The sequence below is a fragment of the Aquimarina addita genome, assembly GCF_039539305.1.
Taxonomy (GTDB): Bacteria; Bacteroidota; Bacteroidia; order Flavobacteriales; family Flavobacteriaceae; genus Aquimarina; species Aquimarina addita.
On the sequence record NZ_BAABCW010000001.1, the window covers coordinates 529,208 to 586,878 of the forward strand.

Below are 57,671 nucleotides of genomic sequence, written 5' to 3' on the forward strand. Positions count from 1 at the left end.
CGTGTAGTTAACAACACAGTAGAATCAAACAGAGGAGGCGGAACAGGATGCACTAATTGTATACCTGTACAAACATATAGAAGTACTTATACATCTAGCACCTTATCATCTGTTACTAATGAAGTTGGAGGAGCAAATCCAGCTGGGCAAGATGTTGGTTCTGGCATATTAACCGGAGCCCAGACCATATCCGAAGTAACCATATTAAATGAAGGAGCAGTAGGTCTTGATTTTGGATTTAATTTTAATACTATTGTTAATACAAATGAAAATGGACAGGGGTCTCTCGAACAGTTTATAGTGAACACTAATAATCTAGACGAAGTTTTATTAGATATTGACGCTCACCCTAATAACGGAACACTTGATCCAGCCGCAGGAGAAGATGTATCTATTTTTAATATTCCAACTTCTGACGGAGGTTTTACAGCTGGATCTTATTTTGATATTTTTATCAGCAATACCATAGATCTTACTATTATTTCTGATGATAACACCAGTATAGATGGCAGATCACAAACCGCACTTACCGGCAATACTAATGCTGGAACCACTGGAGCTGGAGGATCATTAGTAGGAGTTTCCCAAACTGCCTTACCTAATTATGATTTACCAGAAATTCAAATTCACCAAAATAATGGAAATGTTTTACGTACTAATGCTAATAACATTACTATAAGAAATACGGCATTATATGCTAATAATAATTCGGTAATAACGGTGTTGTCAGGTTCGTCTACAATTTTTCAAAATCTTATCGGGGTAAATGCTCTAGGTGTATTTACACAAAATAAAGATTATGGTGTGGAAATTAACGGAGGGACCGTAAATGTAGATAGTAACTATATCGCCGATAATACAGACGCAGGAATTTACATTGATGGAAGTACATCTGTAGCAATTCAGAATAACCATATCACCACAAATGGAGATGACATCTGTAATGACAATATTACTATTGTTGGAGGCTCTGGAATTTCTATCCAAAATAACCTAATCGAAAATGCAAGTGCTTTTGGTATAGATGATACCAGTGGAAATGTTGTTATTACAGACAATACAATCACTAATTCTGGGCAAGATATAACTGACTGCTCAAATAATTCAGGTATACACTTAACAGGAAATAATACTACAATTACCAATAATCGTATCCATACTAACGGTGGTTCTGGCATAGCCTTAGAAGGAGGAAATACAAATGGTAATCTAATATCGCAAAATTCAATATATGCTAATGGAACAGTATCTGATGCATTAGGAATTGATATAGGAAATGATGGTGTTACTATAAATGACAATGGAGATACGGATAATGGTCCTAATGGAAGTCTTAATTTTCCTGTTTTTGAATCTATTACAATTCAAGGAACAATATTAAAGATAATAGGATGGAGCAGACCAGGAGCTACGATAGAGCTTTTTTTAACAGATATTAGTCAAGGAACTGCTTCTATTGGAAACAACCAACTAGGACTTTCTCAAGATTATGGAGAAGGACAAATTTTTATAGGATCTGTTGTTGAAGGTAGTGTGAATGATAGTGATGGCAGTAGCTCTGCTTATAATGATCCAGATGGTAACCAGGATAACACTAATAAGTTTAACTTCAGTATTACACTTAGTAATACGATTCCTTTAGGCACTTTATTAACTGCTACTGCTACTATTGCAAACACTACTTCAGAATTTGCAAATACATTTCCAGTACGCACTGGTACCTTAATTACTAATAGAAGAATTACATATCGCGTCACCCCTACCCCGGTTACTACTGGTGGACCAACGGGAACACCTACAACGGATATGAATGTTAATTTCTTTGATGATGGTCAATTTGGTCCCGGGAATTCATATCAACTTCAGGTTCAAAATACTACGGGCACTCCTTTTAACTATGAAATCTGGATTCAAAATGTACCCTATGCGTCAATTCCAGGACTAAATCTTGGTAATCATACTTTAAATACTGTAAATAATGGTGATGGAACGTATAGTTATCTCTTTACAAGCACAGTTCCTTTAGGAGCATTTCAAAGTGCATTTATTACAGGTTCTGGTGGAGCACCTTCACCTCCAGGAACCGGAGTAGCATGTGGTTGTGTTTCTTTTTATAAATTATAACAGAACCCAATAACACACAAAAAAACTACCTTTCAACGATATAAATACGCATTTTAACGATATAAACATGGTTTTTTAACACTTGTAAGACTCTTTACACGTATTTTTTATGTACTTTTACACAAAGAAAATTACTGTTAAACCGTACATAATTAAAATAATGATATTCGCCCCCAAAAAAATATTGTTTTTCCTAATTGGATTCTTACAATTTAGTCACGCTTATAGTCAGGCATCTTTTCATAATTTTGGAAACATTCAAATTCATGATCAAGGTCAGGTCGGATTTCATGCAGATGTAATGAATGATGGAGACTTTGATAAAAACTTTGGCTTTGCTGGATTCTATAGTCAAGATGACCTTACTGTTTCAGGATCAAAAAGACCCATATTTTTTGATATGGAAATCGATGTTCAGAATTTCCTATACCTTGATGTTGCATTAGGTACCAGTAATTTTATGGAATTTGTAAATGGTAAAGTGATTACACCGAGAGATGAAGTTAATGTTTCTCTTGATTATCTTAATGATGCTCCTTATATAGGAGAAAACGATGATAGACATGTAGATGGGTATTCTTCTATTAGTGGAGATCTTAATTTTACTTTCCCAATAGGAGATGATTTTAGGTTAAGAGCAATGCGCATTGAAAATGAAGCTGCTATAGATACTGCGGTGGGAGCATACTTTTTTGAAAACCCTAATTTCCCTAATTTCTTTTCAGAAAGTTTTGATACTGAAAATTTTGAAGAATTATTGTATGGTGTTAGCATATTTGAATTTTGGGATCTAAATGGAGCTATTCCTACAGCCGTAACATTAACCTGGGACGATAATAGCAATATACCTACATTAGCAAACGAAATATCTGATCTTAGAGTAGTAGGATGGCATAGAGAATTAGAAAAGTGGGTGAATCTGGGTAATGCAAATGTTAGTGGTGACCTTAATAGTGGAGAAATTACTTCTGATGTTATTTTACCAGATGATTATGTGATATTAACTTTTGGTTCATCTAATAGAATTCTGGATGGAGATCTTGAGGTTTTTACTGCTGTTTCTCCTAATGGGGATAATGTAAATGATACATTTGTTATACAAGGACTTACAAATTATCCTGATAATGAAGTTTTCATTTATAATAGATGGGGAGTATTAGTTTATCAAAAAGAAAAGTATCACGAAGTACAGGATACTGAAAAAGGTTTTAAAGGTATTTCTGAAGGTAGAGTTACTATTGCTCAAAAAGAAGAACTTCCTGAAGGAACTTATTATTATGTATTAAACGTGCAGGGTACTAAAAATCGTGCAGGATATTTGTACATTAATAGATAAGCTAACACCTAATACAAGGCTACAGTTTTTTCACAAAATGATGTGCCCAGATTTCATATCCTTCGTTAAGATAAAATTTATGAGAAGGATAGTTTGCAACATAGCTATTTAACTCTGAGGCTTCACACCCTCTTCTTTTTGCATATTCATAGATCCAACTAAACACCTTCTTCCCTATTCCTTTACTACGATAGACGTCATCTATATACACATGGTCAGGTTCGCAAGAACGACCTACATAATGACGAGTCATAAACCATAATCCAAAAACACCAATTAACTCATCCTCTAAATAAACTCCCCAACATTCGTAATTCTGATCAAACATTTCTGAAAAACGGTCTAATAGTAATTCATCTGTAAACTGATTATTCATTAATTTTTGAATGAGCGGTAAAGCACTGCTAAAATCAGGTTTTAAAATCTTGTTAAATATTAGATTCATATGTAGATGTATAGAATTTGTTATGAAGTATTTCGTTATTTCTGCAAAAATAATTATACTTTTAACTTCTATTTAAAAAGAAATCATAAAAACATAGTAGATCTAAAAGATTATAAATAATTCAATAGAGTTGCTAAGTTTATTTAGAAAAAAATTCAAAAGATGAAGGATAAATCAGGAAAAATTCAGGATATAATAGATAAAAAGTTTTTAGAAGAACGCAGTGTCTTTCTTTGGGGACAGGTAGATGATAAATCTGCTAAGCATGTTATAGACCGGTTATTATATCTGGACACAATCAGTAATGAAGAAATCAAATTATATATTAATAGTCCTGGTGGCTATGTTACTTCTGGATTTGCAATGTACGACACCATAAAAGCGCTAAAAAGTCCAGTGTCCACAATCTGTAGTGGATTAGCGGCATCTATGGGATCTATACTATTAAGTGTAGGAGAAAAAGGACGTAGGTTTATCCAACCTCATGCAAAAGTAATGATTCACCAGCCCAGTGGTGGCGCCAGAGGTCAGGCTTCTAATATCGAAATACAAGCTTCAGAAATTGTAAAAACAAAGGAATTAAGCGCTAAGATTTTGGCAGACAATTGTGGCCAGGATTATGACAAAGTAATGAAAGACTTTAATCGCGATTACTGGATGGATGCTAAAGAATCTTTAAAATACGGTATTGTTGATGGGATACTTTCTTAAACTTATCTTACTGCATATTTAATATTTTTTTGAAACGATACACCATAACAATAAATTAGTTGATCGTTGTGGGGTATCGTTTTATTTTCTTAAATTACAAAAGCATTTTTTGTTTAATTAGTTTATTACTACCACAACATTTAATTGTTTTTGATTATGCAAAGAAAAAAATTTATTCAACTAAGTACCGCAGGATTAGTTGGGTTATCTTCAGTGTCATTTTCGCACTTCCAATCTAAATTGAGTAAAGATGATCTTATGGGAAAAGGAAACCCCATACTGGTTGGTGAAGGATATAAACTACGTAAAAAAGCACATCAGGCTTTTTTAAAAATGAAAAGCGCAGCTTTAAAACAGGATATTAAACTTAAAGTTGTTTCTAGTTATAGGGATTATGCACACCAGAACCGTATCTGGGAGCGTAAGTATGAACGATATACTGCTAATGGACTATCGCCTATTAAAGCGATCCATAAAATAATAGAATACTCTACTATTCCCGGTACCTCTCGTCATCATTGGGGTACAGATTTAGACATTGTTGATGGTAGTGTCAAACAACCCAGAGATGTACTTTTAACAAAGCATTTTCACGATGATGGCCCTTTTACCAGATTTAAAACATGGATGGATCATAATGCTAGTGATTATGGTTTTCATCTTGTCTATACAAATAAAAAAGGCAGAAAAGGATTTAAATATGAACCATGGCATTTTTCTTATGCTCCTTCCTCTATACCGATGCTCAACGAGTTTAAAAAACTTGATATTAAAACCGAATTACAAAAGACGATCCTTATGGGGAGTTCTAATTTTACTTCAGATTTTATTCAACAATATATGAATGAAAATGTATTGGATATAAATCCTGAATTATTGTAGCCAATACACCTTGGTTTCCCTTGTTTGTATAAATTAAAATGAGACATACTAAAAACAATTTCTATAAGTTATATGTTAACTAAGCCCCTATACATATGAAAAATATAAAATTTTATTTACCCATCCTGATGTTATTATCTTTGATGGTATCCTGTTCAGATGAAGATGTTACAGAAACCTCAGAACTTGAAATGGTTAGTTCCACTGAAGAAATGACGATTTCTGAAGAAATTCTTACACTTGTTAATGAACACAGAGAAAGTATTGGTTTATCAGAATTAGAAAACAATGAAACCGCTGCTGAGTTGGCTAAAGCACACACAGCCTACATGATATCAATTAATGAAATTAATCATGATGGATTCAATAATCGCATTGTTGTGTTACAAGAAGAAGAAAATGCTCGCTTTTTCGCAGAAAATGTAGCTAAATTTCAAAGCGGTGCAGCAACTGTATTAGACAGTTGGCTAAATAGTGAAGATCATAAAAAAAATATTGAAGGTGATTATACTCATTCTGGAGTAGCTGCATTAAAAGATGAAGACGGAAGGCTTTATTTTACCCAAATTTTTCTAAAAAAATAATATAGCTTTCCCAATCATTAAAACAAAAAACAGTTCAATCTTTATTATTGCGCTTGCTCTGATAAAATTTCTTTATTCTGAATCATACACAATAAAGATACCTGATATCCTTTTATTGAATTTACAAGAATTTGTATGAGACAAGGTGGTTTAAAAATAAGTATATTTTTAGGATTAGCGATTGTAGTGTTTGCTTCTGTTACTAAGTGCAGTAATAAAACACACAATCCTTATACGGATAGAGCACAGGATATAAATATATCTACCGATCAGGAAATTGCGATTGGATTACAAAGCGCACCCGAAATAATACAACAGTATGGAGGCTTATATCCTGATAAAAATCTTCAAGATTATATAGATCGGATTGGCAATACACTTGTGAACGCAAGTATAGCAAAAAACAGTCCATATAAATATGAATTTCATTTATTAGCGGATCCTACCTGTATCAATACTTTTACATTACCTGGAGGGCAAATATTTATAACCTATGCTTTACTCTCTAAATTAGATAATGAAGATCAGGTAGCGGGTATACTTGGACACGAAATCGGGCACGTTTTAGGACGGCACTCTGCAGAGCGTATTGCCAAACATGCATATTGGAAAACGATTTCTGCTAATGCATCTGTAGATACAGATTTTGGAAGTTTAACAAAGGAAATTGATCAAAATGTTCTTTTAGACAATAGTAGACTTGATGAATTAGAAAGTGACAAATTAGCAATACAATTTATGATCAATGCTGGCTATAATCCACAAGAATTGATAGAAATTATGAAAACTCTTAAAAATACCACAAATCCTAATCGTATTATTATTCTTAAAAACACTCATCCTAATCCTGAAAATAAAATGGCGAAAATCAGAGATGCTATCAAACACTATAAAAAAGAACAATAAAAAAACTCCGCTTGTGATGAGTAAGCGAAGTTTTTAAGTTAAAAAAATGTTCTACGATTTAAGACAGTTCTTTTAATAAAGCAACAGCCTCGCTAGCATTCGATAATTTAGCATATTTCATTGCTGTAAACCCTTGACCACTTTTTACATTAATTTTAGCCCCTTCGTTTATCAATACTCTCATAATATCTAAGCGATTATAACGAGCTGCATACATTAATGGTGTCATACCTTCTGATGATTCATTGACATCACTACCAAGTTCAATAAATTTTTTAACAGTTTCCAGATCTCCTTTTACTATTGCCATACAGAAAGGACTTAGTTTCTTTGTGGCAAGTTCTTGAGTAAAGGTATTCATAGTGGTTTGCTTGTTCATAGCAAAGCTAACAGGTGCGATGAATAAAATCATCAATGCGATTACAATTGTTTTTTTCATGATGTTGTGAATTTAAAAGTTAAATTATTACAACTATATGACCTTTACACACTGTAATTTGTTACACTTGATAATGACAATAACTTAATTTTAACCTTTGTAAATGAATTAAAAACAATAAGTTAAACAAAAAAAGATATTTTTTGAAATTTCAAATTCCTATCTCTTTTTCCATTCTTAATCAGCAAAATACACTTTGTCATAATAATTATATAATTAAGGAAGAAAATGGGTAAAAAGTACGAATAACTCATTATTAGCTTCACTTCGACCAAAGGTTTGATGATTTTACAGAAAATTGATTGTAATTTTTAGACAAGAAGCAGAAATAACCCAATGATAATTTTGGTTTTTTGGGTACTTGTTTCTGATATTGTATTTTTGATTTTTAATTTATAGAAAACCAATTACTTCTATAAATTAAAAAGCATTACATAAACATTTTTAATTGTCAAAGTACATGAACAAAAAAGTAATCTTAATGATTCTGGACGGATGGGGAACGTCTCCAGATCCTAAAGTATCCGCAATCGATAACGCAGAAACTCCCTATATAGATAGTTTATATAATACATATCCTAATGCTTCTTTACGCACGGATGGATTACACGTGGGATTGCCAGAGGGACAAATGGGGAATAGTGAAGTAGGACATATGAATCTGGGAGCCGGACGAATCGTTTATCAAGATCTTGCTAAGATTAATCTAGCAATACAAAATGACACATTAAAAGATGAGCAAGTACTGGTAGACGCTTTTACCTATGCAAAAAACAATAACAAAAATATACATTTACTTGGACTGGTAAGTGATGGTGGAGTTCATTCACATGTAGAACACATAAAAGGATTATTAGACGCAGCCAATTCTTTTGGATTGGAAAATGTATTCCTTCATGCATTTACAGATGGCCGTGATGTAGACCCAAAATCAGGAAAAAGTCATATACAATCAATACAGAAACACATGGCAACAACCACAGGTAAAGTTGCCTCTGTTGTTGGCAGGTATTATGCAATGGATCGAGATAAAAGATGGGATCGTGTTAAACTAGCCTACGATCTTGTAGTCCACGGTATTGGAGAAAAAAGTTCTGATATATTATCCAGCATACAATCTAATTATGATAAGGATGTAACAGATGAATTTATTAAGCCTATTATAGCACAGGAAAATAATGCTCCTATTGCTACAATCAAAGAAGATGATGTAGTTCTATTCTTTAATTTCAGAACCGATAGAGGTCGTGAACTTACTGAAATGCTATCACAAAATGATATGCATGAATATAATACCCATAAGCTGAAGCTTTATTATGTAACCTTAACAAACTATGATGAAAACTTTAATGATATTAAAGTTATCTACAATAAAGATAATATTACTGAAACTTTAGGAGAAGTAATATCAAAAGCTGGTAAAAAACAAATTCGAATTGCGGAAACTGAAAAGTATCCACATGTGACCTTTTTCTTTTCTGGTGGACAGGAAACACCTTTTACAGGTGAGTCCAGAATTCTGAGAAATTCACCAAAAGTAGCCACTTATGATCTTCAACCAGAAATGAGTGCTTATGAATTAAGAGATGCGCTCATACCAGAATTAGAGAAAGAAGAAGTAGATTTTATCTGTCTCAACTTTGCAAATGGTGATATGGTAGGTCATACTGGTGATATGGATGCTGCTATAAAAGCTTGTGAAACTGTTGATATTTGCACAAAAGATGTAGTTACAGCAGGACTAAAACATGGATATACAACCATTCTTATAGCGGATCATGGTAATTGCGAAACTATGATTAATCCTGATGGATCACCGCATACCGCACATACTACCAACCCTGTACCGGTAATTCTGATAGATGATGAACGAATCGAGATAAAAGATGGGGTATTAGGAGATATTGCTCCTACAATACTCGATCTTATGGGAATAAACCAACCAAAAGCTATGACACAGCATTCTTTATTGAAATAAACAAACATATAGATATACGCTTGTATTAAACATCCCTGAAAATTATTTTCAGGGATGTTTTGCTTGTTGATACATTATACTATTTAAAAAAATATGCGAAATTAAGTGTAAAAGATCTATTACGTATATAATTGTTATCATCTCCATCTGGTAAAATATTAGCTGCTCCAATTTCATAGGCAATATCAACCTGAAAAGACCTATCCAATTTAACTCCAGTTGTAAAAATTAATCCCCAATCAAAAGGCCTATACCAATCCTCATTAATATCGTTACCCCAACTTATAGTATCATCTGTTGTAAAGTCAACATCAATAACATCACCGGTTGAATCTACCTTCCCTCCTATACCATAACTTAGATACGGACCTACTCCAGCAAACAATGGAATTCTTCCTATATTAAAATTATAAATAACAGGAATAGGCGCATGAATATACAAAGGGTTTGATTTTATTTCAAAATCAAAGATTGAATTATTTCTTTTATATTGATATCCTTTCTTTATCAGTAATAAAGAAGGTTGTAAAGAAAATTGGCTATTTTCTATCGGGGTCTCTAATAGTAACCCTAATTGCCATCCAATACTCGTTTCTGTATCATCTATAAAACCTAAGGAGTTAAAAGATTCAATGTCACCTTTTTGGTTACTAAAATTAATTCCTCCTTTGATCGCAAAACGAGCACCCTGAGCATAAATGCTTCCGTTAATAAGAAATATTAATAATAAGGTGGCAGTTACATACTTTTTTTGTTTATGTGTTTGGGTTCTCATCTCTAATCTATTTAAAAAGTGTTTCATCAAAAATGCGCTAATATGTAAAAAAACTATTTTTAGTTTATTAAAGCTAAGTTAAATTAATCACGAGATCAGGATCATTTATTTTCAACATATCCCTTTCCAAAACACTTTTTACATTACATATACAATTGATAAGTATACCAAAACATATTCATTAGAAAATATTTTTTATAGTTCTATCGAACCAAGAATATCTATCATTATTCTTTGTAAATTTGCCAACATTAATTGTGATATTATGAGTATTATTCCAAAAACACGTGAAGAGATTGAATTAATGCGTGAAAGTGCACTTATAGTCTCTAAGACACTTGGTATGCTGGCTTCTGAAGTAAAACCAGGAGTTACTACTATGCATTTAGATAAACTTGCTGAAGAATTCATAAGAGACCATGGAGCTGTCCCAGGGTTTTTAGGGCTCTATGATTTTCCTAATACCTTATGTATGAGTCCAAATGAACAGGTTGTACATGGAATTCCTAATCACACCCCATTAGAAGAAGGAGACATCATCTCAATTGACTGTGGTGCATTAAAGAATGAATTTTACGGGGATCATGCGTATACCTTTGCGGTAGGAGAAATTGCTCCAGAAGTATCCGAATTATTAAGAATCACTAAAGAATCTCTTTATGTGGGTATTGCAGAATTAAAAATAGGAAAGCGAGTAGGTGACGTTGGCTATGCGATCCAGAAATTCACGGAAGATGCAGGTTATGGAGTTGTACGAGAACTGGTTGGACATGGATTAGGTCGCAAGATGCACGAAGATCCAGAAATGCCTAATTATGGACGTCGTGGTAAAGGAAAAAAATTTATAGAAGGTATGGTAGTTGCCATTGAACCAATGACCAATCTAGGAACACATCGTATCAAGCAATTAAGCGATGGATGGACAATCTTAACCGCAGATAAAAAACCAAGTGCGCATTTTGAACATGACGTAGCTATTATAGATGGAAAACCGGAAATTCTTTCTACTTTCAAATATATTTATCAGGCACTGGGTATTGAATCAGATGAGGAAGATGCGTTTAGACAAGAACTACTAGCCGTATAATATTCTAATTAATTATTTCGCAGAATTCTATACAAAGACACAGCAAGGCACAGAGATTCAATGAAAAAAATTTTTAAACTCATATTAAATACAATCCCCAGGCCATTGCTTATCCGATTGAGTTATCTGGCAACTCCAATACTTGCTTTCATACTAAAAGGAAAAAAATACACCGACCCTATTGATGGAAGAAGTTTTTCTAAATTTTTACCCTATGGCTATGGAAACCAAAGGGATAATGTACTCTCTCCTTCTACGTTATCCTTAGAAAGGCATCGTTTACTCTGGCTATTCTTACAGAAGAAGACAGACTTCTTCACAACTCCCGCTAAGGTATTACATTTTGCTCCAGAGCAAGCTTTTTATAAAAGATTCAGAGCATTAAAGCACTTGGACTACACCACCACTGATCTTAATTCGCCATTAGCAGATGTAAAAGCTGATATTTGTGATTTACCCTTTTCTTCTAACACCTATGATGTGATCTTCTGCAATCACGTATTAGAACATATTCCGGATGATACTAAGGCTATGAAAGAAATCTTACGCATTTTAAAACCTGAAGGTATGGCTATTTTGCAAATTCCACAAGATCTGGATAGGGCATCTACTTTTGAAGACAACAGTATTACGGATGCAAAGGAACGGGCTAAAATATTTGGACAATATGATCACGTACGTGTATATGGAAGAGATTATTTTGATAAGTTAAGGTCAATAGGATTTAAAGTGGAGGAAGTAGACTTTACAAAAATGTTATCCTCAGAAGAAGTTATTAAATATTGCTTAGCTCCAGGAGAAATTATCCCGGTTTGTTATAAATAGGACATCTTAGTTGTACTCTGCAATTAACTCCATACGGTAGAAAATTCCAGATAAAAATTCTTTACAACACTATCTACTTCAACACTATATCCTTCTACACAAAAAAATAAGTCACAATAATTTTCTTGCTATAGAGCATGTTTAAATAACTATTTTTTTTACATCATCACTTTTGGAGATGAGTGCCAATTCTTTATATACAGGATCATTCTCTATCATTTGAATCAGATTCTTCTTGCATTCGAATTTATTCTTTCTAGCATATCCTTCAGAACATTGCATTGCCAAAGCTGTTTCCTTCATACTTTTTCCATCAAAAAAGGAAGTAAGTACCTCTTTACATTTACAAGTAAGCTTTAAGAAATGTTTTCTGTACAAGAGCTCTTTTTCATCTATTTCTGCAAGATCAACACTTTGTTGTTCAATCTTTATGATTAGCTTATCAATAGCACCACAACAGATCACCTTAAATTTTCTTCTTAATCTATTCATCCATACGTTTTTGCATATCCCATAAAAATATGTATGGATTGAACAATCAATATGAAATGAATCGGATTTTAGTTGTTTGTATAAAATAATGAATCCATCTTGAAAGATATCTTCTGAGTCACTTTCATTCCCCGAATTCTGAATGATAAAACTATGAACTGTAGTAAAATTTTTCTCATAAAATAAATTTAAAATTTTTTGATCCCCCGCTATAATACCATTGAAAATCTTGATTTCATTAACATACCCCATAGTAATGATTTTAAGAATTAATTAGTTGATTTTACCCCTGTTTAAGTATTAACAATTTTCATTCCATTATTAAATAAAACAAGATTTAGTAAAAAAGCATCATAAGGATTTAATACTAGCATGATAGATAGAAACAAAACGGCATTCAATTCAAAAGACGAATAAAATTTAAAATGTAACGTCTTGACTTTCCTATAGTATCCTTTTTTTTAAAGCTCTCCTAAAAATAAATAGGTTTTAAAATCATTAAAAGTAAAAATGAGGGTAAGATCAATATGAATGAGTGAATAAGAATAAATACAGTCTATAACTAATTTATGAGGAATTTCTTGATATTATTCTTGCATATAGAACTACCTTGTAGATAATGATTCAGACTATGTTAAAAAAGCATCTACAAATGGAGGTTTTCGACCCAAGAATATAAAGCTTAAAAAACAAAACGACTTTACTACAAGAATCAGGAAACAAGACTTCTTTCTCTTGATTATATGCACTAGACCCGAGGTAGAGTCTCGAGAAATTCTAATGATTAAATGTCAAATTTATTAGATACTAAAATATTTGATTGCAAAAGCAACTAATTTTCAGGGAAATCATTTACAGAAAGCGTCCGTAATTCCTTTTCCTTACTTTCATAAATAAAATACACCTTTAACTCAGGGTGAGTAGTCAAAAACCGTTTAGACTGTTCTAACCCCATAGACATAAAAGCTGTAGCATAGGCATCTGCTTCCATACACGATGTTGCAATCACCGATACGCTTAATAAATGAGATTGATGAGGATATCCTGTTTTAGAATTAATGATATGAGCGTACCGATTTCCATCTACATCTACTTTAAACTTTCGATAACTACCTGAAGTCGCCATAGCCTCATTTTGTAAAGAAATCACTTTGCTATACGATTGGGTTTGATCAAAATTGGGATCTTCTACTCCAATTTGCCATGGCTTTTGCTTCGCTTTATTAATTCCTTTCCCTCTGATTTCACCACCAATTTCTACCAAATAATGTTCAGCTCCTCTGGATTCTAAAAATTCAGCAAATACATCTACGGCATATCCTTTTGCTAAAGCATTAAAATCTATAAATGTATTCCTCTTTTCCTTTACTATTTTATTATTCTTAATATGCACTTTATCTAATCCAACGGATAACAATAAACTATCAATTTTTAGACTATCTAATGCTTTTACATTTCCTTGAGGTCCAAAATCCCAAGCATTAACTAAAACGCCAATAGTAGGATCAAATACCCCATTAGTCTCTTTATGAATTCTTTTTGAAACATTAAAAACTTTCTGAAAATGATCATCCACTACCACTAATGAATCTCCTTTATTAATTCTGGAAATATCAGAATCCTCTTGATATGTAGACATAGAGGTATTAATCACAGTAATTAAACTATCATATGATTTGGTAAAATCTATCTGTTTTTTATCCATATATTGAACAGAAAAGGTAGTTCCAAATGCATTTCCACTTACATAATTAGTATGAATAACAGGGTCTCTATTACAAGAAAACAAACCTATTATTAACAAAAAAAAAATTGAAAATTGATACATATTATTAGTTCAATTAAGATGTGTTTCTATCAATTGTAATCCAGCATACTCCAATGTATAGTCCTCATTCAAAAAAACAGGTTGGTTAGGATTCACTGCATTTTGCAGACCTACTCCAGCATAATATACTTTGGCTTCTTGTTCTCTAGCGTGTTTTTTAAAAGCTTCCATCCAGACCATATCATAATTATGTGGATTATCGGGATAGGCTATCGCTTTTACTAATACAAAATAACGTTGATTAGAAGAATCAATACAAACAAATTGTGGATGCTTACCCAATGTACTATTGATTGCGATAAACTCAAAACCTTCTTTTTCTAGTTCTGTACCAACAATATTCATTGCTAGATTATGAAGCTCTTGTTTTGTAAGTTTTCTTGCCATAGAAATACAAAGATAGTCGTTGAATTTTTAATTCTAAATATTGATTGAAATTTATTTAAACCGAATAAACTGCCCTTCCTTAAAATAATAGCTGGGGGTATAGATCGTTTCGTTTTGTTTAAATTGATACCATGGTGAAAGATCCGCATCTTCAAAATTCTTTAGCAAACAAATATTCTGTGCAGGTGTATTACCCTGTGCTAACAGAAACAATTTACCCCCTTGATCATCGACAACTTCATCAACAATTATTTCTATATGACCCGGAGTACCAGGGTTTACTAACATATCCCCTATGGTCAGATCATCTATATTCACTTTTGACAGTTCCTGATAAAGTGACAATGTACCTGCATATGTATAAATTAAATTCAAATATTTATAAAAATTCTCCTTAGAATGATTGGAAGTTGCTGTTTTATGGAATGTAACTTTATTTCCATTGATTTTAGGCCTGTATCCTGCTGCATAACCTTTCCAAGAACAATGATGACCAGAAGTAAAGTTAAAACCTATCTCATCTTTTCTATGTTGATCCCATAGATATTCTGCTCTTATCCTCATTAATACGTCTGCACATTGTTGCAATCCATTTTCTGGAACCGGAATATCTAAAATAGCATCATGCCAGTGCTGAGCAAAATATTTAGTATGATCATAATTAATAATAGGTGATCCGTACTCTTTTACCTTATAGGTTCTAAGATACTCCTGAAATGAATTTTTAGCATAAGTAATTCGTCTATAACCCTCAGGGATTAAAACTCTCGATACGATCGTCTCTCCTTTTATATTAATATATACAGGAACTGAGTTTCCCATACCTGTAACCCCCTTAACCACATTAAGCGTCATAGTACCCACTATTGTATTCTTTACCAATAATACAACTATCAATATAACAACGGTAACTATAAGAATCCAAAACTTCTTCATAGATTTTTTTTCAATCTAGTTTTACCTATATAGTAAAAAAACCGATACAATTAATTGCATCGGTTTTTTACTATATATTAATGATTACCTTTCAGTTAATTTTTAACCTCCAAAGTCATCAAATCTAATATTTTCATCAGGAATTCCGAAGTCTTCACCCATTTTCTGAACAGCTTTATTCATTAATGGAGGACCACAGAAATATAATTCTATATCTTCTGGAGATTCATGTTTACTAAGATAATTATCAATCACACAATTATGAACGAATCCTACAAAACCATCTCCATCATCATCTAAGTCATTTTTAACTTTCCAGTTATCCTCTTCTAAAGGTTCAGAAAGTGCCAAATAGAAATTAAAATTAGGAAACTTTTTATCTAAATCATAAAAGTGATCTAAGTAAAATAATTCTCTTTTAGAACGACCACCGTACCAATATGTAACTTTACGACCCGTTTCTAATGTTTTAAATAGGTGATATAAATGTGATCTCATTGGGGCCATACCAGCACCACCACCAACGTATAACATTTCTGCTTCAGATTCATTGATAAAAAACTCTCCGTATGGACCAGAAATAGTTACTTTATCACCAGGTTTCTGTGCAAAAATATAAGAAGAAGCAACACCTGGATTTACATCCATCCATCCATTTTTAGCTCTATCCCAAGGTGGAGTAGCGATACGAACATTCAGCATAATCTCCATACCTTCTGCAGGATAAGACGCCATAGAATATGCTCGCTCTACAGTTTCAGTATTTTTCATCGTCAATGGCCATAATCCAAATTTATCCCATTCTTTCTGAAATTTATCCGGAGTCTCATGCTCTTCAGGATGTGCAGTAATATCCATATCAGCATATTTAATTTCACAAGGAGGAATTTCGATTTGAATATACCCACCTGCTTTATATCCCATATCCTCAGGTATACGCACCACAAACTCTTTAATAAAAGAAGCTACATTATAGTTACGAACTACTTCTGCTTCCCATTTCTTGATCCCAAATACTTCTTCCGGAATCTGTATATTCATATCTTGCTTTACCTTTACCTGACAAGCTAAACGTGCTCCATGCTTTAACTCTTTACGAGAGAAATGAGGTGTCTCTGTAGGTAATGCTTCTCCTCCACCTTCTAATACGTGGCATTCACATTGAATACAAGTTCCACCGCCACCACAAGCCGATGGCAAAAATATCTTTTGATTTCCTAATGTAGATAACAATGTTCCTCCTGAAGCTACTTCAATTTCTTTTTCTCCATTAATTGTAATCTTGACAGGTCCTGAGGGTAATAGTTTATCTTTTGCAAATAATAAAATTCCAACCAATATTAATGTTAAGACCAAAAATGAAATAATGGTAATAACAATTGTTCCAATTGTAGATGCTGCTAAAAATATCATATAAATTAATGTATTGAAACGTTAGTATTTTCTGCTACTTCTTTAGCAGTTTTTTCTTCTACCTGAACAGTATTCTGTTCTTTTTTCTCTTCTTCATCTCCACCTGTCAACATACCACCGAAACTCATAAATCCGATAGCCATTAGACCTGTAAGTATAAATGTAATTCCAAGTCCCCTTAATGGTGCAGGTACGTTAGAATAACGTATTTTCTCTCTAATAGCTGCAATCGCAAGAATAGCAAGAAACCATCCTATACCAGATCCCACTCCATAAACAGCTGCATGAGAAATCGTTGCAAACTCTTTTTGTTGCATAAATAATGATCCTCCTAAAATAGCACAATTAACTGCTATCAATGGTAAAAATATACCCAAAGAATTATATAAAGATGGTGAAAATTTCTCTACAATTATTTCTACTAATTGCACCATCGTTGCTATCGTTGCAATGAATAAAATAAATGTTAAAAAGCTCAGGTCATACTCAATATACTCTGGCCCTAGCCATGATGCCAGTGCTCCTTCTCTAAGAATGTACTTGTCCAGTAAAAAATTCAAAGGCACTGTAATAGCTAAGACAAATATAACAGCTGCTCCTAGCCCAACTGCTGTTGACACCTTTTTAGATACAGCTAAATATGAACACATTCCTAAGAAGAATGCAAATACCATATTATCAATAAAGATTGATTTTAAAAATAATTCTAAATATTCCATTGTATAATTAGTTTTTAGTTGACTATTGATTGTTGATAGCACATTCTTACTTATAACTATCAACTAACAACTGTGAACTGTATCTAGTGATCTTCTATTAATGCTTTATTTCTGCTTCTCTGAATCCAAATAATAATTCCTACAGTAATTAAAGCCATAGGGGCTAATACCATAAATCCATTATTTTCATATCCATAAGCGTATAATCCAGTTTTATCAATTGCATTCCCAAATACTTCAAATCCGAATAGTGTACCAGAACCTAATAATTCTCTAAAAAATGCAACAATAATTAGTAATAAACCGTATCCTGCAGCATTTCCTATTCCATCCAGAAATGATTTCCAGGGTCCATTAGCTAAAGCGTACGCTTCAAAACGTCCCATAATTATACAATTGGTTATAATCAATCCAATAAATACAGAAAGTTCTTTACTTAAAGTGTATGCAAATGCTTTCAAAACCAGATCCACAATAATTACCAGAGTAGCTACAACAATCAACTGAACAATAATCCTAATTTTAGAAGGAATAATATTTCTCATTAATGAAATTACTACGTTTCCTATTCCTAAAACAAAAATTACAGAAATTGCCATTACAATAGAGGGCTTTAACTGAGCTGTAATTGCTAATGCGGAGCAAATCCCTAATACTTGTATTGTAATTGGATTATTATCCGTTAACGGATCTGTTAATAATTTCCTGTTTTTCTTTGAAAATAAAGGCTCTTTTGGCTCTTTAACTTTCACTTCTTCTGTGCTTACTTCGGCCATTTGCTATTTATTTAAAGTTTTGAAATAAGGTTGATACATTCTGATTCCGTTCTTCACCATTGCTGTTACACCATCACCAGTGATCGTTGCTCCAGCCATAGCATCTACAGCATTATCATCCTTTCTTGTATTTTTTGGATCTGCATTTCCTTTCTTTACGGTAATTCCTTTATAATTTCCGGAAGCATCAAGAATACGTTCTCCTATAAAATCATCCCTAAAATAGGCTTCCTTAATATTAGCACCTAACCCGGGAGTTTCACCTTTATGGTCAAAAAATGCTCCTTTTACAGTTTCAAATTCTTTATCCAAAGAAACGTATCCCCAAATTGCATCCCAAAGCCCATTTCCTCTCATCGGTACTACATAATATTCTTGTCCGTCTTTCTTACCTATGAACAAAGGCAACTTTCTTTCATAAGAAGGATCTTGCTTTACTTTATCGTTTTCTTTTTTCACTTCTACATCAAAAGCATCGGTAGTTTTAGTAGCAGTATTTCCTGTAATAATATACTGCTCTTCACCAAAATACTTAGTAAAAAGTTCTTCTGCTTCTTCTGCAGAAACAAATTCATTAGGATCTTCCGGATCTGTAACACCCATTGCAAATAAAATATTCTGTTGTTTCTCTGTACGTTTATTTGCTTTAATATCTTTATCTAACATCGAAGCCGTTCCAGCTAACAATGATCCAACCACTAATACCATAACGATAGCAAAGATGATTGTATATGAGTTTTTATCTGTATTAATCGCCATGACTAAGCCGTTTTAAGTTTTAAACGTTTCATTCTCTTTTTGATGTTACCCTGTACCACATAATGATCAATTGTAGGTGCAAAAACATTCATAAGAAGTATTGCTAAGAATACCCCTTCCGGATAAGCAGGATTAAACACCCTAATCAGTATTGAAATGAATCCTATTAAAAAACCATAAATCCACTTTCCTTTATTGGTTTGTGATCCAGAAACAGGATCTGTAGCCATAAACACAACACCAAAAGCGATACTACCAATAATCAAGTGTTGCCAAAACGGTGTACTCATTAATCCGTAAAACTTGCTCGTTTCTGTAATCCATCCAGCATCTACAACGCCATTAAAAATTAATCCCATAATAGCTGCTCCTGCAAAACCGCTTATTATAATTCTCCAGCTTGCAACTTTTGTATATATTAAAAATGCCGCGCCCAATAAAATAAGTAATGTAGAAGTTTCTCCTACAGAACCAGGAATAAATCCATTAAACATATCTGCATAACTAAACTGTACAGGGTTGCTTTGGGCGAGACTACCTAAGATTGTTTCTCCAGACATTGCATCTAATTGTGATCCTGCTGCTATTTCATTAGTTCTTTCTACTGCTCCGTGAACCCAAACTTTATCTCCTGACATCCAAGTAGGATACGCAAAAAACAAAAATGCTCTTATTGTCAAGGCTGGATTTAAGATATTCATTCCAGTTCCTCCAAATACTTCTTTACCAATGACAACTCCAAAAATTACAGCAATGGCAAGCATCCAAAGTGGAATATCAACAGGTACGATAAGAGGAACTAACATCCCTGTTACTAAATAACCTTCTTCTACTTCATGCCCTTTAATCACAGCAAATAAAAATTCTACTCCCAGACCTACACCATAAGAGACTATAACTAAAGGTAGTATGGTCCAAGCTCCGATTACCAGATTATCCCAAGTCAAAAAGTGTTCAAGAACAGAAAAATTTTGAGGAAATCCGTTTAAAGCAGCATAGTGCTGATAACCGGCATTAAACATACCAAAAATCAAACACGGTATTAATGAGATAATTACCGTATTCATAGTACGTTTAAGATCATCCGCAGCACGCACATGCGCTCCAGAATGTGTAGTCTCATTTGGTAAGTATAAAAAAGTATGGAATGCATTAAATGCAGGCGCCATTTTTTTATCCTTATACTTAAGCTTTAATTCATGTAATTTATTTTTCAAGCTCATAGCCTATCCTATTTCTTTTAACATTAAATCTAATCCTTCTCGTATCATTTCCTGATGTGGTTGCTTAGAAACACAAACAAATTCTGTTAAAGCAAAATCCTCTGGTGCTACCTCATACATACCTAATTGCTCCATAGCGTCAAGATCATTAACCGCACAAGCTTTAAGCAATTGAAGCGGATATATATCTAACGGAAAGACTTCTTCATAATTTCCAGTTACCACAAAAGCACGGTGTTCACCATTTGTATTGGTATCTAATTTATATTTTTTATTAGGGAATAACCAAGAAAATGTCAATGCTCTGGAAGGTGATATTTTATTAAATACAGGCTTATTCCAACCAAAAAACTCATAATCATTTCCTTCTGGAATTACTGTGATACTGGTATGATAGTATCCTAAATTACCATCAGGTTTTACGTTATTACCGGTGAGCACATTTCCACTAATAACTCTAATATTATCTTCATTGACTCCTCCATCATATATGATCGTAGAAACTTCTGTTCCTATTTTAGTTTTATAATATTTTGGTTTCTTTATGGATGAACCAGCTAATGCAATAGTGCGTTCTGCATTGAACCTACCAGTTAAAAGTAACTCTCCTATAATCACTAAGTCATTTGGACTTACCACCCAAACGACTTCTCCTTTATTAATCGGACTTACTTTTGATATTTGCACGCCTACATTTCCTACTGGATGTGGTCCACTAAGCGTATGTAAAACAATATTTTTTAGATCAGAAAAGGGTGAATTTCCTTTTTTATTGATCGAAACATGTACTTGTCCAGCTGTTAACTTGCTAAGTGCGTGCACAGCTGCCTGAAGCTCTTTTTCTTTGCCTGACAAAACATAATCACAATCTGCTGCCAGAGGTGCTGTGTCATATGCTGAAACAAAAATAGCCTTTGGAGCAACATCTGGATTAGCAATTACATCATACGGACGCTGCTTTATGAAGGGCCAGCATCCAGCAGTTAAAAGATGCGACTTTATCTCTTCACTATTCATTGCCTGCACATCTTTCACTCCAAAATCAGTATACTTCTGTTCTTTGTCAGCCAATATCTTGAAAGATAAAATTTTTCTCTTGGCACCGCGAAGAATTTCTACAATTTCTCCACTTACTGGAGAAGGAAAAAGCATCTGTTCCTTAGATTTTGAATGGAAAAGCGGATCTCCAGCTTTAACCTCCGCACCAATTTTAGCAAGCACTTTTGGAACGATACCATGGAAATCATCAGGTCTAATTGCATATACATTACTTTTGATAGCATCCACAGTAACTTTTTCTGCTTCACCAACAAGCTTAATGTCTAAGCCTTTTCTGATACGAATGTCTTTTGACATATGTGTAGTCTATTTTATTAACTAAAAAAATCGAGCAAATTTAATAATTAAAACACGTAAGAAAAAGTCACTACCGTTATAAGATTTTATTTATACTGGTTCTAAATAGCTATTTTTTTTACTTATTAAATATAGTAAATTATTTCGGCATATACTTTGTTTATCTTTACAGCATTAACTATTGTCTTTATGTTGCAAAAAACAAAAAAAATATTAGGGTTTTTTGGATTATTTATTATCCTGTCATCCTATTGCTTAGCACAAGAAATTGTAAAAGAAAAAAGCCCTCCTGATTACATCAGAACAATTCAGTTATTTGGCGAATCTGAATTCTCAGGAACACCTATCCTTCAACTTGGTCAAAAACTTAGTATTAGGTTTGATGATGTTAATGGAGATGAAGCAGACTATTATTATAAAATAGCTCACTATAACTTTGATTGGACCCCTTCTCCCCTGTATAGAAATGAATATTTAAATGGCTTTGACGATATAAGGATTCCTAATTATGAAAATTCATTTAACACCTTACAACTTTATAGCAATTATATTTTAGAAATACCCAATGAGGACACAAAAGGTTTTAAAGTAAGTGGAAATTATATCATCGAAATTTACAATGATGATGATGAAATGGTATTTTCAAGAAAATTTATTGTCTATGAAAATATCGCAACTGTAAAAGTTCTTACTAAGCGATCGAGAGATTTAAAATATATCAATACAAAACAATCAGTACAATTCGAAATAGAATCTTCCAGTGAAATTTTAAAAAACCCTAATCGAACTGTAAAAACCTTAGTCATACCAAATAATGATCTAAATCAAGCAATCACCGATTTAGTACCTCAATTTACGATTGCCAATAAATTAATGTATAAATATGATGTAGAATCCAGTTTTTATGGAGGAAATGAATTTCTTTTTTTTGACAACAAAGAAATAAGATCAGCAACAGCAAATATAAAACGAGCTGAATTACTGGACATCTATCATAATTATCTATATCCGGATGTAGTAAGAGCTAATAGAAACTATACATATAACCCAGATATCAATGGTAGTTTTGTGGTAAGAAATTTACGCGCAGATGATAGTAATACGCAAGCAGATTATGTCTGGATACATTTTTCTTTAGAGTGCTACGAACCATTAGGTGGAGGAGAAATTCATTTATATGGTAATTTTAACAATTACACTTTCGATGAATCCACAAAATTAACATTCGACGAAATAAAAAAAGTATATACTACGAAACGTTTATTTAAGCAAGGATTCTACAATTATAAATATGTATTAGTAAAACCTGATGGAACTATAGACCCGGGATTTATTAGTGGTAATTTTGATGAAACAGAAAATGAATATGTGGTACTTGTATACTACAGAGCCCCTGCAGCTCGCTATGACCGAGTTATCGGAAAGGGCACCGGAAGCTCTATCAATATATCTAATTAATCATAAATCATTTATTAAACAACCACTTATTAGTCACGTATAAATGAACAAGATTTAGTTTATTTTCAACACGACTGTGTCAAATTCTAAAACATCATTATTTTTACCGCAAATTACATTAATCATCATTAATGAATCAAAAGGGGAGGTTTCTTAAAAAATACAGAGGTGCCGAATGCCTTAATTGTCAAGTTCCACTAGAAGAAATTGATAGATATTGTCATCAATGCGGTCAAATTAACACCACAAAAAAATTATCCTTACAGGATTTTTTTATTGAATATTTTTCCAATTTATTTTCCTACGATTCCAGATTGAGGCATACCATGGCTTCTTTATTATTTAAACCAGGTAAAATCTCGAGAGAATATATAGATGGCAAACGAGTCAAATACACCAATCCCTTTCGGTTTTATTTAAGCATTTCTATTATATTTTTTATCATATTTTATAGTACTCATTTAATAATTTCAGAAAACGAACGTAATGAACCTATCCTTTATAACTCATTTGAAAATCAGGATACAGTCATTAATTATACAGAAAAACAATTAGATACCATGTCAGTTTTCGGATCTATTTCGAAACGAATAAAAATGTATAGTGATCACTATGTAAAGACAGAAACAACTTCACCGGATATTGCACTAGACAGCCTTAAGCACAAAAAAAACAACTATACACGCTATTTATACAAAAGAGCAATCAAATTAACAGATCTGAAAGACAAAGATGGCAGCGACCAGCTTTTAAAATTTATTTTTAACAAACTACCTTTATCTATCTTCTTCTTTTTACCAATTTTTGCACTTACTATTTGGATTTTATACGTTCGAAGACCCTTCAATTATATGGATCATTTGATCTTCATATTCCATACACAAACCTTGTTTTTTATATTATTTGGTATTGCTACGATTATAAGTAGGTTATTTGATGCTAAAATTTTTAATAAAATCGCATTCATTTTATTTTTAATCTATTTATTTCTGGCAATGAAAAGATTTTATCAACAAAGTGTAGGCAAAACTATTGTTAAATTTCTGTTAGTGAACATATTATTTTCTATCTTAGCAGCTATCGGAATAGTCCTAATGTTTTCCATTTCAATCTTTTTATATTAGTTTAATATGGTTCAACAAATAACCAGAGGCATCAAAATTTCAGTGGACACCACTTTTGAAGGTACGTTCTTTAAGAACTATAAGATTCATTTTGCCTTTGGGTATCGCATAACTATAGAAAACCAGAGTAAAGATTCTGTACAACTCACTTCTCGGTATTGGGAAATAAAAGACGCACTCAGCAATCATGAAATTGTGAAAGGCGAAGGCGTCATAGGAAAAAAACCTGTGTTAAAACCCGGAGAATCACACACATATAATAGTGGTTGCTTATTAAGCTCCCCTTTTGGAGCCATGAAGGGTCACTACAATATGATTAATTTTACATCTACAAAGAAATTCATGGTGGCGATACCCAGTTTCAAACTAAGTGCTCCTTTTGCACTAAACTAAGCTGGTTTAATAACTCTTACAACTTCTAATTTTATAATTTTATCCTCTTGCTTAATATGACAATATTGACAATGAGAATCATATGTAAATTGATGTTTTTTTGAAATATCAAACTTAGATGTAGCTTTGAAAAGCCCTCTAAAATCCTCTTCCCCACTTTCAGTATATCGAGAAATCTCCATCAAAGATTGTACTTCAGACATCTTTACTGTAAAATAAGCACTACTACCTATTCCAGAGAGAAAATGAGCAGTTTTTGCTAACTCAGGCGGATCAACATTTTTATTCAATACGGGAATTCTCTTATCAAAATAATTTGTAAGATTCTCCTTAAAGACAGAAGCTGGATACGCTTGCAAAACTCCATTCTCCACCTGATAAATTTTAGTTCCCATAGAAGCCTTTTGAACATTACCCAATGGACTTGGTGTAAACAATTTATTGCGTAATAAAGGTATTCGTATTTTAGCCACATCAGTACTTACAAGCAAGGTATCTGTAACAATTCTAGAGCAGTTACTTCCTTCTTTTCTGAAAGTAGAATAAGGTATACTTCCCCTACTTTGTAAATCCAGCACATAAGATAACGCCTTATCATAGTTAATATAATCACATACAGAAGCTACTAAACGACCACTACCATGTGTTTTTTCAGGATGAGACTCTAACCATAGTAAAAACTCTTTAACATTAGACAGCGTTCCATCTTCAGCAAATCGAGCTTTGAAAGGAATTTTTAATTCTACATCTGTACTTGCACTCCGCACCCTTCCTTTTCCAGGAGGTGTTATATACCTCCCAAAATCAAAATAATCAGCATTACCAGTACTATTTTCTATCAAAACCAAGGCAGCATGACCCGCTTTAATAATTCCATTTTTTCCTAAACCCACAAGTTGTAAAAGGTCGTTTACATACTTCTCATCAGAAAAGCGAACAAAAGTATCCGGAAAGGCTAGAGATATTATTTTTCCCGTGTAATTCACACGTCAAATTTTTAAATTAATATTTTTTTGAAAAGTATTGAATTGTCTTTTTAAGCATCACGATATTTTAATGCAGACTTTTTAGAATAAAAGAACTTATTAAGTCTGGAGAGAGCCCTCTCTAAAAGATGGTTTGCTACACAGTTAATGCTTCAAAAACTACTGTATGCACCTCTTGATCCTGCAAATTTTCATAACGCATGGAAACCTCTTCTTCATTTTTAACAATCTGAGTAATACTCCTGGTCTTTAGTAATCCGCGATCAATCCGTAGGTCAATATTTTTATCTCCGATACCCGCATTTTTATGAAAATCAAGTAATACATCTGATGTTAATACATTATTTTGCTCAAAGGTACGGAACCATCCTTCTCGTTTAGTCTTCATCTCACTAGTATACAAGGTTGATGAAGACCAGATATACGTTGTATTCTCTAATTTTTTAAAATGCTTTTTTTCTCCATCCCATACCAGTTCATAAAAAGCTAATTCAGACTGCCAATCAGCAGCAATAATAGTAAAAGGTTCTATGCCGGATAATAGATATGCCTCCATCGCTTTTTTTATATCTTTAGCTTCTAACAAATCTTTAACAACAATCCCTCTACTTTTACTATATGAAGTATTTCTTTTATGAAGTTCAAAACCTCCATTAAGTAAACAAACCATGGTATTATTATCACTTAACCCGATCCACGTACCCCCTGCAACTGCATCTTTAGGAAATAACATTCTAGTCTGATTTACTTTATAAAATTCAGGCAATAATGTTTTACGATTTATAGCTTCATCCCGATTAGAGGTTAAAACAAAACTATTTTTTTGCAGGGGACTTAACGTTACTGTACACATATATTTTTGGGTCGATGTAATATTGCACAACTTACAAAAAAAAAATACAAAACCTATATGTTTAGAAAAGGTTAAAAAAAATGGTACCCTTTATAATTTCCTATCTTTGCTTTTTAAAATACTAACTCACTAAAATAACGCGTCTTACTATGGGAAAAGGTTTTTTTCAAGTTCCAATGGCAATTAATGAACCCGTAAAATCCTATGCTCCTGGCACACCTGAGCGGAAGGAAGTTCTAGCAACCTACAAAGATTTACACAACACTACCATAGATATTCCTCTATATATTAATGGAGAAGAAATCAAAACAGGCGATACCGCTACGATGTCACCTCCGCATGACCATAAGCATATTTTAGGCACTTATCATAAGGCTGAAAAGAAACATGTACAGAAAGCCATTGAGACTGCACTAGAAGCCCGAAAAAAATGGGGAAATCTGGAATGGGAACAACGTGCGGCTGTATTCTTGAAAGCGGCAGAACTGATTGCCGGACCCTACAGGGCTAAAATTAATGCTGCTACTATGTTAGCGCAATCAAAGAATATTTTTCAGGCAGAAATTGACGCTGCCTGCGAGTTTATAGACTTCTTGCGTTTCAACGTAGAATTTATGACTCAAATTTATAAAGATCAACCATCCTCTACTTCTGGCGCATGGAATAGACTAGAATACAGACCGCTAGAAGGTTTTATATATGCAATCACTCCATTTAATTTTACAGCTATTGCGGGTAATTTACCTGCAAGTGCCGCTCTAATGGGGAATACCGTTATTTGGAAACCAAGTGATAGTCAGATTTTTTCTGCGAAAATTATTGTAGATATTTTTAAAGAAGCCGGCGTACCAGACGGTGTCATCAATGTTGTTTATGGAGATCCTGTAATGATTACAGATACTATATTAGCAAGTCCTGATTTTGCCGGAATTCATTTTACAGGAAGTACTCATGTGTTTAAAGATATCTGGGCAAAAATTGGAAGTAATATTCATACGTATAAAACATACCCTAGAATAGTAGGAGAAACTGGTGGTAAAGATTTTATTCTAGCACATGCTAGCGCCAATACAAAACAAGTATCTACTGCCATTATACGTGGAGCTTTCGAGTTCCAAGGGCAAAAATGTAGTGCTGCTTCCAGAGTATATGTTCCAAAAAGTAGTTGGGCTGATGTAGAAAAACATCTAATAGCTGACCTCGCATCATTAAAGATGGGATCACCAGAAGACATGAGTAATTTTATTACTGCAGTAATTCATGAAGGGTCTTTTGATAAATTAACAAAATACATCGATCAGGCAAAGAAGGATACAAATGCAGAAATCGTTGCTGGTGGTGGATATGATAAATCCAAAGGTTATTTTATTGAACCTACAGTAATTGTAACAAAAGACCCAAAATACACCACCATGTGTACAGAATTATTTGGTCCTGTAGTTACCATATTTGTTTATGAAGATACTGCCTGGGAGGAAACTTTAAAACTAATAGATGAAACCAGTGAATATGCTTTAACAGGAGCAATTTTATCAACAGATCGCTATGCAGCTACAGAAGCAACAAAAGCATTACAAAACGCAGCAGGTAACTTCTACATTAATGATAAACCCACAGGTGCTGTTGTAGGGCAACAACCTTTTGGTGGTGCAAGAGCCTCTGGAACCAATGATAAGGCTGGTTCCTACCTTAACTTATTAAGATGGGTATCTCCGCGTACTATCAAGGAAACTTTTGTAACTCCAATAGATTATAGATATCCTTTTCTTGGTGAATAGTCAATAAACAAAACTTATTTTAATTAATCTTAGCAAGTAGGCTTTAAGAAGCAGGATAAAAATATGTCCTGTTTCTTAAAGCTTTTATTTTAAGCTAATCTGATGCTTAGAGAAAATCAATTATTTTAATTTATATTTCAGTGGTTGATATACCACTTTTTTGGTTTCAAAAAAATCTTCCTCAAAATAATCAGACAAATTATATTGTATAGCCTTAGGAAACAAAGCCAGTTCTTCTGTCAGATCTCCACCTTTTAGATATAAAATCCCATTAGTACGCTCGTGTTGACTCTTTTTTGCACTATTCTTACGTACCCATTTCACAAAATCAGGCATGTTAGTAACTGCACGACTAACAATAAAATCAAAACGCTCATCAAAAGTTCCTGCTCTCCTTTGCTCTGCTCTCAAATTAGAAAGTCCCAGTGCTGCTGACACTTCATTAACCACTTTTATTTTTTTTGCAATCACATCAACAAGATAAAATTCAGTTTCAGGAAACATTATAGCCAATGGAATTCCAGGAAATCCACCACCTGTACCTACATCCAGCACTCGGGATCCAGATTTAAATTCCTGGATTTTAGCAATCCCCAAGGAATGCAGTACATGACGTTCATATAAGAACTCAATATCTTTACGAGAAATTACATTGATTTTAGCATTCCATTCAGTATAAAGTTCTTTTAACTTTAAAAACCTTGTTTGCTGTTCATCAGTCAGCTCTGGAAAATATTTAAGTAGAATATTCATTAAGAAACAATTAATGCGCAAAAATACGCGTTACTTTAATATATTTTACCCTTTTTGGGAAGTTAAAAAAATATAAATACTTAACTTTACCACCAATATAAAATAGGATATTACTTCTATTTTTATAGCATGAAAATCATGACAACACCTCAAGTACGATTTAGTAAGACAGATTCAGCAAAGTTCTTTAGAACATTAAATAAGCGAGTAAATAATTATTTCAAAGAGAATAATATAAAAAGGACCGGTAATTGGAAATTACACCTGAAAACCATTACGATGTTTTCGCTTTTTCTTACTCCATATTTTCTTATTCTAACATTAGACATTTCGCAATGGTGGATGTTACTCCTTACCATTATTATGGGTGTAGGGATGGCCGGTGTAGGCATGAATGTAATGCACGATGGCAACCACGGCTCCTATTCTTCTAAAAAATGGATTAACAAATTAATGGGAAGTAGTCTTTATATCATGGCAGGCAATGTATATAATTGGCAAGTACAACACAATGTGCTACACCATACATATACTAATATCCATGGACATGATGAAGACATGGATGCTGGAAGAGTAATTCGTTTTACGAAACATGCAAAATGGATGAAGATGCATAAGTTTCAACAATATTATTCTGTTTTCTTATATGGATTACTGACTTTTAACTGGGCAATCACAACTGATTTTAAGCAAACCAAAAAATACTTGGCTCGTAAACTTGCGTACGGAAAATTACCCAGTCCATTAAAGCAGTGGAGTACTGTAGTAATTACAAAAATCATTTACGTCTTGATCTGGATTGTAATTCCTATGGTGTTTATGGACATTGCCTGGTGGAAAATTTTATTAGGATTTTTTATTATGCATTACGTTGCTGGACTGATCTTAAGCATCGTATTTCAATTGGCACATATTATTGAAGGTACAGAAATGCCACTGCCTGATAATACTGGAAATATGAAAAACACATGGGCTATCCACCAACTATTTACAACTGTTAATTTTTCTACTAAAAATAAACTTGTAAATTGGTTTACGGGAGGATTAAATCACCAGGTAGAACATCATATTTTTCCAAACATAAGCCATATTCACTATACTAAAATTTCTAAAATCGTAAAGCAAACGGCGTTAGAATTTAATTTACCTTATAATGAATACAAAACCACACGTGCAGCTATTGTTTCACATTTCAAGCATTTAAAGGAAATGGGAATGAAACCTGCATTATAACCGTAACTTTTATTTACCAATTAGTAACATGAGTACACAAGTATCAGAAATGAGCATTCAACTATCAGACAGAATTAATCAATTAAAAGCTTCTGCAACTTTAGCAATGGCTGCAAAGGCTAGAGAACTTAGAGGAGAAGGAAAAGACATTATCGGACTCAGTTTAGGTGAGCCTGATTTTAATACTCCGGATTTTATTAAGGATGCTGCCATACAAGCAGTCAATGATAATTATAACTCATACACTCCCGTTGATGGATATGTAGAATTAAAAGATGCAATTATCACCAAGTTTAATAGAGACAATGATTTAACCTATGATCGTTCTCAGATTGTGGTTTCGACAGGAGCAAAACAGGCATTATACAATATAGCTCAGGTTTGTCTTAATCCTGGTGATGAAGTCATATTGCCTTGCCCTTATTGGGTAAGTTATAGTGATATCGTCCAATTAGCAGGAGGAGTACCCGTAGAAGTAGCAACCTCTATCGATACAGATTTTAAAATGACTGCCGAACAATTAGAAAAATCAATCACCCCAAAAACTAAGATGATTTGGTATAGTTCTCCTTGTAACCCAAGCGGATCTATTTATAGTAAGCAAGAATTGAGAGCATTAGCTGATGTTTTACAAAAGTATCCGGATATTGTTGTAGTCAGTGATGAGATTTATGAACATATTAATTATGTAGGTGGACATGCATCCATGGCACAATTTGATGATATGTACAACAGAACGGTTACTGTAAATGGTGTTGCTAAAGCTTTTGCTATGACCGGATGGAGAATCGGATATATTGGCGCTCCTGTCAGTATCGCCAGAGCATGTAACAAGATACAAGGTCAGGTCACTAGTGGAGCTAACTGTATCGCACAAAGAGCTGTAATTACAGCGTTAGAAGCGCCGGTTAGCAAAATCCAATATATGGTGGATGAATTCAAAAACCGCAGAAAACTTATATTAGGACTTTTAGCCGATATTGAAGGGTTTGAATGTAATGAACCAGAAGGTGCCTTTTATGTGTTTCCAGATATATCTTATTTCTTTGGAAAAACCTTACAGGGACAGAAAATTAATAATGCTTCTGATTTTTCTATGTACCTATTAGAGCATGCAAATGTAGCAACAGTAACAGGTGATGCTTTCGGAAATGGAAACTGTATCAGAATATCGTACGCTGCCAGTACGGAACAAATTACAGAAGCAATTCAGAGAATCAAAACTGCAATTAATTAAAATATAATTATATTTTTTTCAGAAGATTTAACACTAAAAAAATCTCTGTAAATTTCTATAAAAAGGAGAGGAGTTGATTTGATCAACTCCTCTCCTTTTTATATATCACGATATCGTAAAAAATAACGATGTAAATGTTTCAAAAACAAACGTACTAAATGAGTTATTTAATTTGAATATCCTCCAATAAAAGAATTTGGCACATCTCCTTTTAACGGTAAATCACACAATTACAACGATTACAGCTAGTTTAAATGAACTGAATTTGACTACTTTACATTTTTTTTTAATAACTTCATCACTACTAACACAAAAAAATCATCACCAATGACAAAAAAATCAACCTACCTTTTTGGTATTGTGTTGACGATTATTATCGGGGCTATTCTAAATTGGTATCTGTGTTGTAATCCAGGGATTATAATAGATGATACAAAAAAAATAGTAGAAGATAAGGTCGTTCCACCAGTACAAGAAGCCGAAGTTATTAATCCTCTATCTATCAAAGATGATACAGGAACTTTTGACTACACCACTAATGATAATATCAATTTTGATGTTTCCAGTAACGCAATACGAACCCCTATTGCTACTACTGTAGATACCGGCATCTTAAAACTCACTAAATATCTATCTACCAATCCCAATAAAACAATTGATATTACGGGATATTATATGAATAGTGAAAATTACAATGGCGCATTACCCAATCTCGGAATTGCACGAGCTACTGCGGTAAAAAACTATTTAATGGAAAAAGGGATTTCATCTAAACAAATCAACGTTTTAGGATCAATCGATACTGAGTTAACATCAAAAGATAATATATTGCTTGGCCCGATATCTTTTAACATCAACACTAAGAAAGAAGAAGATACTGCCAAAGCAGATGATGAATTAAAAGAGCTACGTAAAAAAATCATTGCGGATCCTCTAGTACTTTATTTTGACACTGGTGATAGCAACATTCAATTAACAGCTGCTCAAAAACAGAAAGTATCCGATATTTCCACGTATTTAGACAAAGTGGATGGGGCAAAATGCATGGTCGTTGGTCATACCGACAGCAGAGGGCAACTAGCAAAAAACATCTCCTTAGGTCAAGAAAGAGCAGATGCTACAAAAGCATATCTAGTTCGGAATGATATTTTGGAAAGTAAGATTGAAGCAATCTCTAAAGGTCCTAAAGAACCAATAGCCAGTAATAAAACTAAAGACGGTCAGGCTAAAAACAGAAGAACCGTAATCACATTAAACTAACTATAAACTTAAAAAAATAGAGACATATGAATTGGTGTTTTATAATCCCAGTAATTGTTGGTGTACTATGTGCACTATTAGGATATCTTTTAGGAAGGTTACTTTCTGGAAGCACTACTAACGATACCACAGAACTAGACGCATTAAAGAAAAAATATGCGACACTTGAAACTGATTTTAATGCATGTAAATCAAAACGTGCATCTCTGGAAACAGATTTATCAAAATGCAACAGTGATTTGGCTCAATGTAGATTGGATGTATCAGCTAAACCAGATGTGAGCAATATATCATCCATCAATACTCCTGTAGAACCCCCTGTAACGCCTGAAGTAGCCATTGTGGCATTACCTTTTGATGCTGATGCAGCTAAAACTGTTTTTGGAAAAAAGATAAAACAGGATGATCTTAAAATTATAGAAGGAATAGGTCCTAAAATTGAAGAACTTTTTCATAATCATGATGTCAAAACATGGAAAGCATTATCAGAATGTACTATTGAGAAATGCCAGGAGGTTCTAAATTCTGGAGGGAAACGTTATGAGATTCACAAACCCGGCACTTGGCCTAGACAGGCTAAGATGGCTTATGAAGGTAAATGGGCAGCATTACTAAAATGGCAAGACGAACTTGACGGCGGCAAAGAATAATTTTTTTCAATAAAAAAGGTGATTATAATTAATTCTTATTGATAATCACCTTTTTTATAATTAAACGTTAAATTTTACAACAATTTTTGTGATTTTCTTATTACAAAAATTATCGTTCCAGAAAAGAAATAGAGTAAATTTGCATTTCCAAAACACTATCATATGGTATAATAATACGCTATTGTAAACAAAATCGTAACCCCCATATTATGATCGATATTTTGGAAAAAGAACGTACGGTTCAGAAAAACATACTTGAAATTTTTAAGGAAAATTTTCATGTATCAAAAACGGATGATGAAATACTTAACATCAACCCCGAAAAAGAGTTTGGAGCAAATTCTAACCTTTATTATGAATCTATTTCGGATATATTCTTATTAGAACAAGAACATCAAAAAAAAATTACCGGAAAAGTGAAACATACCATTAAAAAAGTTGCTAAACTTTGGGAGACCACGCCATACTCTCTCTCTCCTATGTAAGGCACTTAAAAAAGATTTGAATATAATCGTTATCGGTTTCTCCAGAAAAATGGTGTTAATAAAATTAGTACTGTAAAAAGTTCCAATCTACCTATTAGCATTAGGAACGAACACCACCATTTACCAAAATCAGGTAATACATCAAAATTATTGACCGGACTTAATTTTCCAAAAGCAGGACCTACATTTCCTAAGGAAGAAGCTGCACCCCCAATAGCTGTTTCAAAATCCAGTCCCAATATACCTAGAACTAATGATCCTATGATAAAGGACAACATATATAGTATAAAAAATGCCAAAACATTATAAACAATCTCTTTAGAAACAGCTCTCTTGTTATACCGCACAGGCAAAACTGCATGAGGATGTAATGTTCTTTTAAACTCTAAAATACCATTACGAATCGTAATCAAATGGCGCACTACTTTCATACCTCCGGCTGTAGAACCAGCAGAACCTCCCAGAAACATTAAACCAAAAAATAGTATTTTCAAAAAAGGTGTCCATACCGTAAAATCTGCTGAAACAAATCCGGTAGTTGTAATAACCGCCAATACCTGAAATAATGCATGACGAAATGCACTCTCCACTTCTCCAAAAACCATCGGGTGATCTATAACCGACATTGAAGGATCAGCTTTTAAATAAATAATTAACGTAGCGACAGCAGTAAAACTAACAACAAAAATCGCATACCATCTAAACTCCTGATCCCCTATAATCTTTTTGAAATTACCTTTAAAGCCAAAATAGCTTAAGACGAAATTCATTCCTGCAAGAAACATAAAAAGAATAATGATATATTGTATCAAAGGTTGATCGTTCCAATAGGCTACACTTGCATTTTTAGTAGAAAAACCTCCAGTAGAAAGCGTACTCATAGCATGATTAATCGCATCAAAAAAATCCATACCTGCAAGCTTAAGAAATAATGTTTGTGCCGCAGTATATCCAAAATAAATCAACCATAATCGCTTAGCAGTATCTGTAATTCTGGGATGTAATTTATCAGCGCTGGGACCTGGAGCTTCTGCAGCAAATAACTGCATTCCTCCTATCCCTAATAAAGGTAGAATAGCCACTGCTAATACAATAATACCCATACCTCCTATCCAATGCGTTAAACTACGCCAGAATAAAATACCTTTTGGGATAACCTCTATTTCGTTTAGAATGGATGCTCCTGTAGTAGTATATCCAGACATGGTTTCAAAAAAGGCATTGGTAAAACCAGGAATTGCTTCAGAAAACAAATAAGGTAAAGAACCACTAAGAGACATAAAAATCCACCCAAAAGTAACGACAATATACCCTTCTCTTTTATTAATAGATTTTTGATGCTCTCTGGTAATAAACATTAAAATCACACCAACAAACATGGTTAGCAGTGATGCTAACATAATCTGGATAGTTACTCCATCTTTATATATAAAACTAATAATAGTCGCTAAGAGCATAAATCCTCCATTACAGAGTAATAAAAGCCCCATAATATGAGTAATGATCTTAAAATTAAGTTTAGACATATTACAAGAACAGTTTTTCTATTTTCTTGATCGACTTTGGCAGACAACAAACAACTACCCTATCCCCAGCTTTGATATAAAAATCACCTAATGGTATCATCCCTACATCATCCCTTATGACACCCGCTATAATAGCAGACCTGGGGAAATCAAGATCTTTGATGAGATTATTACTTACCTCAGAAGTAGGTTTTACTATAAATTCTAATAACTCAGCATTCATATTATTAAGCTTTGTCATCGCTACTACTTCTCCTTTTCTGATAAATCTGAATATATTATTGGCTGCTAAAAGTTTTTTATTAATCAATGTATCAATCCCTATAGAATGTGACAATTGAAAATAATCCATATTCTCTACTAAAGCAATGGTCTTGCGAACTCCTTTAGACTTAGCTACCAAACAAGACATTATATTGGTTTCAGAATTACCAGTTACCGCGATAAAAGCATCCATCTCATCAATATTCTCTTCTTCTAGTAATTCAACATTACGACCATCTCCATTTATAATTAAGGCATTAGGAAGATCATCTGCCAGATCAAATGCTTTATCTTTATTATTTTCTATTAGCTTTACCCTGAATTTATGATCACAAAGATCACAAGTGGTTTGATGCCCGATTTTACTTCCTCCAAGGATCATTACCTTTTTAATCTGCTCTTTGACCTTTCCGGTTAACTTATATAATTCATCCACTCCCCCTTTAGAAGTCACAAAATAAACCTGATCTCCTTCTTTAAATTTAGTGTCTCCACGGGGAATGATTGTATATTGAGTTCCTGTCCGTTGAATAGCTATCGGCATAAAATGGAGTTCAGGAAAAACCTCAGCCGCTTGTCTAACAGTTTTACCCACAAAAAGTGCTTGTTCTGACAGGGTAGTACCTACCATAGTCAATGCACCTTTTTCGAATTCATAACTATCACTAAATGCGGATTGATTGAGTAATAATTCTATTTCACTCGCTGCAAGTGCCTCAGGTGAGATCAATTCATCAATACCAAACTTAATAAATCCTACTTCTTCTTTATTTTCTATAAATTCAGAATTAGAGATTCTCGCAATGGTTTGTTTTGCTCCTAATTGTTTTGCTAATACACATACTGTAATATTTGTAGTCTCGCTGGCTGTAACACCAATCACCATATCTACTGTTTGTACTTTTGCTTCTTTTAGGATCGCAATAGAAGTAGCATCTCCTTTAATCACGCGTATATCTAGATGGCTATCCGCATAACTAAGACACTCTTTATCCGGATCAATGAGAGTAATATCCTGAGATTCAAATGAAAGTAATTTTGCCAAATGAAATCCTACTTCACCAGCTCCGGCAATAATAATTTTCATCTATATTTTTTATTATGTATCATCAAACGACACTATTAAATAATAGCAATATAGCTATATGGTAAACGCAATTCACTATTTCTATATAATAAAAAGCCCACAAAGATAGTGCAAATTGATAAAATGGTGAAATTATTGACGAATCATAATAAAGTTATTAGAATACTGGTAACAGAATTATTTTTCGATTTTTAAAATCATATTTTTTGATTTATCATTGTCAGGATCCATTTCTAATGATTTTTTATAGTTTTCTAAGGCAATCTCTTGTTGTTTATTTTTATAATAAGCGTCTCCTAAACTACTATATGATTTTCCAGAAGGAAATTTTGTGACCATAAGTTCATAAATCAGAATTGATTTATCCACGTGATTCTCACTTAAAATCCTCGATCCCAAATATGCTAATGTTTCCTCTGATTTTGTTGGTAATTCTGAAGTTAATAATTTAAGAATTTTAATAGCATCTATATTCTGATCTCTTTCAAATAATTTATAGGATAAACGAGCCAACTCCCATTGATTTGAAAAATTATAAACATCTGGACTATTTTTCTTTAATATTTTATATTGTTTAATACCCTCATCAACATTAGTATATGTTTTCTCTCTAATAGTTAGATAAATAGATTTTTGAGGCACTTCATAAGGTTCATCTTTTAATATATGTGAAATAGCATCAACTATTTCTACAATTTTCAAGCTTTTATTATTAGTCATTAAGATTATAATCAAATCCTGTTTAAGATCGTAACGAACCAAAGATTCATAACTAAGTGAAGAACCGTGGTGTTCATATAATGCCAACGCTTCATTTTGAAACATTCCTTGACCTAATGCAGACTCGCCTTCTTCCATATATTTATCAAAAAGAATATATAACGATTCTTTAGAAATTAGTTGGTATGATAATAAATACTTTGTCCATTTTGATAAATCATCAATTGAAGGACATATCCAGCCCGACATTTTCAATTCTTGTTCATCATCATTGATATTACTATTATTAAATCCTCTTACAAAATTTGGGTTTTGATATTGATGATCGATAACAGTATTGTTCATCCCTATGGGTTGTAAAATTTTTTGTTCTATAAACTGATTAAAAGTTAAACCTGATATTTTCTCAATAATTCTTCTTTGAAGAAAAATATTATTATTACTATATAAATATCCGCTTCCTACCTCAAAATCCAACGCGCTAAGGTTTTTTAAGTTTTCATAAATATCATCATCATTCTTGACTTTATCCCAATCGATCAGTGGCAAACCACTACTATATTGTAATAAGTGTCTGATAGAAACCTTATCAGACCAATCTGGCAAACCCAATAGATACTTTGAGACTTTATCATCTAAACTGAGTAACCCTTTTTCTTTTAACATCATAATCCCTACAGAATTAAATTCTTTAGCAATTGAGCCTATATCAAAAAGAGCATTTCTATTAAGCTTTTTATTTTTTTTTCCGTCTGTATAACCTTTTTCGATCCTGTATAGCGTTTTATTATTTTTAATAATCAACACATTACCATTAAAAATCCCCCTATGGTGACACACATTTATTAATGAATCAATTTTTGCTTTATGATTATTTTGAGCATTTAGTTTGATTGTAATTACTAATAAAAAAATAAAAATGGTACTGAAAATTGTCTTACACATAATACATAATGATTTAGTATTAAGACAATTCATTTTTTTGATTTGTTACACTTTGAAAATAAAAAACACGAAACTTCTGGAATCCATAAGATCAATTAGCTCGTGTTTCGCAATCATATTAAGAGACTAAACTTTCTTCAATACCTTTAGCACCTCCAGATAAAAAAATAACTAACTACAAAAGTAAATACAATGTATTGCAAACACCATCCATCAATAATATGACTTAACTTTGATATACCTATTAATTAAAATATTCACATTTAACTTTCATTGTTGGTTATACCTCAATTGAAATTATTAAATAAAAAATATGAATAAAATAATAATGAGTTTACTATTAGTACTACTCTTTTGTGTATCAATAAACGCACAAACTAATGATGTTACGATAAAAGTACTTTCTGAAAGTGAAAGTATACCTCTACCAGGGGCTACTGTTTATTTTGAAATGCTGGCAAAGGGAGCAGCAACTGATATCGATGGTGTTGCCCGTTTCACAGGAATTCCTAATGGTCAGCACGCAGTAAACATATCATACATAGGCTTTGAAACTATACAAACAATTATAAATATCCCTGCTGCATCACCAATCACTTTTTCGTTGATTACTGATGGGAATACACTGGACGAAATTCTCATACAATCCTCAAGAAGTACAAGAACTATTAGAAAAATACCAACTCGGATCGAATATATTGGAGGTGAAGAGCTAAGTGAAAAAAATATGATGAACCCTACAAACATCTCTATGGTACTGCGTGAAAGTACAGGAATACAAATGCAACAAACCTCCTTAAGTAGTGGTAATACTAATATTAGAATACAGGGGCTGGATGGGCGGTATACACAATTATTAAGAGATGAGTTTCCTTTATATGGTGGTTTCTCCAGCGGCTTGAGCATATTGCAAATCCCACCACTAGACTTACAACAATTCGAAATAGTAAAAGGAAGTTCTTCAACATTATATGGAGGTGGTGCCATTGCAGGTCTGGTCAATATGGTATCAAAAACACCCGATTACGATCCATCTTTGGAAATAATGCTGACACAAACGCATGCCTTGGGAAGTACTGCCAATGCATTCTATAGTAAACGAAATAAAAAATACGGAGTGACATTATATGGATCTGCAAATTATCAAAAGGCATATGATCCCGAAGATGACGATTTTAGTAATCTCCCTGAAACTAAAGCTATTTCTATAAACCCTAAACTCTTTTATTATCCATCAGACAAAACTACCTTTTGGTTTGGAATCAATGGTACTTATGATGATAGAACTGGTGGAGATATAACTGCTATCAGAGATGGAGAGAATGGGATCCATCAATATACAGAAAAGAATATCTCTAAACGATTAAGCACACAAGCCGTATATACCACTCAGATAGATTCTATAAGTTCTCTACATATAAAAAATAGTGTCGCTTTTTTTGACAGAGACCTTACCATTCCTGATCTTACTTTTGCCGGATCACAATTCAACTCTTTTTCTGAAGTAAATTACCAAAAACAAAAAGAGACTACCGATTGGATTTTTGGAGCTAATTTGTACACTGTCAATTTTAATGAAAGTGATCAAAACTTACTAAATAGAGATCAAAAAGACGTGACGATTGGAGTTTTTGGTAAGAATATTTTAGATATTTCTGATCACTGGAGTTTAGAAACAGGCTTACGTACAGATTTTGCCAATGATTGGGGTACATTTGTTTTACCAAGAATATCTATACTGTATAAAAACAAAAATGGATTTTCGAGTAGACTTGGTGGTGGTTTAGGCTATAAAATTCCAGATATTTTTACTGAAGAAGCGGAGCTCATTAACTTTAACAATGTACTTGCTATCGACAAAGATATGTTAGAAGCGGAGCGTTCTTATGGAGTCAATATTGATTTTAACTACAACACCTTATTATTTGATACCATTGAACTTTCTATCAACCAATTACTTTATCTAACTGCTATTGAAAATGGACTACTCCTTACTCTAAATACGGCTGACTTTTTTGAGTTTGAAAATGCAACTAATAAGATTACAAGTACAGGTGCAGAAACTAATATTAAATTTAGTTATCAGGATTTTAGATGGTTTTTAAACTATGCCCTTATCGATACGCGTCTGACCTATCTGGAAGGCAATCCACAAAAACCATTAACAGCAAAACATAATGCTGGCAGTGTGATTATGTATGAATCGCCCGTCTGGCGATTTGGTTTTGAAACCTATTATACCGGCAAGCAATTCTTATCTGATAATACACAAACTATGGATTTTATAACACTGGGGTTCCTGGCGGTACGTAATTTTAAGTGGGGTAGTATTTTTACAAATTTTGAAAATTTTACAGACAGAAGACAAAGTAGGTTTTCCCCATTAGTACTTCCGCCCAATGATAACCCAACATTTCCAGAAATCTATGCCCCTACAGATGGATTTATTTTTAGCCTAGGAGTCATCATCAAACCATTTGGAAATGAAGAGGAACATCATTAGAGATAATTATCATTATTACTCAAAATTTGGCATCAATAGTCTGCAAGGCAATTTAATTCATTTTTTATAGTAATTTTAGATTTAAAAAACATGGTATAGCTAGGCTATACATCCATTAAAAAAGAAGCAAATTTTATGAACGATGATAACACAAAACCTGCAGCTACCGTTTTTGATACGATTATTATTGGTTCAGGTGCTGCAGGACTATCTGCTGCCATTTGTTTAGCCCGTTCCGGTCAAAAAGTATTAGTCCTCGAGCAGCACGATGTTCCCGGAGGATGGTGCCATAGTTTTTATTTACAAGGGTATCGTTTTACGCCAGGCGTACATTATATAGGCTTATTAGACAAAGGAGAATCTACAGCCACGTTATATGAAGGATTAGGAATTGCCAATGATATATCTTTCTTTAGGATGAACTCCAAAGCTTATGAGCATTGTTGGATTGGTAATAAACGTATTGATATTCCTGCTGGATTTGATCATACAGCCCAAGCTTTATCTAAGCTATTTCCTGAAGAGAAAAAAGGGATTTCTGCATATTTGGATTTAATTAAAACCGTTACGTACGAGTTACAATTAGTTCCTAAGACAAAAGGATTTTGGGAATTTCTAACAATTCCATATCGCACACGACATATGGGTAAGTATAGCATCTTTAGTCTAAATAAAGTTATAAAAAAGTTTATAAAAAACCCCGTACTACGTGCGGTGCTCAATATCCAAACTGGTGATCATGGATTATCTCCATCCCGAGCAAGTTTTCCTTTACATGCTGCGGTGATGGGGCATTATGCCAGTGGCGGGTATTATCCTGCAGGCGGTGGAGGTGCATTGGTAAAAGCAATGACAAAAGCCATCAAAAGACATGGAGGAAAAATTAAAACCTCTCAGAGAGTAAAAAAAATTCTTTTATCAGGTGAGAAAAAAAAGAAAGCTATTGGTATAGAACTCCAAAATGGAGACAAAATAATGGCAAAAAATATTGTGTCTAATGCAGATCCAGGTAAAACTTTTCTGGATATGGTGGGTATTGAAAATATAAGTAAAAGGCTAGCAAGAAAACTCCAAACCACCAAGTATTCCTGTACTTCACTTATGCTTTTTGTCACTGTAGACATGGATGTTCGTAAAGCCGGACTTGATTCTGGAAATATATGGATGATGGAACATGAGGATCTTGATCTGGTCTTTAGTCAATCCCTACAAAAAGATATTCTATCAGGCGACACATTTCCCGGTATGTTTATAAGTTGTACTACGCTAAAAGATCCTATTAGCTTTGATGGCAGACACCATACTTTAGAAGCAATAACTTTTATCAATCATGAAGCATTTGATTCTTTCAAAAAGGAAAAAGATCGCCGTTCTGAAGCGTATTTGATTTTCAAAGAACAACTCACTAAAAAAATGATCAAAACACTAGAAAAAGCAATTCCTGATATTAGTAACCATATCGTTCAGAAAGAATTAGGCACCCCTATCACTAATGAACATTATATCAATACGACTCATGGTTGCGTGTATGGTACTGAAAAAAGTATGTGGCAGATCGGTCCCTTCTCCTATAAATCAAAAAGTGAAATAGAGAACTTATATTTATGTGGCGCAAGTGTTTTGTCACACGGAGTTGCAGGGGCTGGATATTCTGGCGTTGAGACAGCTGCTAAAATTTTGGATTGTAGTCAGGATGATTTACTACATAAGGATACCACTCAACATATTCATATCTATGAAGCGGAGGATCATAGTGAGTATCCAGATTGGATAAAAGATAAAATAAAAAGTAAGAGAGATCGCGTAGCGAATCGGGTAAAATAGTTTTATATTGAATAGAAATTCGTGAATAGTCATATATATATTATTAAAACATTTTTGAGCACTAAATCAATACAAACAAAATAATAACAGTGGGGTATGATTCGTAAAAAAGATAGCAACACTACTTGTATCAAGTAAACCCCTTTTTTATTTTGACTGATACGCACTCAAAAAACACTGTACAAAAAAATCAAAAATTAAGGCATAAAACAACAAAGTAAAGATCAGTTCGATATCAAAAATGTATATTTGCCTAAATTTTTTTTGAATGTCTAAAAAAGTAACTCCATATAACGATACGAATAAGACCAAAAAAGAACAGGTTACTGAGATGTTTGATACCATTTCAGGTAATTATGACGGTCTTAATCGTGTTATTTCTTTTGGTATTGATATCAAATGGAGAAAAAAGGTAGTACAATTAGTAGCAAACACAAAACCTGAAAAAATATTAGATGTAGCTACGGGCACAGGTGACCTGGCAATTAACTTAGTAGAAACAGGAGCTTCAGAGATAATTGGATTAGATATTTCTGCAGGAATGCTGGAAGTAGGAAGGGATAAAATTCAGAAAAAGAAACTGAATTCTGTTATCACGATGGTATTAGGAGACGGAGAAAGTCTTCCATATGAAGACAATTATTTTGATGCAATTACTGTTTCATTTGGAGTACGTAATTTTGAGCATTTAGAAAAAGGATTAACTGAAATCTATAGAGTATTAAAACCTGGAGGTATTTTTATTGTTTTAGAAACGTCTATCCCCACTAAAGCACCTTATAAACAATTCTATAGATTTCATAGCACTAAAATATTACCATTAATTGGTAGATTGTTTTCAAAAGACAGATCAGCCTACTCATATCTTAGTAAAAGTGCTGCGGCTTTTCCTTATGGAAAGGCTTTCAACAATATTTTGCAAAAAATCGGGTTTATAGAAGTCAAGGATAATCCGCAAACTTTTGGTGTTGCAACTATCTATACGGCCTCAAAATAGTATTAAATAAACCAAAAAATACTAAAATAGCATTTATTGCACGTATTATTTGGTCATTAAATAGAGAATAAAAAACGGATGAAAAGACTTTTTATCGCATTGACAATTATCATATGTACTCAACAGGTGAGTGCGCAATGGCTTACGAGAGAACGAGTTCAGAATCTTCAGAATTTTGATAAACCCAGATTAAGTTGGGGTTACATTCTTGGTTTTAATAGCTATGATTTTAATTTTGATTATGCCGCTGATGCTTCACAAACAGATATTCAGGTAGAGCAAAGTTTTGTAACTGGTTTTAATGTAGGTCTTTTGGGGAATCTTAGATTAAATGATTATCTTGATCTTAGATTAGAGCCAATGGTCACTTTTTCTCAAAGAAATTTAACCTTTACGAATCCAGATTTTAATAATGCTGCAGAAGGTTTTAGAGAAGTAAAGTCAACCTATATCCATGTACCATTGCTATTAAAAGTATCTACTAAAAGATTAAATAACTTTAAACCCTTTATTGTAGGAGGTATATCTACCTCTCTTAATTTATCCAGTAATCAGGATAATCCAGAAGATAATAGCGTAGGTACATTTAGAATGAAAGATCAAACCAGTTATTATGAGCTAGGTTTTGGAATCGATTTTTATTTATACTATTTTAAATTTACTCCTTCTATACGAGGTGTATTTGCTATGTCTGATGAGTTAGTGAGAGATAACGATCCAGAGAGCCCTTATACATCTACTATTGACAAGATGTCAACACGAGGGATTTTTATTAATTTCACATTTCAATAGTTTATTTCGTTAAATAAATTACCTCTACCCGGAAGGGGTACAAAATATCAAACGCAAGACTACTTTGCTACGAGAGTCAGGAAACAAGACTCTTCTATGCTGATGCTATATGCTACACCAAAGGCAGAGACTCTAGCGGTTCTATTAATTAAAAATAGAGCTACCCTCTTCTAAATTCATTTAAGACAATGGCTGCAGCAGTTGCTACATTGAGACTTTCTGTCTTCTGCATATTCCCAAACTGTGGAATGGTAATTCTGTGAGTAACCAAATTTTCTATTTCTGCACAAATACCATTAGCCTCATTTCCCATAATAATTACCCCATCAGTGGGTAAATGTTCCGCATATATACTATTTCCATCCATAAACGTTCCAAAAACCGGAACGTCTTTTTTCATATCTGAAATAACTGTTTGCAAATCCATATATCTAATGTGCACTCGCGTAATAGAGCCCATAGTAGCCTGAACAACTTTTGGATTATAACAATCTACTGTTTGCTCTGAACATATTAAATTAGTAATCCCAAACCAATCACATAAGCGAATGATTGTCCCCAGATTACCTGGATCTCTAATATCATCTAACATAAGTGTCAAGCCCTTAGTTTCAAAATCGTTAACTTTAGGAATATAAAATATAGCTAGCGCCACTTGCGGGGTGCTTAAAAAGCTAATACTCTTTAATTCATCTTCTGTACTTATAAAAGTAAGATTTTCTGGAGTTTTAAAGTGAGTAGCTTCTGTTGTAAATATAGAATGAAGCTTTAGATCAGCATCTATCAATTCTTTAATCACCTTTTTACCTTCAGCAACAAACAATTCATGTTGTTTTCGGTACTTTTTTTGATGTAAACTCTTTATTAATTTCTTTTGGTTTTTGCTAACCATACAAATAATGTATTTTTGACACAATAATAAATCCGTATTGAAACACTTTTTTGCAAAAATAGTATTTGTTATAATAACTACAAGCTTTTTAATTTCGTGTAGCACGGTTAAAAGAGTTCCGGAAGATGAATTCTTACTGGAAGCAAATGAAATTTTTGTTGACAGTGTTAAAAACAGTGATATCAAGTTGAAAAATCAACTATATCAAACAGAAAATGCGAGATTACCACTGCTAAGAACCCCCCTACGACTACATATTTATAATCTTGCCAAAGAAAATCCTGATAGCTCTTATCAAAACTGGTTACAAAATAAGCCCAACAGAGAACAGAAAATGATTAATTTTTTGTCCAAAAAACAAGTAGACAGACTAGGGGTAGGTTATACTGGATTCAATAATTGGCTTAAAAGTACTGGTGAACCTCCGGTAATTGTAGACAGTACAAAAGCAAAAAGATCAGAAAAAAGACTAGAGTCATACTACTGGAATAATGGTTGGTTCAATGTAGAGGCTGATTATAAAATTATCCAAGAAAAAAATCAAAAAGCAACCGTAGCATATTACATAGAACCACACAAACCTTATTTTATAGATTCTCTTAACACTAAAATAGAATCAACCGTTGCTGACTCCATTTATAGAGTCCATCTCAAGGAATCAAAAATAATATCAGGAAATCAATACAGAACATTAGATCTGGAAGCAGAAAGAGAAAGAATTTCTTCACTTTACAGAAACTCAGGCCTATATCATTTTGAAAAAGAATTTATCAAATTTGATGCTGACACCGTAAATACAGATAAAAAAGTTAATTTAAATTTATTAATTAGCAATAGACGGATTACTGAACAAGATATTACTAAAAAAATCCCTTTTCAGATTCATAACATTAGTAAAGTAAATGTTTTTACTGATTACTCTTATGCGAATAGAAATAAAACGCCAAATGATAGTGTTTTTTATAAAGGATATAATATCTATAGTTATGACAAACGAAAATATACGCGTAAAGCAATTACGAATTCTGTATTAATTGCGCCTGGTGAAGTTTTTAGAGATCGTGACAAAACGCGCACCTATAATCAGATTAGCAACCTGAGAACTTTTAAGTATCCTAACATTAGATATGAAGTTGACCCTAACGATCCTGAAGGAACAGATTTAATTGCCAGCGTATTACTTACTCCTCGAAAAAAATATAGTGCCAATGCGGATTTTGATGTATCTACCTCTAATATTCAGGCTTTTGGACTAGGGTTTGGAGGATCTTTTCTAATCCGAAACGTTTTTAAAGGTGCAGAAATTTTTGAAGTTTCTGCAAGTGGAAACATTGGTTCCTCTAGAGATCGGGATGATTCTGAAGATGCCTTTTTTGATATTACTGAAATTGGATTAGATCTTAAGCTATCATTTCCAAAAATTATTTTCCCTTTGGACATAAGTAGTATTATACCTAAATACATGTCACCAACTACAAACCTTATTGTGGGTCTTAGCAGTCAACAAAATGTGGGTCTTGATAAACAAAACGTATCCGGGATATTTAACTATTCCTGGAAACCTTCAACAAAATTACTTAATGATTTAGATTTAATTAATGTACAATATGTGCGAAATCTAAATACCGCAAATTATTTTAATATCTATTCTAATTCTTATTCGTTACTAAATGATATAGCGACAGATGTTTTAGATAGTGACTCTGCGCTTCTTAATCCAGATTCTGGTAACTTAATTATTCCAGAAGGTGCAAACGCATTTATTCAACGATCTTTAGGTGAGAATCCAGATGCAGATTTAACATCAGATGATATAGACGAAATCGATGATATTAATGAAAGAAAAGAAAGACTTACGCAAGACAACTTAATTTTCACCTCTAATTATACATATACAAAAAACAATAGAGAAAATATCTATGATGAAGATTTTTCAATATTCAAATTTAGAGTAGAGCTTGCAGGAAATGTATTAAGTACAATTTCTAATTTAGCAGGACTAAAACAAAACTCTAATGAACGTTTTGAATTATTTGGAGTAGAATTTTCTCAATATGTAAAAACAGAAATAGACTATATCAAACATTGGGATTTAGGTCAAAAAAGTGTAATAGCTGTAAGAGCCTTTGGAGGTATAGCAATCCCGTATGGCAACGCTAATAATATTCCTTTTGCCCGAAGTTTTTTTGGTGGTGGCCCTAATGATAATCGTGCCTGGAATCCTTATGATTTAGGACCTGGAAGTAGTGGTAGTAAAAATGAATTTAATGAAGCTAACATGAAAATCGCCTTGAGTGCAGAATACAGATATAATATTCTGGGATCCTTAAATGGGGCATTTTTTATAGACGCGGGAAACATCTGGAATGTTCTGGATAATGTAGAAGAAGAGAACGCAGTATTCTCTGGATGGGGAGACCTTCAGGAGCTTGCTGTCGGTACAGGAATTGGTTTTAGATATGACTTTGATTTTTTTGTAATACGTTTTGATTTAGGATTTAAGACATTCAATCCTGCTAATGATGAAGACCAAAGATGGTTTAAAGGCTATAATTTTTCTAAAGCAGTTCCAAATATACAGATAAACTATCCTTTTTAAAAAGAGTACACTTGTTTTCAAGTTAATTATGAAATCCTTTTCCGTATAAATTTACTATTTTTGTAAGCTTATTAACTAAAAGCAAATTATGACACACAACATTAAACCAGGAGTTGCTACAGGAGATGAGGTTCAAGCTATTTTTAACCATGCTAAAGCAAAAGGATATGCTTTACCCGCCGTTAATGTAATTGGAACCAACACTATTAATGCTGTTTTAGAAACTGCGGCTGAGTTAAACTCTCCGGTAATTATTCAGTTTTCTAATGGCGGGGCCCAATTTAACGCAGGAAAAGGGCTTTCTAATGAACATCAAAAATCTGCTATAGCCGGCGGTATCTCAGGAGCTAAACATGTACATTTAATGGCAGAAGCCTATGGTGTACCCGTTATTTTACATACGGATCATTGCGCTAAAAAATTACTCCCGTGGATCGACGGACTATTAGATGCCGGAGAGCAATTTTATAAAGAAACAGGAAAACCTTTGTATAGTTCTCATATGATTGATTTATCAGAGGAGTCTATTGAAGAAAACATTGAAATCTGCAAAGAATACTTAGCCCGTATGAGTAAGATGGGGATGACATTAGAGATAGAACTTGGTATTACTGGTGGAGAAGAAGATGGTGTTGACAATACTGATGTTGACGACTCTAAGTTATATACACAACCAGAAGAAGTCGCTTATGCCTATGAGGAGCTAATAAAAGTAAGTGACAAATTCACTGTTGCTGCAGCTTTTGGTAATGTACACGGAGTTTACAAACCAGGAAATGTAAAATTAACACCAAAAATTCTTAAAAATTCTCAAGAATTTATTTCTAATAAATTTGGTGTAGAACACAACTATATTGATTTTGTTTTTCACGGAGGAAGCGGTTCTACTGTTGAGGAAATAAGAGAAGCTATTGGATATGGAGTTATTAAAATGAATATTGATACGGATCTTCAATATGCATTTGCAGAAGGTATTCGGGATTATATGACAAGTAAAATTGATTACTTAAGTGCACAAATAGGTAATCCTGATGGTCCAGAAGAACCTAATAAAAAATATTACGACCCTAGAAAATGGTTAAGAGAAGGAGAAATCACTTTTAAAAATCGTTTAAAAAAGGCTTTTGAAGATTTAAATAATGTCAATACGTTATAACTGATACAACTAAGCTGAAACTCAAAATTTTATGAGTTTCAGCTTTTTTAATACACTAGATTTATGGCTTGGTTTAAGAGAACACAAAAAGGTATACAAACTGCTACAGAAGACAAAAAAGATGTACCAAAGGGATTATGGTATAAGTCCCCTACAGGAAAAATTATTGATGCAGAACAATTAGAAAAAAATTTTTATGTAAGTCCTGAAGATGGATATCACGTAAGAATTGGCAGTAAAGAATATTTCGAAATTCTCTTTGACAATAATAAATTCAAAGAACTCGATCCTAACTTAACTTCTAAGGATCCTCTTAAATTTGAGGATAAGAAAAAATATACCGATCGATTAAAAGACGCTCAAGAAAAGACAAAATTAAAAGATGCTGTGCGAACAGCAGTAGGGAAATCCGATGGCCATGATCTTGTCATTGCGTGCATGGATTTCTCATTTATTGGAGGTTCTATGGGAAGTGTGGTAGGAGAAAAAATTGCCAGAGCGGCAGACTATTCACTAAAACACAAAATTCCTTTTATGATCATTTCTAAATCAGGAGGTGCTCGTATGATGGAAGCTGCTTTATCTTTAATGCAATTGGCTAAAACTTCTGCCAAGCTTGCGCAGCTAGCCGATGCTGGAATTCCTTACATTTCATTATGTACGGATCCTACTACTGGAGGAACTACTGCATCCTTTGCGATGCTAGGAGATATTAATGTAGGGGAGCCAGGAGCATTAATTGGGTTTGCAGGACCACGAGTGGTTAGAGACACTACAGGAAAAGAACTCCCTGAAGGATTCCAAACCGCTGAATTTCTTAAAGAACACGGGTTTTTGGATTTTATTACACCAAGACAAGAATTAAAACAGAAGTTAAATCTATATTTGAATTTGATTCTAAACAGAAAACTACAAGAGGCATCTGTATAACGACAAAGCTGTTAGCTTTATATAAAAAGAAAGCGCTTCATTAGTGACTAAATTCATATAAAAGCTTCCGATAAGATTTTATTAATATATACCCAATAAAAAAAGGTGTTTGATTGCTCAAACACCTTTTTCATTATAATTTGTATTAGATTTTAATACTAATATTTTTATTTTTCAACAACAAATGGAAGCGTTTTAATTTCTTTTCCATTTGCTATCTTAATCATATAAACACCTACAGAAAGAGTAGAAACATCTACAGAATTACTTACCATAGTACCATCCAATACTTTTTGTCCATATACATTATAAATGTGATACGCTGTATCTAAAGATACACCCGTAATATTAACGATACCAGAATTTGTAGGGTTAGGCGCTAAGACCATAGGCACATATCTATCTGCTTCATTTACAGTTCTTATTACTGGAATAGACCTTACTCCTTCTCCAACACAGAATTCTGTAGTTTCGCTAGATCCAAATTGACCTCCAGAAATCAATACAATTCCATTAGCAGAAATACTATAGGCTCCATTTCCATAACCACAGCAAATACCGTCCCCATAAGCATCGGTAATTGTAAAGTTATAACAACCAGCATCAAGACATTCAGTTATCGTTAATGAAGAACCATCCGCTTGACTACCATAAGTTCCTCCAGAAGCAACTATGTTACCAGATGTGTTTGTGATTGCAAAAGATGTTTCTTCAGGATAATTATCAAAAGTAAAGTTAACTTCTATATCCGTACAGGTTCCTGTAGGAGGTCCTGGATCATTTTCAGAACTAAGTACTACTCCATCAATAGCTACATCACCTTGCCAGCTTGATCCTGTAGTCGTATTAAATCGTAATTGCACACTTGACTCACCAACATAAGATGATAAATTTATACTTTCAGCATTCCAATCAGTACCCTGCGTTCCGGATATAGAAAACAATGTTGACCAAGCTCCTTCATTATCTGTTCTCGCCTGTACGCTTAATACTCCAATAGCACTACCGTTCATATGATATTCAAATCCAAAAGTCGCACTAGAAACTCCACTTAGATCAAAACAAGGTGAGTTCAATATGGCATTTTTGTTTGGATACCCACTACCATTTCCAGATGCTTCTACATACATATAATAATCTCCATTTGATCCACTTGATGGTCCTGTATTACTAGAAGGGGTTCCACTAGCATCTCTTGTCCAGTCGATATCATCTGTATCTTCCTCATTACTCCAGGCACCTAAACCAGTTTCAAAACTTTCAGCGTATGGAAAGTTAGAAATAGTACTTGTACATCCTACAGACGGTGGATTAGTAGTTCCTCCCTGACACTTAGTAGAAAGTGCTAAGCTTCTTCTGCTTCCACCAGCTTCTAATACAGCTCGCATTCTCTCCACTTGACCTTCTGTAAATAAATTCATACAGTCATCATCTGTATAATCCATGTAATTCTGTACCATATCTACAGAACCACAAGAAGTTGATCCAACAGAACAGCCACCGTTTGAATCACCAGCCAAGGGAGTATCACTTACCAGATCATCAACTCCACAACCGCCATCACCCCAGATGTGACGTAGGTTCAAAAAATGTCCTACCTCATGTGTAGTGGTTCTTCCTAAATCGAAAGGTGCGGAAAGGTAAAAACCCGATCCCTTTGCACTACTACCAAAATATTGAGGTGACATGACTAAACCATCGGTTGAAGCATTACCACCAGGAAATTGAGCGTATCCTAATATTCCACCACCAATATTTCCAATCCACATATTAAGGTATTGAGAAGTATCCCAAGCATTTACCCCTCCGTTAGAAGCACTTTTAATAGCATCATTCGTCCCCCAACTAGTTCTGTTACTTGCAGTTCTCGTTATACCATCAGTTGTATTTCCATTGGGATCCACACTTGCTAAACAAAATTCAATTTGTGAATCATCTGCCTGACTCCATACATTATCCTGATCAGGATTAGTACGTCTAAAATCTTCATTAAGCACATCAATCTGAGATTGAATTTGTGCATCACTAATGTTTTCATTGTTATTGCTATAAATAATATGCACTACAACCGGAATCGTGATTATGTCTCCATCGACTGATTTTATACCCTGGAGCACTCTAGCTGCGTAATGCTTTTCTATGGCTTCCATTCTCTCGTTCAGCTTAGGATTCGCATTCTTACGATATTCTAAATTGTCCATTGCACCGCAGTTTCGTGATACAGGTTCCTCACCTGAACTTTGTGCAAAGACCGATATACCCATAAAGCACATCAGTCCAAAAATTACATTTTTAATCATGTTGAGTTTGTTTTTTTGTGTTAAAAAAAAATTAAATAGTTTGCCAATATACTTGAATTATTAACAACAAAAAAAGAATATTTCATCAGTAATTATGAAAAAAAGCATCATATTTATGTAGATTATGCATTAATATTGTGCATTAACACACAATATTAATTTAGGCAATCTAACCTCTCATCTATTAAAAAAACATTATATTTGCACGCTGATAGCAAAATGCTATCAATACATAAAAATCATTAAAAATAATATTGGAATGTATTTAACAAATGAAGTTAAAGAAGAAATCTTTGCAAAACACGGTAAATCAAAAACAGACACCGGTTCTGCAGAAGGTCAAATTGCACTGTTTACGCACAGAATTACGCATCTGACAGAACATTTAAAAAATAATCGTAAAGATTATAACACAGAACGCTCTTTAGTAAAACTAGTAGGTAAGCGTAGAAATTTATTAGATTACCTTACTAAAAAAGATATTTTAAGATATCGTGCAATCGTAAAAGAATTAGGATTAAGAAAATAATTAAAAAAGGAGAGGTTATGCCTCTCCTTTTTTATTAGAATCATTTTATGTTTTTCTATTAAAGAGGAACACTACATAACAAGCTTTAGATTAGATATAATGAGAAATAAATTTTCTTTGTATTAAGTTTTAAAGTACAAAAAACGTTTTAATTCAGAAAGAGTTAAAATGAATGCCTTAGAGTTTTTCATTGGTCGACAACTACTACAACAACACAACCTTGTCCGTCCGAGTAAGACGGGAAACCAATGTTTAATATAATTTATATGGACTGTCACTAGCAGCCATTATAAATTAGAATCAAAAAAATATGATTCCAAAAGTTTATAGAGAGGTCATTGACCTTGGTGATGGTAGAGAAATTTCTATCGAAACCGGAAAATTAGCAAAACAGGCACATGGTTCTGTTGTTGTTCAGTCAGGAAAATGTATGTTATTATGTACCGTAGTCTCTAATTACAGACAAAGTGATGTAGATTTTCTTCCATTAACGGTTGATTACCGTGAAAAATTTGCAGCTTCAGGAAGATATCCGGGTGGATTCTTCAAAAGAGAAGCAAGACCAAGTGATGGAGAAGTATTAACTATGCGTCTGGTGGATCGTGTATTACGTCCATTATTTCCAAAAGATTACCATTCGGAAACACAGGTAATGATTCAATTAATGTCTCATGATGAAAATGTAATGCCTGATGCGATGGCAGGACTAGCTGCATCTGCGGCTATTCAATTATCCGATTTTCCTTTTGAGTGTGCAATTTCAGAAGCACGTGTAGGTCGCGTTAATGGTGAATTCATTATCAATCCTACAAGAGCACAATTAGAAGAATCTGATATTGATATGATGATTGGTGCTTCTGCAGACTCTGTAATGATGGTAGAAGGTGAAATGGATGAAATTTCTGAAGAAGAAATGACAGAAGCAATTAAGTTTGCACATGAAGCTATCAAAGTACAATGCGCAGCACAATTAAGATTAGCAGAAGCTTTTGGAAAGAAGGAAGTTCGCGAATATGAACCGGAAAGAGCTGATGAAGATTTAGCTAAAAAAATTCATGAAATGGCATACGATAAAGTGTATGCAGTAGCAAAACAAGGATCATCTAAACATGAAAGAGGCGCTGCCTTTTCTGAAATAAAGGAAGAAATTAAAGCTACTTTTTCTGAAGAAGAATTAGAAGATTTTGGTGGTTTAATTTCTAAATATTACAGCCAAGCGGAGAAAGCGGCCGTTCGTAATCTTACATTAAATGAAGGATTACGTCTGGATGGAAGAAAAACTACAGATATTAGACCAATCTGGTGTGAAGTAGATTACTTACCTTCTGTACATGGCTCTTCTATTTTTACACGTGGTGAGACTCAAGCATTGGCTACCGTTACACTTGGGACATCAAGAGAAGCTAACAAAATTGATATGCCATCTTATGAAGGCGAAGAGACTTTTTACCTTCATTATAACTTCCCTCCTTTCTGTACAGGAGAGGCAAGACCGATTAGAGGTACCTCTCGTAGAGAAGTAGGACACGGTAACTTAGCGCAACGTGCTCTTAAAGGAATGATCCCAGAAGATTGCCCTTATACTGTACGTATCGTTTCTGAGGTTTTAGAATCTAATGGTTCTTCCTCTATGGCAACAGTATGTTCAGGAACTATGGCATTAATGGATGCTGGTGTAAAAATGAAAAAACCAGTTTCTGGTATCGCAATGGGATTAATTTCTGATGCTGATTCTGGTAAATATGCTGTTTTATCTGACATCTTGGGTGATGAAGATCACTTAGGTGATATGGATTTTAAAGTAACCGGAACGGCGGACGGAATCACCGCCTGTCAAATGGATATTAAAGTAAAAGGTTTAAGCTATGAGATACTTGTAAACGCATTGAAACAAGCCCGTGACGGACGTTTACATATTCTTGAAAAATTAACTGATACAATTCCTCAGCCTAACAATGAAGTTAAAGCACATGCTCCAAAAATGGTAACAAGAACCATTCCTGGAGAGTATATTGGTGCTCTTATCGGTCCTGGCGGAAAAGTAATTCAAGAATTACAAAAAGCTACCGGATGCACGATTGTAATCAATGAAGATCCCGTAACTGAAGAAGGATTAGTAGAGATTTTAGGAACAGATCAGGAAGGTATTGATGCTGTACTTGCTAAAATCGATTCTATTACCTTCAAACCTGTGGTCAACAGTGTTTACGAAGTGAAGGTTGTAAAAATGTTAGATTTTGGTGCAGTAGTAGAATATATGGATGCTCCTGGCAACGAAGTATTATTACACGTATCCGAACTAGCTTGGGAACGCACAGAGAACGTAAGTGATGTTGTCAATATGGGAGATGTTTTTGATGTAAAATATTTTGGAATTGATTCCAGAACTCGCAAAGAAAAAGTTTCCAGAAAAGCTTTATTACCTAGACCTCCTAGACCAGAAGGGGATCGATCTAAAGATGATAAACCAAGAGGTGATAGAAAACCCAGACCAGACAGAAGAGAAAAATAAAATCTTCTCTATTTTATAGTAAAAACGTCTTCATTTTATGAAGGCGTTTTTTTATGATCATATTCGTGATCACTAGAAAAAGCATTCATAGTAGGCAACATTAAAATCAAAAGAATTGAACAATCTCAACTCAAGAGACAAAGAATCAAAAAAAAACCTGACATACTAATTCCTAAGTCTGAATAGCTTGGAACTATTTGTTACTCATAACTATAGTGACTTAGAGAATCCTATTAATTAAATAAGTTATTTAGCTCATATTCAATACCCAAACTTATATAAAAACAATTCTAAAATGGAGAAACGTGATGATCAACGCATGCTGCATAAATAAATGAACTAAAATATTAAGAATAATTAACAGAAAAAATTAACAATATGTAAGTATCCTATTTATAAAAATACTAAATCCTCAAAAATGAGAAATTAAATCACTTTTCTAATCATTGCGTACTATATTTGCATGCCAAACAAAATTGGTTGACCAATTTTGTTATCCAAATTTACTAAAGAAAAACTTATATTATGATTAGAAAAACTACTCTTTTAATAATTACTATCTTATGTTTTTGTGTATCCTTTTCGCATGCACAAACCACAGTTAGCACGGATTCAGAACTGCAAACGGCCATATCCAACGCCACCGCAGGAACAACAATAATATTAGCAGATGGCATCTGGACTAACACCATCATAAATATTAGCAAGACAGGAACTGCTTCTGCTCCTATAACGATCAAAGCTGAAACCCCTGGTAGCGTTTTCTTTGAAGGTAATTCGCACGTACGTATGAGCGGTTCCTATATTATTTTTGAAGGGGTTGTGTTCCAAAATCCAATGAATTTGACTGATAACGGTGACACTTTGGATCCTGTGATAGAATTCAGAACTTCCAGCAATAATGAATGTGATAACTGTATTGTAACTAATATCAAAATTGATACTTATAACGGAACTGAAGATCAGCTATTAGATGTTTTTAAATGGATCATCGTTTATGGTCAACATAATGAAATCAGTTATAGTTCATTTATAGGAAAGTATGGTGTTGGAAGTATTATAAATGATAATAGAAATGAAACATCTACTGAATTTGCAGAACCTGATTATACGAGGATCCATCACAATTATTTTGCGGATAGAATACCTGTTTTAGGTGAAGTAAATTTAGAAAATGATCAAGATGCAATAAGAATAGGTAATAGCAGTACATCACTACACCCTTCTAATACAGAGGTTTACGAAAATCTTTTTAATAACTGGTCTGGTGAAGTAGAGATCATTTCAAATAAAAGTGGAGAAAACAAATATTATAATAATACTTTTAGAGATTATCAGGGATCTTTAACCTTAAGGCACGGAGATGATTGCGAAGTATATAATAACTATTTTTTTGCGGATAACAATTTATTTTCGGGAGCTATAAGAGTGATTGGAGAAGGTCATAAAGTATATAACAACTATATTGAAGGTGTTAATTCTCAAAAACCTAATAATGGGGGTACCACTAAAACAGCTGGAGGAATTAATGTATCTAACGGAAGACCTGGATCTGCCCTTAATGGATATTATCAGGTAAAAAATGCTACGATTGTTAATAATACATTTGTAAATTGTGATTATGGATTACGAGTAGGTACAAATGTAGGTGGAGATTTATCATTAGCTCCAGAAAATCTAATTATTGCTAATAACATCTTAATCAATACTAGTGAAAATGCTGTTGATGAACAAACCGCACCTACAGGAACCTCTTTTTATGAAGGCAATCTTACTCAAAACGGATCATGGGACTTAACTAATGGGACAAATGGAAACCAAACTATCTCCTCTGGTTTATTAGATAGCGATGCAGAATTCTATAGACTTGCTTCAGGAAGTGCTGCTATCGACGCAGGATTAGG

At 33.4% G+C, this 57,671-nt stretch carries 49 protein-coding genes (2 of these 49 running past the window's edge); 28 read left to right on the forward strand and 21 right to left on the reverse strand.

The genetic code is table 11. The features are described 5' to 3' along the window. Window positions 1–2,124 carry the end of a beta strand repeat-containing protein gene (locus ABD816_RS02330; RefSeq protein WP_344924356.1) on the forward strand. Its footprint begins 2,679 nt before the window's first position, so 2,124 of the gene's 4,803 nt are visible here — the last part of the coding sequence; the start codon falls outside the window, past its left edge; it ends in the stop codon at window positions 2,122–2,124. Between the two features lie 160 nt (window positions 2,125–2,284). Further along, window positions 2,285–3,460, forward strand: a complete 1,176-nt coding sequence (locus ABD816_RS02335; RefSeq protein WP_344924358.1) for a T9SS type B sorting domain-containing protein — start codon at window positions 2,285–2,287, stop codon at window positions 3,458–3,460. Between the two features lie 19 nt (window positions 3,461–3,479). On the opposite strand, the gene ABD816_RS02340 is transcribed toward ABD816_RS02335, so the two are convergent. Further along, window positions 3,480–3,905: a GNAT family N-acetyltransferase gene (locus ABD816_RS02340; protein ID WP_344924360.1), complete on the reverse strand. Its 426-nt coding sequence runs from the start codon at window positions 3,903–3,905 to the stop codon at window positions 3,480–3,482. 162 nt (window positions 3,906–4,067) lie between these two features. On the opposite strand from ABD816_RS02340, the gene ABD816_RS02345 reads away from it, so the two are divergent. From ABD816_RS02345 to ABD816_RS02360, 4 genes are all read left to right on the forward strand, one after another. Continuing rightward, complete coding sequence (locus tag ABD816_RS02345; protein ID WP_344924362.1) at window positions 4,068–4,616, forward strand: ClpP family protease; 549 nt, start codon at window positions 4,068–4,070, stop codon at window positions 4,614–4,616. Window positions 4,617–4,772: 156 nt separating this feature from the next. After that, window positions 4,773–5,498, forward strand: coding sequence for a M15 family metallopeptidase (locus ABD816_RS02350; protein ID WP_344924364.1), 726 nt, complete (start codon window positions 4,773–4,775; stop codon window positions 5,496–5,498). 128 nt (window positions 5,499–5,626) lie between these two features. Further along, window positions 5,627–6,082, forward strand: a complete 456-nt coding sequence (locus ABD816_RS02355) for a CAP domain-containing protein (protein WP_344924366.1) — start codon at window positions 5,627–5,629, stop codon at window positions 6,080–6,082. A 135-nt stretch (window positions 6,083–6,217) separates the two neighbouring features. After that, on the forward strand, window positions 6,218–6,988 hold the full coding sequence (locus tag ABD816_RS02360) for a M48 family metalloprotease (RefSeq protein WP_344924368.1): 771 nt from the start codon (window positions 6,218–6,220) through the stop codon (window positions 6,986–6,988). A 58-nt stretch (window positions 6,989–7,046) separates the two neighbouring features. Here ABD816_RS02360 and ABD816_RS02365 read toward each other — a convergent pair whose 3' ends face one another. Continuing rightward, a complete protein-coding gene (locus ABD816_RS02365) occupies window positions 7,047–7,427 on the reverse strand; it encodes an ankyrin repeat domain-containing protein (protein ID WP_344924370.1) in 381 nt (126 codons plus the stop codon). 460 nt (window positions 7,428–7,887) lie between these two features. On the opposite strand from ABD816_RS02365, the gene gpmI reads away from it, so the two are divergent. Next, on the forward strand, window positions 7,888–9,405 hold the full coding sequence (gene gpmI, locus ABD816_RS02370) for a 2,3-bisphosphoglycerate-independent phosphoglycerate mutase (protein WP_344924372.1): 1,518 nt from the start codon (window positions 7,888–7,890) through the stop codon (window positions 9,403–9,405). 79 nt (window positions 9,406–9,484) lie between these two features. On the opposite strand, the gene ABD816_RS02375 is transcribed toward gpmI, so the two are convergent. After that, a complete protein-coding gene (locus ABD816_RS02375) occupies window positions 9,485–10,180 on the reverse strand; it encodes a porin family protein (RefSeq protein WP_344924374.1) in 696 nt (231 codons plus the stop codon). A 265-nt stretch (window positions 10,181–10,445) separates the two neighbouring features. Here ABD816_RS02375 and map point away from each other — a divergent pair, with 265 nt between their 5' ends. After that, window positions 10,446–11,267, forward strand: a complete 822-nt coding sequence (gene map / locus ABD816_RS02380) for a type I methionyl aminopeptidase (RefSeq protein WP_344924376.1) — start codon at window positions 10,446–10,448, stop codon at window positions 11,265–11,267. Window positions 11,268–11,327: 60 nt separating this feature from the next. Continuing rightward, the gene (locus ABD816_RS02385; RefSeq protein ID WP_344924378.1) at window positions 11,328–12,092 is read left to right on the forward strand and encodes a class I SAM-dependent methyltransferase; all 765 of its coding nucleotides are present in this window, start codon (window positions 11,328–11,330) and stop codon (window positions 12,090–12,092) included. A 141-nt stretch (window positions 12,093–12,233) separates the two neighbouring features. Here ABD816_RS02385 and ABD816_RS02390 read toward each other — a convergent pair whose 3' ends face one another. The 10 genes from ABD816_RS02390 to ABD816_RS02435 all read right to left on the reverse strand — a co-directional run bounded on the left by ABD816_RS02390 (window position 12,234) and on the right by ABD816_RS02435 (window position 21,981). Further along, window positions 12,234–12,836, reverse strand: coding sequence for an RNA polymerase sigma factor (locus ABD816_RS02390; RefSeq protein WP_344924380.1), 603 nt, complete (start codon window positions 12,834–12,836; stop codon window positions 12,234–12,236). Between the two features lie 580 nt (window positions 12,837–13,416). Continuing rightward, window positions 13,417–14,412: an FAD:protein FMN transferase gene (locus ABD816_RS02395; RefSeq protein WP_344924381.1), complete on the reverse strand. Its 996-nt coding sequence runs from the start codon at window positions 14,410–14,412 to the stop codon at window positions 13,417–13,419. A gap of 9 nt (window positions 14,413–14,421) precedes the next feature. Beyond that, complete coding sequence (locus ABD816_RS02400) at window positions 14,422–14,799, reverse strand: Na(+)-translocating NADH-quinone reductase subunit F (protein WP_344924383.1); 378 nt, start codon at window positions 14,797–14,799, stop codon at window positions 14,422–14,424. Between the two features lie 51 nt (window positions 14,800–14,850). After that, window positions 14,851–15,735: a DUF4846 domain-containing protein gene (locus ABD816_RS02405; protein WP_344924385.1), complete on the reverse strand. Its 885-nt coding sequence runs from the start codon at window positions 15,733–15,735 to the stop codon at window positions 14,851–14,853. 102 nt (window positions 15,736–15,837) lie between these two features. Continuing rightward, on the reverse strand, window positions 15,838–17,145 hold the full coding sequence (gene nqrF / locus ABD816_RS02410; protein ID WP_344924518.1) for an NADH:ubiquinone reductase (Na(+)-transporting) subunit F: 1,308 nt from the start codon (window positions 17,143–17,145) through the stop codon (window positions 15,838–15,840). A gap of 8 nt (window positions 17,146–17,153) precedes the next feature. Continuing rightward, complete coding sequence (gene nqrE / locus ABD816_RS02415; protein ID WP_344924387.1) at window positions 17,154–17,867, reverse strand: NADH:ubiquinone reductase (Na(+)-transporting) subunit E; 714 nt, start codon at window positions 17,865–17,867, stop codon at window positions 17,154–17,156. 83 nt (window positions 17,868–17,950) lie between these two features. Continuing rightward, on the reverse strand, window positions 17,951–18,643 hold the full coding sequence (locus tag ABD816_RS02420) for an NADH:ubiquinone reductase (Na(+)-transporting) subunit D (RefSeq protein WP_344924389.1): 693 nt from the start codon (window positions 18,641–18,643) through the stop codon (window positions 17,951–17,953). 3 nt (window positions 18,644–18,646) lie between these two features. Further along, window positions 18,647–19,402 carry a Na(+)-translocating NADH-quinone reductase subunit C gene (locus ABD816_RS02425; RefSeq protein WP_344924390.1) on the reverse strand — a complete coding sequence of 252 codons (756 nt, stop codon included), beginning with the start codon at window positions 19,400–19,402 and terminating at the stop codon, window positions 18,647–18,649. Between the two features lie 2 nt (window positions 19,403–19,404). Further along, complete coding sequence (locus ABD816_RS02430; protein ID WP_344924391.1) at window positions 19,405–20,625, reverse strand: NADH:ubiquinone reductase (Na(+)-transporting) subunit B; 1,221 nt, start codon at window positions 20,623–20,625, stop codon at window positions 19,405–19,407. Between the two features lie 3 nt (window positions 20,626–20,628). Beyond that, window positions 20,629–21,981 carry a Na(+)-translocating NADH-quinone reductase subunit A gene (locus ABD816_RS02435; protein WP_344924392.1) on the reverse strand — a complete coding sequence of 451 codons (1,353 nt, stop codon included), beginning with the start codon at window positions 21,979–21,981 and terminating at the stop codon, window positions 20,629–20,631. A gap of 189 nt (window positions 21,982–22,170) precedes the next feature. Between ABD816_RS02435 and ABD816_RS02440 the strand changes: the two genes are divergently transcribed. The 3 genes from ABD816_RS02440 (at window position 22,171) to apaG (ending at window position 24,956) form a co-directional block, all read left to right on the forward strand. Beyond that, entirely contained in the window at window positions 22,171–23,439 is a 1,269-nt protein-coding gene (locus tag ABD816_RS02440) for a type IX secretion system plug protein (protein WP_344924394.1), read from the forward strand. Between the two features lie 131 nt (window positions 23,440–23,570). Next, window positions 23,571–24,563 carry a DUF3667 domain-containing protein gene (locus tag ABD816_RS02445; RefSeq protein WP_344924396.1) on the forward strand — a complete coding sequence of 331 codons (993 nt, stop codon included), beginning with the start codon at window positions 23,571–23,573 and terminating at the stop codon, window positions 24,561–24,563. A gap of 6 nt (window positions 24,564–24,569) precedes the next feature. Continuing rightward, window positions 24,570–24,956, forward strand: coding sequence for a Co2+/Mg2+ efflux protein ApaG (gene apaG / locus ABD816_RS02450; protein WP_344924398.1), 387 nt, complete (start codon window positions 24,570–24,572; stop codon window positions 24,954–24,956). Here apaG and ABD816_RS02455 read toward each other — a convergent pair. Both ABD816_RS02455 and ABD816_RS02460 read right to left on the reverse strand, forming a co-directional pair. Then, the gene (locus ABD816_RS02455) at window positions 24,953–25,942 is read right to left on the reverse strand and encodes a DUF6695 family protein (RefSeq protein WP_344924401.1); all 990 of its coding nucleotides are present in this window, start codon (window positions 25,940–25,942) and stop codon (window positions 24,953–24,955) included. The genes apaG and ABD816_RS02455 overlap by 4 nt on opposite strands. Before the next feature lie 136 nt (window positions 25,943–26,078). Continuing rightward, window positions 26,079–26,795, reverse strand: a complete 717-nt coding sequence (locus ABD816_RS02460) for an NRDE family protein (RefSeq protein ID WP_344924402.1) — start codon at window positions 26,793–26,795, stop codon at window positions 26,079–26,081. Window positions 26,796–26,944: 149 nt separating this feature from the next. Here ABD816_RS02460 and pruA point away from each other — a divergent pair, with 149 nt between their 5' ends. Further along, window positions 26,945–28,573: an L-glutamate gamma-semialdehyde dehydrogenase gene (pruA, locus tag ABD816_RS02465; RefSeq protein ID WP_344924404.1), complete on the forward strand. Its 1,629-nt coding sequence runs from the start codon at window positions 26,945–26,947 to the stop codon at window positions 28,571–28,573. Between the two features lie 120 nt (window positions 28,574–28,693). On the opposite strand, the gene rsmG is transcribed toward pruA, so the two are convergent. Next, on the reverse strand, window positions 28,694–29,326 hold the full coding sequence (gene rsmG, locus ABD816_RS02470) for a 16S rRNA (guanine(527)-N(7))-methyltransferase RsmG (RefSeq protein WP_344924406.1): 633 nt from the start codon (window positions 29,324–29,326) through the stop codon (window positions 28,694–28,696). A gap of 138 nt (window positions 29,327–29,464) precedes the next feature. On the opposite strand from rsmG, the gene ABD816_RS02475 reads away from it, so the two are divergent. The 5 genes from ABD816_RS02475 to ABD816_RS02495 all read left to right on the forward strand — a co-directional run bounded on the left by ABD816_RS02475 (window position 29,465) and on the right by ABD816_RS02495 (window position 34,191). Then, window positions 29,465–30,559 (forward strand): fatty acid desaturase family protein, encoded by a 1,095-nt coding sequence (locus ABD816_RS02475; RefSeq protein ID WP_344924409.1) that lies wholly within the window; start codon window positions 29,465–29,467, stop codon window positions 30,557–30,559. A 49-nt stretch (window positions 30,560–30,608) separates the two neighbouring features. Next, complete coding sequence (locus tag ABD816_RS02480) at window positions 30,609–31,796, forward strand: pyridoxal phosphate-dependent aminotransferase (RefSeq protein ID WP_344924519.1); 1,188 nt, start codon at window positions 30,609–30,611, stop codon at window positions 31,794–31,796. A 327-nt stretch (window positions 31,797–32,123) separates the two neighbouring features. Next, window positions 32,124–33,056, forward strand: a complete 933-nt coding sequence (locus ABD816_RS02485; protein ID WP_344924410.1) for an OmpA family protein — start codon at window positions 32,124–32,126, stop codon at window positions 33,054–33,056. A gap of 26 nt (window positions 33,057–33,082) precedes the next feature. Beyond that, entirely contained in the window at window positions 33,083–33,706 is a 624-nt protein-coding gene (locus ABD816_RS02490; RefSeq protein WP_344924412.1) for a hypothetical protein, read from the forward strand. A 209-nt stretch (window positions 33,707–33,915) separates the two neighbouring features. Continuing rightward, entirely contained in the window at window positions 33,916–34,191 is a 276-nt protein-coding gene (locus ABD816_RS02495; RefSeq protein ID WP_344924415.1) for a hypothetical protein, read from the forward strand. 29 nt (window positions 34,192–34,220) lie between these two features. Here the strand turns inward: ABD816_RS02495 and ABD816_RS02500 are convergent, their stop codons facing one another. The 3 genes from ABD816_RS02500 to ABD816_RS02510 form a co-directional block, all read right to left on the reverse strand. Then, on the reverse strand, window positions 34,221–35,717 hold the full coding sequence (locus ABD816_RS02500; RefSeq protein WP_344924418.1) for a TrkH family potassium uptake protein: 1,497 nt from the start codon (window positions 35,715–35,717) through the stop codon (window positions 34,221–34,223). Between the two features lies 1 nt (window position 35,718). Further along, window positions 35,719–37,068: a Trk system potassium transporter TrkA gene (gene trkA, locus ABD816_RS02505; RefSeq protein ID WP_344924420.1), complete on the reverse strand. Its 1,350-nt coding sequence runs from the start codon at window positions 37,066–37,068 to the stop codon at window positions 35,719–35,721. A 177-nt stretch (window positions 37,069–37,245) separates the two neighbouring features. After that, window positions 37,246–38,733: a serine hydrolase domain-containing protein gene (locus ABD816_RS02510; RefSeq protein ID WP_344924422.1), complete on the reverse strand. Its 1,488-nt coding sequence runs from the start codon at window positions 38,731–38,733 to the stop codon at window positions 37,246–37,248. A gap of 313 nt (window positions 38,734–39,046) precedes the next feature. Here ABD816_RS02510 and ABD816_RS02515 point away from each other — a divergent pair, with 313 nt between their 5' ends. The 4 genes from ABD816_RS02515 (at window position 39,047) to porT (ending at window position 44,849) form a co-directional block, all read left to right on the forward strand. Further along, window positions 39,047–41,236, forward strand: coding sequence for a TonB-dependent receptor (locus ABD816_RS02515; protein ID WP_344924424.1), 2,190 nt, complete (start codon window positions 39,047–39,049; stop codon window positions 41,234–41,236). A 135-nt stretch (window positions 41,237–41,371) separates the two neighbouring features. Further along, window positions 41,372–43,060 (forward strand): phytoene desaturase family protein, encoded by a 1,689-nt coding sequence (locus ABD816_RS02520; protein ID WP_344924426.1) that lies wholly within the window; start codon window positions 41,372–41,374, stop codon window positions 43,058–43,060. A 268-nt stretch (window positions 43,061–43,328) separates the two neighbouring features. Beyond that, window positions 43,329–44,057 (forward strand): bifunctional demethylmenaquinone methyltransferase/2-methoxy-6-polyprenyl-1,4-benzoquinol methylase UbiE, encoded by a 729-nt coding sequence (gene ubiE / locus ABD816_RS02525; protein ID WP_344924428.1) that lies wholly within the window; start codon window positions 43,329–43,331, stop codon window positions 44,055–44,057. A gap of 78 nt (window positions 44,058–44,135) precedes the next feature. Next, a complete protein-coding gene (porT, locus tag ABD816_RS02530) occupies window positions 44,136–44,849 on the forward strand; it encodes a type IX secretion/gliding motility protein PorT/SprT (protein ID WP_344924430.1) in 714 nt (237 codons plus the stop codon). A gap of 160 nt (window positions 44,850–45,009) precedes the next feature. Here the strand turns inward: porT and ABD816_RS02535 are convergent, their stop codons facing one another. Further along, entirely contained in the window at window positions 45,010–45,741 is a 732-nt protein-coding gene (locus ABD816_RS02535) for a TrmH family RNA methyltransferase (RefSeq protein WP_344924432.1), read from the reverse strand. A 37-nt stretch (window positions 45,742–45,778) separates the two neighbouring features. Here ABD816_RS02535 and tamL point away from each other — a divergent pair, with 37 nt between their 5' ends. From tamL to accD, 3 genes are all read left to right on the forward strand, one after another. Continuing rightward, window positions 45,779–48,340 (forward strand): translocation and assembly module lipoprotein TamL, encoded by a 2,562-nt coding sequence (gene tamL / locus ABD816_RS02540; protein ID WP_344924434.1) that lies wholly within the window; start codon window positions 45,779–45,781, stop codon window positions 48,338–48,340. A gap of 88 nt (window positions 48,341–48,428) precedes the next feature. Then, complete coding sequence (fbaA, locus tag ABD816_RS02545; RefSeq protein WP_344924436.1) at window positions 48,429–49,496, forward strand: class II fructose-bisphosphate aldolase; 1,068 nt, start codon at window positions 48,429–48,431, stop codon at window positions 49,494–49,496. A 63-nt stretch (window positions 49,497–49,559) separates the two neighbouring features. Beyond that, entirely contained in the window at window positions 49,560–50,426 is an 867-nt protein-coding gene (accD, locus tag ABD816_RS02550) for an acetyl-CoA carboxylase, carboxyltransferase subunit beta (protein WP_344924438.1), read from the forward strand. A 167-nt stretch (window positions 50,427–50,593) separates the two neighbouring features. Here accD and ABD816_RS02555 read toward each other — a convergent pair whose 3' ends face one another. Continuing rightward, a complete protein-coding gene (locus ABD816_RS02555; RefSeq protein WP_344924440.1) occupies window positions 50,594–52,726 on the reverse strand; it encodes a M43 family zinc metalloprotease in 2,133 nt (710 codons plus the stop codon). A gap of 259 nt (window positions 52,727–52,985) precedes the next feature. Between ABD816_RS02555 and rpsO the strand changes: the two genes are divergently transcribed. The 3 genes from rpsO to ABD816_RS02570 all read left to right on the forward strand — a co-directional run. After that, on the forward strand, window positions 52,986–53,255 hold the full coding sequence (gene rpsO / locus ABD816_RS02560; RefSeq protein WP_344924442.1) for a 30S ribosomal protein S15: 270 nt from the start codon (window positions 52,986–52,988) through the stop codon (window positions 53,253–53,255). 310 nt (window positions 53,256–53,565) lie between these two features. Further along, window positions 53,566–55,767 carry a polyribonucleotide nucleotidyltransferase gene (locus tag ABD816_RS02565; RefSeq protein ID WP_344924444.1) on the forward strand — a complete coding sequence of 734 codons (2,202 nt, stop codon included), beginning with the start codon at window positions 53,566–53,568 and terminating at the stop codon, window positions 55,765–55,767. 525 nt (window positions 55,768–56,292) lie between these two features. Continuing rightward, window positions 56,293–57,671, forward strand: partial view of a chondroitinase-B domain-containing protein gene (locus ABD816_RS02570; RefSeq protein ID WP_344924446.1) — the 5' portion only. It continues 1,144 nt past the right edge of the window; 1,379 of the gene's 2,523 nt are visible here — the first part of the coding sequence; it begins with the start codon at window positions 56,293–56,295; its stop codon lies off the right edge, out of view.

Excerpts from the sequence above, each read along its gene's own strand:
- ABD816_RS02335 (WP_344924358.1), top strand. The coding sequence starts at position 2,285 with ATGATATTCGCCCCCAAAAAAATATTGTTTTTCCTAATTGGATTCTTA.
- ABD816_RS02340 (WP_344924360.1), bottom strand. The coding sequence starts at position 3,905 with ATGAATCTAATATTTAACAAGATTTTAAAACCTGATTTTAGCAGTGCT.
- ABD816_RS02345 (WP_344924362.1), top strand. The coding sequence starts at position 4,068 with ATGAAGGATAAATCAGGAAAAATTCAGGATATAATAGATAAAAAGTTT.
- ABD816_RS02350 (WP_344924364.1), top strand. The coding sequence starts at position 4,773 with ATGCAAAGAAAAAAATTTATTCAACTAAGTACCGCAGGATTAGTTGGG.
- ABD816_RS02355 (WP_344924366.1), top strand. The coding sequence starts at position 5,627 with ATGTTATTATCTTTGATGGTATCCTGTTCAGATGAAGATGTTACAGAA.
- ABD816_RS02360 (WP_344924368.1), top strand. The coding sequence starts at position 6,218 with ATGAGACAAGGTGGTTTAAAAATAAGTATATTTTTAGGATTAGCGATT.
- ABD816_RS02365 (WP_344924370.1), bottom strand. The coding sequence starts at position 7,427 with ATGAAAAAAACAATTGTAATCGCATTGATGATTTTATTCATCGCACCT.
- gpmI (WP_344924372.1), top strand. The coding sequence starts at position 7,888 with ATGAACAAAAAAGTAATCTTAATGATTCTGGACGGATGGGGAACGTCT.
- ABD816_RS02375 (WP_344924374.1), bottom strand. The coding sequence starts at position 10,180 with ATGAGAACCCAAACACATAAACAAAAAAAGTATGTAACTGCCACCTTA.
- map (WP_344924376.1), top strand. The coding sequence starts at position 10,446 with ATGAGTATTATTCCAAAAACACGTGAAGAGATTGAATTAATGCGTGAA.
- ABD816_RS02385 (WP_344924378.1), top strand. The coding sequence starts at position 11,328 with ATGAAAAAAATTTTTAAACTCATATTAAATACAATCCCCAGGCCATTG.
- ABD816_RS02390 (WP_344924380.1), bottom strand. The coding sequence starts at position 12,836 with ATGGGGTATGTTAATGAAATCAAGATTTTCAATGGTATTATAGCGGGG.
- ABD816_RS02395 (WP_344924381.1), bottom strand. The coding sequence starts at position 14,412 with ATGTATCAATTTTCAATTTTTTTTTTGTTAATAATAGGTTTGTTTTCT.
- ABD816_RS02400 (WP_344924383.1), bottom strand. The coding sequence starts at position 14,799 with ATGGCAAGAAAACTTACAAAACAAGAGCTTCATAATCTAGCAATGAAT.
- ABD816_RS02405 (WP_344924385.1), bottom strand. The coding sequence starts at position 15,735 with ATGAAGAAGTTTTGGATTCTTATAGTTACCGTTGTTATATTGATAGTT.
- nqrE (WP_344924387.1), bottom strand. The coding sequence starts at position 17,867 with ATGGAATATTTAGAATTATTTTTAAAATCAATCTTTATTGATAATATG.
- ABD816_RS02420 (WP_344924389.1), bottom strand. The coding sequence starts at position 18,643 with ATGGCCGAAGTAAGCACAGAAGAAGTGAAAGTTAAAGAGCCAAAAGAG.
- ABD816_RS02425 (WP_344924390.1), bottom strand. The coding sequence starts at position 19,402 with ATGGCGATTAATACAGATAAAAACTCATATACAATCATCTTTGCTATC.
- ABD816_RS02430 (WP_344924391.1), bottom strand. The coding sequence starts at position 20,625 with ATGAGCTTGAAAAATAAATTACATGAATTAAAGCTTAAGTATAAGGAT.
- ABD816_RS02435 (WP_344924392.1), bottom strand. The coding sequence starts at position 21,981 with ATGTCAAAAGACATTCGTATCAGAAAAGGCTTAGACATTAAGCTTGTT.
- ABD816_RS02440 (WP_344924394.1), top strand. The coding sequence starts at position 22,171 with ATGTTGCAAAAAACAAAAAAAATATTAGGGTTTTTTGGATTATTTATT.
- ABD816_RS02445 (WP_344924396.1), top strand. The coding sequence starts at position 23,571 with ATGAATCAAAAGGGGAGGTTTCTTAAAAAATACAGAGGTGCCGAATGC.
- apaG (WP_344924398.1), top strand. The coding sequence starts at position 24,570 with ATGGTTCAACAAATAACCAGAGGCATCAAAATTTCAGTGGACACCACT.
- ABD816_RS02460 (WP_344924402.1), bottom strand. The coding sequence starts at position 26,795 with ATGTGTACAGTAACGTTAAGTCCCCTGCAAAAAAATAGTTTTGTTTTA.
- pruA (WP_344924404.1), top strand. The coding sequence starts at position 26,945 with ATGGGAAAAGGTTTTTTTCAAGTTCCAATGGCAATTAATGAACCCGTA.
- rsmG (WP_344924406.1), bottom strand. The coding sequence starts at position 29,326 with ATGAATATTCTACTTAAATATTTTCCAGAGCTGACTGATGAACAGCAA.
- ABD816_RS02475 (WP_344924409.1), top strand. The coding sequence starts at position 29,465 with ATGACAACACCTCAAGTACGATTTAGTAAGACAGATTCAGCAAAGTTC.
- ABD816_RS02480 (WP_344924519.1), top strand. The coding sequence starts at position 30,609 with ATGAGCATTCAACTATCAGACAGAATTAATCAATTAAAAGCTTCTGCA.
- ABD816_RS02485 (WP_344924410.1), top strand. The coding sequence starts at position 32,124 with ATGACAAAAAAATCAACCTACCTTTTTGGTATTGTGTTGACGATTATT.
- ABD816_RS02490 (WP_344924412.1), top strand. The coding sequence starts at position 33,083 with ATGAATTGGTGTTTTATAATCCCAGTAATTGTTGGTGTACTATGTGCA.
- ABD816_RS02495 (WP_344924415.1), top strand. The coding sequence starts at position 33,916 with ATGATCGATATTTTGGAAAAAGAACGTACGGTTCAGAAAAACATACTT.
- ABD816_RS02500 (WP_344924418.1), bottom strand. The coding sequence starts at position 35,717 with ATGTCTAAACTTAATTTTAAGATCATTACTCATATTATGGGGCTTTTA.
- trkA (WP_344924420.1), bottom strand. The coding sequence starts at position 37,068 with ATGAAAATTATTATTGCCGGAGCTGGTGAAGTAGGATTTCATTTGGCA.
- ABD816_RS02510 (WP_344924422.1), bottom strand. The coding sequence starts at position 38,733 with ATGTGTAAGACAATTTTCAGTACCATTTTTATTTTTTTATTAGTAATT.
- ABD816_RS02515 (WP_344924424.1), top strand. The coding sequence starts at position 39,047 with ATGAATAAAATAATAATGAGTTTACTATTAGTACTACTCTTTTGTGTA.
- ABD816_RS02520 (WP_344924426.1), top strand. The coding sequence starts at position 41,372 with ATGAACGATGATAACACAAAACCTGCAGCTACCGTTTTTGATACGATT.
- ubiE (WP_344924428.1), top strand. The coding sequence starts at position 43,329 with ATGTCTAAAAAAGTAACTCCATATAACGATACGAATAAGACCAAAAAA.
- porT (WP_344924430.1), top strand. The coding sequence starts at position 44,136 with ATGAAAAGACTTTTTATCGCATTGACAATTATCATATGTACTCAACAG.
- ABD816_RS02535 (WP_344924432.1), bottom strand. The coding sequence starts at position 45,741 with ATGGTTAGCAAAAACCAAAAGAAATTAATAAAGAGTTTACATCAAAAA.
- fbaA (WP_344924436.1), top strand. The coding sequence starts at position 48,429 with ATGACACACAACATTAAACCAGGAGTTGCTACAGGAGATGAGGTTCAA.
- accD (WP_344924438.1), top strand. The coding sequence starts at position 49,560 with ATGGCTTGGTTTAAGAGAACACAAAAAGGTATACAAACTGCTACAGAA.
- ABD816_RS02555 (WP_344924440.1), bottom strand. The coding sequence starts at position 52,726 with ATGATTAAAAATGTAATTTTTGGACTGATGTGCTTTATGGGTATATCG.
- rpsO (WP_344924442.1), top strand. The coding sequence starts at position 52,986 with ATGTATTTAACAAATGAAGTTAAAGAAGAAATCTTTGCAAAACACGGT.
- ABD816_RS02565 (WP_344924444.1), top strand. The coding sequence starts at position 53,566 with ATGATTCCAAAAGTTTATAGAGAGGTCATTGACCTTGGTGATGGTAGA.